This window comes from Cedecea sp. P7760, from assembly GCF_013386425.1.
GTDB classification, from domain to species: Bacteria; Pseudomonadota; Gammaproteobacteria; order Enterobacterales; family Enterobacteriaceae; genus Cedecea; species Cedecea selenatireducens.
The window spans coordinates 1-57,671 of sequence record NZ_JACARU010000013.1; the positions used below are offsets into that span (position 1 = coordinate 1).

The following is a 57,671-nucleotide window of genomic DNA, read 5'->3' on the forward strand; positions in this document are numbered from 1 at the left end:
CGTTCACCGGTTCGGTGGCTGCATATAAAACAGGGCTGGAAGTGAACGGAACCTTCATCATTTCTTCATAGAGCATCGTGCCGATCTACTCAGCGATAATGTTCCCCAATTTACCCCAGCAGCTTCAACAGCGTTTGCCGCTGCTTATCGTTAATATCCAGCGGGTTCTGGTAACCGATATTTTCCGTGGCTCGGGTATACAGCGCGACCAGCCAGTCATAAACATAGCTGGCGTTGCCGCGTGTGGGTTGCTCGCCGAGCTGCGTCAGTCGGCGGCTGATATCCGCCTGTGCGGGAGGGGCAAACACCGCCAGGCCCTTGTTCACGCGGCTTGCCGGGCGGCCAGAAACGGGCACGCTGGCGTAGCCCAGCCAGGCAATGAAATCACCCAGCACCGTGCTGGCGCGGGAGATATCCAGCTCAAGCCCTGAATCACCGTTTTGCATACTGCGTTCCAGCATCAGCGGCACATCCAGCCGATAGCTGGCGACGATCAGCACATCGCACAAAGCCTGAAGCTGCACGCTGTCCAGGCCAAACTGGTGCGCTGCCTCGCGGCGATGGCCCAGCAGGCGCAGGTGGTTAACCCAAAGCTGATGCACGGCACGGGCATAGCTAATGCCCTCGCTCTGCGAGGCTTCATGCTCGGTGCCGTCGGCAAACAGGTCTATTTCCAGCGCAAAGCCTTCCGGCTTAGGCTGATGCTGCTGTTGATGCCGCAGCCAGCGCTGCTGAAGCGCATCACGAGACGGTACAAGGCTTGCCAGCAAATTTCCATGCTGGGTGGCTCTCGCCTGCAGGGCGCGCACAAGATCTTCGGCCTGCTGGCGTGCCTGCTGGGGCGTAACCTGCTGCGCGTCAATAAAGCGCTGGAACAGCGCGACGGTTTGCGTGTCCAGGTCGTTGCGCAGTGCGGCAATACGCTGCTCCCGGCGGGTGGTATTGAGCGCATCGGTCAACCATTCCAGCAGGCGATGCATGTTTCTACTGTCCAGCGCCTGTAGCGTGCCCCAACGTTTACCCGGATAGCCGACCAGACGCTGAACGCCGTCATCAAGGCTGGTACCCAGGGTAAAGCGGGCATCAAACGGGGTAATCGCCCAGACCAGGCCCGGCAGAGCACTGTGTCCCGGACTTTGGGTGCTGTCCACCCACCACGCCAGCGCTTTGCCCGCCGCCTGCACTTCACCGCGCTCATTGACGGCGTTGCAAACAAGCAAAGTGTCCGGCTGCAGGCGAGTTGTGTACCAGGTCAGCAACTGGGGTGGGATATCCAGTAAATCTACGTTAGCCAGCGCCGACGGCTGGCTGAGGGTAAAAATGACTTCCGCGCACAGCTGGGCGAGATCGTTTTGCGGCAGGCTCAGATGGGAGCCAGGCAGATTATCCACCAGCGGGCAAACCATCACGTCAGCCTGTTCAGGCACGTCTTCCGGGCCAGCCGGGATCAGAAAACCCTCTGTCGGGAGCAGGAAGCTGTCGACGACCAGGCTTGCCGGGGCCAGCACTTGCTCCACGCTGCCGAGATGCAGCAGCGCCAGCGCCAGCCGCTGCCAGGTTTCCGTCAGGGCGCTATCTTCCCCCCACAGCAGGGCGAACAGCGCGGCCCGATCTTCTACGCAGAGGTAAGGTGCAAGCTGCGCCATTTGGTAACCAACGTGCTCGTCCAGGTGATTCTGGCGACGCTGAAGGCGGTGGTAGCCGTGCAGCAGATCGGCAGTTTCTTCGCTGGTTAAGCCTGGCGTTTGCACGGGCTGACGGCGGGACTCAAGTTCGGTCAGGCGCAGGGCAACCGCGCTGGACGTCGCCAGGCGAGGCGCGTCAGAAGCGTGATAACGGTTGATAAACTGCTGTGCCAGTTCGGCTTCGCTAAACAGCGTCAACAGCAGCGGGTAATTATCCACTTCCGGCGCGTGCTGCGCGCTAAAACGCACCGCCATGGTGGCTGGCGTATGCCCCGGATTGATGTGCGTCAGGTAGTCCAGGCGCTTATCGCCGAGCTGAATATCAATGCGCCCGTTCGGGCTGCCCTGCAGGGTATTCAGCAGGTGGTTTTTGCCGTCCAGAGCGTGACCATAAATCCCCAGCGTCAGCGGAGCGTCTTCCAGCGCGCTGATTCGGCGCTGGCGTTCGCTCAACTGCTGCAGGCGGGCCAGCAGGCTGTCCGCTTCGTTATCCAGCAGCGGAGAGAAAGTTCGGGTCATCTGAACCCAGGTCACCAGAGGGCTGAGCGAGGTAGTTAGCTGCTTCATTTTTGGTAAACGCTCCCGCTGTCTATCCAGTAATGCGTCGCCCCGCTGTAGCTGCCAGCGAGGGTATTCAGTTTAAAACTAAGCTGTTCGAGAGGGACTTTGCTGCCGTCCGACAGCCAGGCTTCGGCGAGGTGAAACGACTCGGCCTCGCGGGTTTGTTTCAGGCGTACGTTCAGCACGCCGTCTCCGGCGATAGATTTCGCCAGCTGCGGCGAGTTAATCGCCAGCGTGTAGAGCGGCGTGGCCGGCCAGCGGGCGTTATCCAGCTGGCGGAAGCCCAGGCAGGCGTTGCCGCGCAGCGGGAAGTGGACTCTGGTGTCCAGGCTCGCCTGCGGGCTGTCGAGATCGATATCCCGGTACCAGACGTTGTCTTCCAGCAGCCGGTCGTTGCCGTCCAGCATGCCCAGATAGCGCACGGTGGAATAGGCCTGAATATCGGCGGCCTTAAAGTTAAAGCTCGGCAGACGCAGGTCCATCGCCAGGCTGCACAGCATCGCGCCCACCGCGGCGGTAGATTTCGGGTTGCCGATGCGGCCCTGCTGGCTGAACGGATACCACTCGTGGGTCTGGTAGTTATCGAGCCAGACGATGCGGTTAACCGGCACCGGCTGGAGATGGCGCAGCAGCGCCTGCACGCCCGGCAGGCAGCCCGGGCGACCGGTGACTAACAGCACGTCACAACAGTAATGGTTGATAACCTCGCACAACGCCTGCAGCGGCGCGGTGAGGGTAAACTGGCCCGCCAGTAGGGCATCCTGCAGCGCGGCAATTTCTGCCTGCAGCGGCACGCTCATGATGTCGAACTGCGGCGCATCGGCCGGTAGCTCATGCTGCACGGCCTGCTGAACGTAATTGATCACGTTGCGGGTTGGCAGCTGGCTCAGCAGCTCGCCAAAGGTGGCTTCAAGGACGGCATTCGGCTCTTCCGGGTCGCTCTCTTCCCAGAATGACAGCACCGCATGCCCAAGCGGAATAAACAGCTGCAACGCGGTTTGCTGGCGCAGCGTGGCGCGGGTATCCATGCGGCCGGACTCCCCGAACAGCGTGGTCATCAGGCCTGGCGCGTCGGCTACGCCTGCTTTATGGATGTGGGCCTGTAAAGCGGGCAGCACGCAGCGCTGAATCACGTCCAGCAAAATATCGTCCCCGGCGACCTTAAAACCTTCGCGGAATAGCAGGCGCGGGGCGATTTTCACGTTGCTGCCTACGCCGTCATCCAGCTGGTACTGGGTGATGGCCATGTCGGTGGTACCGCCGCCGATGTCAATGGAGGCTACTCGCAGGGTTTTACCGACAGGTTCGTCCGGCGTCAGGGCGCGGTCAGGGCGGGCGAGGCTCTCAAAGAAGCGCCCGGTTTGCCCGGCATAGTTAACCAGCGCTTCGTTATACAGCCAGACCAGCTGGCCGCAAGTCGCTTCGTCCCACTCCATCTGCACTTCTGGCACCGGCACGATGCTTTTCTTTTTGTCACGCTCGAGGGTGAACCCGTCGTCGGTCGGGTGCCAGTCCATCGCCTTCCACACCAGGCCTACAGCCTCCTGCATACGCTGGCGGAACAGCTCGCGCTCCGGCTTCGGCATGGCGGAAGGCAGCGTCAGGATCAGGTTACGCAGCTGGCGAGGTGAGGTCGGGTGCCCCATGCTCTGGCGGGAGCCAATACTGTTGATCTGCATCAGCGCCTGAGAGAGCAGCTCGCACAGCATCAGCGTCATCAGCGAACTGCGGCTGTACTGCGGCGAAAACACCGGCAGACGCTCGTCCATCGGCAGGGCGTACAGCGGCTGCCCGTCATCGTTCATCAGGTTCATCAGCGGGAAGGCGGTTGCCAGCGGCTCGCGTTGGGTTTTGACGCCCATCTGGCTGAAGCGCCAGTCCTGGCTGGCTGGCGTGACATCCCACAGGTAGCGGCGCGGGCTGGAGATCCCGCTGGCGCCTTCGGTGCCGAGGCGAGCGCAGGCCATGCGGCGGGCTTCATCGCCGACGCGGGCAATAGAAGGCCAGACAAAAGCGTCGTCACGTCCGCTTTCGACGGAGAAATGCTGCTTGCCGAACTTCGCCTCGCTGAATTCAAGGCGGCTGGTGAACATCGCGTCGTTGATCAGCTGTGGCTCGCTCAGGGAGCGGATTTGCAGCTCGGCGGTCTGGCGCAGGCCATCGTTCTCTTCGCCGTGATCTTCAATCAGCACGCCGCAGGTATGGGTGTTGCCGACGTCGAGCACTAAATCTACGTCAATCGGCGGGGATTGCAGGGTCGCCGTGACGATTTTCACTTCCGGCACCGCCAGTTGATTGCCGATAAGCTCAAGAATATTCAGGTAGTGAGCCTGGTACTCAAAGGCTTTCATCGCCGCGGTGAGGTCGCGCTCCGAGCGTTCTTCAACGCGGGTGGCGAACTGAGCAAAGGTTTCGCGCAGCCAGCCGTCCACCCAGGTCTGATCGAGAAACTCTTTGATCTCGTGGTTATGCCAGGCAAGGGCAAAACGAGCGCCGTTACGCACGTCGCTTTCGGTTGGCGCAAGGTGCGCGGCCGGGTGGTCATCCGCGTAGATTTTGCTGTCCAGGGCGATGCTAATGCGCACGGTGTTGCCCGCAGGGTCTGGCGTTTCCAGCACCCGAACCTGAACGCGCGCCCAGTTATCGGGGCCACCAACAAAGGTACGGGGCGGGTTAAAACGCAGGAAAGGCAGCGGCAGCCAGGTCTTATCCATCACCCGCAGGGAGTGGCCAAGCGTAATGGTGCTTTCGGGTTTCACCACTTCTGGCGCGGCGCCGTTTTCTCCCGGCAGGGTAAATTTCCCCGGCACAACGTCGTAGTCCAGACGCAGCAGCGGGCCGTTGGCCGTCTGGCGTACAAAGCGCCCGGCGTGGGCGGCGTTAGTCTGCGGCGCAAGGCCGAAATCCAGGAACTGAATGCCGCTGTCTTTGATGAGCGTGACGCTCGGCTTGTAGTGAAAAAGGGTCGCCAGCATTCTCAGTTACTCACTTTGCGGAAGGTGATGGGGATGACCTTGTCGCCATCATAGCGCCCGGTGCAAACGGCGGCGCCGTTGCTGCCGGTTTTACAGGTCACTTCCGGCATCGGGTAGCGGCTGCCGTCGCTGCAGCGAGCGCTGCCGCGGGTTTTAATCATCAGCGCGCCGTTCTGATGCAGGCCGGAAAACATCTCTGCTTTACAGACAATGTTATCGCCGTGCACCAGGCGCACCGTGCCTTTATTGTTGGCAATCTGGTAGCGCAGGCTTGGGGCTTTGCCGGTGATTGGGTCGCTGAAATTAATTTGCGCACGCCAGGTGCCGTTGAGGAATTTAGTGGAGCCCATTTTCAGCGCCTCAGCCGGTAAAATTAACGCATTCTTCGGCACGTCTGCCGCAACGGCAATGGCCTCTGGCTCAGGTGCTGCGGCAGGTTCTGGCTCTGGTTTTGCCGGGGCTACAACCTCGGCAGGCGTCAGCGGCAGGGTGGTTTTTACCGCGTCTACGGCCTGGATTGGCGCAGGCGCAATAGGCTGAGGCTGAACTTCGGCCTGGGCCATTGCCACAGGCTCGGCCTGATTACCGCTAAGCAACAGGTAACTAACTGGTGCCGCAACGGCCACGGCAATCACGGCGGCGACCGGCAGCAGCCAGCGGCGACGTGGTTTTTTCGCTATGACGACGGGTTCCGGACGTGGCGCGGGTTTTTCTTCTTCAACCGGCGCTGCCTTAATGGCGGCTGTCGAGAGGCTGTAAACAGGAGAATCTTCGGATACCTGAACGGCTCGCGGGGTTTCAAGCAGCGGTTTTTCCGGCTCGCTGATTTCTACCGGCAGCGGTTCGGGCTCCGGCATGGCTTCTTCTGGGATAAAGGCGATTTCCGGCTCGCGCGGCTCAATAACGCGCAGGCACTCCAGCACGTCATCCCGTGCGCCCTGGTTGAGGTTCACAAAACCCCAGAAGGTGAGAACCGGCTTGCCGTTCACCAGATAGACGTGCTGACTGCCGGGGAACTGCAGGGCTTTTTCCAGCAGCGCCCCAAACAGGCGAATCGAAGTTTTATCCGCCTGCTGGCAGCGGGCGCTGAGCGAGGCTACGTTAGATAAGCAATTATCCAGATAGCGAAGGGCGGTGCGACGCTCTTCGTCGCTGGCGGCGGCCCAGCTGGTGACGCTGCCTTCCTGAGGCGCGTACCAGTCTACCCGGTCACCTTCGTCGTTAGGCTGGGGAATGGCCAGGGCATCGGCGACCGCCTGCTGTTTACGAAGGCGTAAGGTTTCACGTATCTGAAACGCCGAATCAAATACCGCCTGACCGTTTTCGCCCAGCGCGAGAAAGTCATCCAGGCATCCGCTGCGCAATAATGTTTTTGCCACGTCATCAATCCTGCTGTTAACGGCTCACCCGAGAGCCATCTTCACGCTTTACAGTTTAACGAAGCGGCCCTAAGTCAAACGGCTGAAGAGACGGCAAAATGGGTAAATTATCTGGCTATTAGATAAAATGAGGCGGCTATACTTACCTGCTGGTAAGTCACTTACCGGCGGGTAACTTCTTGACCAGAAAGAAAAAGGCAGACACGATGGGCTCCGTTTTCGCGGCCAGCAGGCCGGAGCTTTCCCTCTAACCATGTCGAGAAACATTATGGCTAAAATCGTTGTTATTTACTTTTCCGGATACGGCCACACTAAACGTGTGGCAGAGCACGTTGCGCAAGGGGCAAACGCCGAACTGATCGCCGTAGACAGCAACGGTGATATTCAGGAAGCGGACTGGCAAAAACTGAACGAAGCCAAAGGGATCATCTTTGGGGCGCCAACCTACATGGGCAACGTGCCGTGGCAGTTTAAGAAGTTTGCCGATGCCTCGTCTAAAGTGTGGTTTACCCGCGGCTGGCAGGACAAAGTGTTCGGCGGCTTTACCAACAGCGCCAGCCTGAACGGCGACAAGCAGGTTAGCCTGCAGTGGATGCAAACCCTGGCCTCCCAGCACGGCGGCATTTGGGTTAGCCTGGGGCAACTGCCTGCTAACACGCTGGCGGCGACCCGTGATGATGTGAACAATCTGGGCGGCTCCGTAGGCCTGCTGGTGCAGTCCCCGGCCGATGCCAGCGCCGAGCAAATTGCCCAGGGCGACCTGGACACCGCCGTGAAATATGGCGCCCGCGTGGCCGATATTGCCGCCCGCCTGAGCTAACGTTTCTCTTCTTTTCTAAAGCGCCTGCGGGCGCTTTTGCCTTTGGCTTCTTCCTCAGTAATTACCCCTGGTTATTGTCAGTTGTATTCATCAGATAAATACTTATCATGATAATTATCTTGGTGACTATTTATCTGGGAAGTACCTCATGCATGACGATAAGTACGACATTGTCGATTTTCCCGAACGCCCGCTGGGGATGCGCCTGGCGATGCTGGTACGCCTGTGGCGCGGCATCGTGGATGATGCCGTCGCCTTTACCGGCCTGACCCAGAGCAGCTGGACGACGCTGATGCAGCTCAGCGTGGCGGGAGAGAAAATCACCGTCACGGATCTGGCCCGGGCGCAGGGCATCGACCTGCCGCCTCTGACGCGCACGCTGGCACAGCTTGAGAAAGAAGGGTATGTCACCCGCACCCCGGACGAAAAAGACAGGCGGGTGAAATTTATCTCGCTGACGCCCGCAGGCCAAAAAGCGATTAAAGCGGTAAGTGAAACGGTGGAGCGCTGTCAGGCGCAGGTCGCGCAGGGCATTCCGGCGCAGCAAATAGAACAGTTCAGCCAGACGGTAAATCTGCTGGCCGCCAACATGATCAAAATTCGGTAGCTTTTTTACGCCTGGTATTCAGGCGTATTTCTCATTTAGCGAGTAGTTATGACCCCTGAACAACGATTTACCCGTTGGGTAAAAGTCACGCTGGCGCTGTTTGCCGCAATGTTTTGCTATTTTCTGGCCGCCGATATCTGGGTGCCGCAAACCCCAGACTCCACCGTGATGCGCGTGGTGACCCCGGTTTCATCCCGCGTGTCGGGCTACGTGACGCATATCTACGTCAGCAATAACAGCGTGGTGAAGAAAGGGGATGTGCTGTTCGAGATAGATAATAAGCCCTACCAAAATCAGCTGGAACGCGCGGAGATTGCTTATCAGCAAGCGATACTCGACAACCAGCAAATTGATGCCCAAATCAGCGCCGCGCGGGCGAAAATCAAAGCCGCCCAGCTGGATGCCGACAATGCCGGGCGCAGCTATCACCGTTACAACGGCCTGAGCAGCGGGAATCTGATCTCAAAACAGGATCTGGATGCGGCCTTTACGCGCTGGCAAAGCGCGGTGCAAAACGTTAACAACCTCCAGGCGTCGCTGGCGCAGTTGGTGATTTCGCGGGGTGAACGCGGGGAGCAAAACGTCACGCTGCAAAAATACCGTAACCTGCTGAACGACGCCCGGCTAAACCTGGATTACACCCGCGTGGTGGCCAGCAGCGACGGCATTATCAGTAATTTGCAGCTGAAAGAGGGCTGGTATGCGGGGGCGGGCGCACCCGCGCTGGCGCTGGTCAACGACAGGCTCGATATCGTGGCCGACTTCCGGGAGAAAAGCCTGAGCAAAACCCGGCCAGAGACCACGGCGGATATCGTTTTTGACGGGCTTCCGGGGCAGGTTTTCAAAGCCCGGGTGACCAGCAAAGATGCGGGGGTCCTGCAGGGGCAGCAGGCTATTAACGGCCAGCTTTCCGCCCCGGAAACCTCAAACCGCTGGGTGAGGGACGCGCAGCGCATGCGCATTCATTTGCTGCTTGAAGACGGGAAAACGCCAGATTTGCCGGCAGGCGCGCGGGCCACGGTGCAGCTCTACAATTCACCTTCCGCTTTCGCTTCGTTTATCGGCGGGATGCAAATCAGGCTGGTGAGCTACCTGCATTATGTTTATTAAATTTATTCTTGGCCCGCTGAAGCGTAACGCGCCGACGCCGTTCAGCGGCAATGACTTCCGCCATATGCTGCGCATCGTCATGGCGGGCTGCGTGGGGATGTTTGTCTACAGCTGGGTCAATACGCAGTATGGGGTGTTCTATGTGGTTTACCCCATCATGCTTACCGGCCTGGTGCCTGTTTTTAACGGCCATATCGCCCGGCAGATGATTGCCAATGCGCTGATTAATTGCGTAGAAATGACGCTGCTGTTTGCGGTGCTGGTGAATTACCCGCTGCCGATGACGCTGATTGTCTTCCTGATGTACATGACGCGCTTCTACCTGATGAGCCGGGGGCCGCTCTTCCTGTTTGGCTCAATGGGCGTGGTCTGCTTAAGCGTGATGGCAAACTTCCTGAGCTACCCGACCACCGACATGAGCGACCTGATGTTTTCTAACATCATCGGCAGCCTGCTGGCGGTAGGGCTGTCGGCGCTCAGCTGCTATCTGCTGCCGGACGTCGAGCCGCGCAAGCCGCCGCCTGCTATCCAAAAAGACGGGCCAAGGGTAATGCATGAAACGCTGCTGGCCTCGTTAACGGCGACCATCTTATTCACCGTGTTCCAGGTCTACACGCTGAATGACTCCCTGGCCGCGCTGATGGCAGGGATTTTTGCTCTGTTCCCCATGCACTTCCGGGGGGCGATTCTTTCGTCCTGGTGGCGCATCGTCGGGGTAATAGCCGGATGTCTCTATGCGATTCTGGTCCAGCTGGTTATCTACGATTTTAGCCGTCACCTGATCCTGCTGATGCCGTTGATTAGCCTCGGCCTGCTGCTGGCCGCGCGAATTCACGTTTTTGAGAAGGTCGGGCCGGGCGTGGGCTTTTCTATTCTGACCACTCTGGCGCTGATGTTCGGGCAATACATGCACCCGAACCAGGATATCGTTTTTAGCGCGCTGTACCGTATCTCATCGGTATCGGTGGCGATTGTCGGCACGCTGGCCGTCACCTTTATTATCCATAAGATACTGAATAACTTTGCCTCAACGCGCTATATCGTGAAATGACGCTAGTCCTGCTCCGGCCAGTCGCGGGTAATGCCCGGCTGGACAGGGCGCTCAAGATAGGTCGACAGCACGATGTAGGTTCTGGTCGCCACCACGCCGTTAATCTCATACAGATGGGCGAGGAGGGCCTCAAGCGCTCTTGAGTCCTCGGTGCGCACCTTGAGCAGCATGGAGGTGTCCCCGGCCACGGAATGAATCTCTTCCACCTCCGGGTAGGCGGAAATGCGCAGCAGATCCGGCGTTTTTCCCCAGCCTTTGGTATCAATGTGGACGAATGCCAGCAGGGATTTGTTGATGGCCTTTGGGTCGAGCAGCGCCGCCGTCTGCTGGATCACGCCCGATCGCTTCAGGCGCTTAACGCGTTCATGTACCGCTGGCGCAGAAAGCGCCACTTTTTCGCCGAGTTCGGCATAGCTGATGGTCGCATCCTCCACCAGCGCGCCTAATATTCTTCGGTCTGCGGCATCGAGAACTCGTTCTGCCGCACCGTTCTGCTTAATACCGTCTGTTTCTTTTTTCATATCGACTCTCGCTAATGACGCTGAATTTCATTCGGATAAAATTGGTTTTTATCGAATGTAAGTCAAGTTTAATCATTATTCAGGAAGTGAAATGAAAAATAGCCGGTGTCTGGAGCTGCATCCAGAGCCGTCTCTGTCTCCCGCCAAAGCTGTATATGTGTTAACCGGCTGCGTCGGCGTTATCGGCGCTAACTCGATGGTGCTGGGGCCAATCGCTCCGGCAGTGGCGTCATCCATAGGCGCGACAGTGCCGACGGTGATGATGGCCGCAGCGGCCTTCGGGCTCGGCACGGCGACAAGTGCGCTGTTTTTGGCAAGGCTTATCGACTTAGTCGGCTCTGCCCGGATGCTCAAATTCACCATGACGCTGCTGGGCGTGGCGCTGCTGCTTTGCGCGGCTTCGCCCTCCGTGGCGATGTTTATTGCCGCCCAGCTGATTGCCGGGATCGCTTCGGGTATCGCGCTGCCCGCGATTTACGCCAGCGCGGCCGCCATCGCGGAGCCGGGGCGTGAAAGCCGGACCATCGGCAAAGTGCTGACAGGCTGGACGCTGAGCATGATCGCCGGCGTGTCGTTTTCCGTGGTGCTGACCGAACTGTTCAGCTGGCGCGCGGTGTATGTGTCGGTCAGCTGTCTCGCCGCTCTGGCGCTGATTGCTTTGTTCAGGCTGAATATGCAGGATCGCCCGGCGGCGGGCATTGCCCCGTCACCGCTTTCTGCGCTGGGCCTGCCGGGGATCAAGTCATTGCTGGTGGTGTGCGGCGCATTTATGACCGCGTTTTACGGCCTGTATGCCTATCTGGGCGACCATCTTCATCAAGATCTCGGCCTGCCGGTGACGGCGAACGGCGGGGTGGCGATTGCCTATGGAGCAGGGTTTGGCTGTGCGGCATTGCTCAGCGGGATGGTGGACCGGTTTGGCCCTAAACGCCTGATGCCGCCTGTTCTTCTGGTTGCTGCTGCGGTTTATCTTGGGCTGGCGCTGTTCGGCAGCATGCTGGTGGGGGTTATCTGCCTGCTGTTTGTGCTGGGCCTGGTGAACCACCTGGGGGTGAACTTATTGATTCAGCGCCTGACGGCCATCGACCCGGCTAAGCGTGGCACGCTGATGGGGCTAAATAGCGCGGTGACTTATCTGGCGGTGTTTGCCGGCAGCAGCAGCTACGGGCCGCTTTATACCGACCATGGTTTTACCGCTCTCTCGCTGGCCTCTCTGGCGCTGATGATTATTGCGGTGCTGACCTGTCTGTGGCGTGATTTTGCCGGGCAGGGTGTGAAGGTTGTGGGTTGAGTCCCCATGTTAACCGCCACTATTGTATAGAGAAGGGAAGGCTTGCCATTTGCTTGTCGCTACAGGCTGTGCTGTTATTACTGTGAGAAATAATAAGTAGCTCAACCATTTGGCAAGCAAATAAAAGGCAAACGATATGTCTACAGGGAAAACACTGCTCGGCCTGCTGCTGAGCGCGCTCCTCCCGGCAGGAAGCGCATTGGCGGCGGCAAACAGCACGCTGGTTTACTGCTCCGAAGCCTCTCCTGAATCCTTTAACCCACAAATTGCCAGCTCCGGCCCAAGCTTTGTCGCCAGCTCGCAAACCCTTTATAACCGCCTGATTGATTTCAACCTGGCCGACAATACGCCGGTGCCGTCGCTGGCGACGGAATGGAAAATCAGCCCGGACGGTAAAACTTATACCTTTACCCTGCGCCAGGGCGTGAAGTTCAACAGCAACAAGTTCTTTAAGCCCACGCGTGACTTTAACGCCGATGACGTGGTGTTCTCGGTCATGCGCCAGAAAGACGCCAACAACCCGTATCACAAGGTGTCGCAGGCGAACTACGAATACTTTAACGACGTGGGCCTCGATAAGCTCATCGTGGACGTTAAAAAGCTGGATGATTACCACGTCCAGTTCACCCTGAGCGAGCCGAACGCGGCGTTCCTGGCCGACTGGGGCATGGACTTTGCCTCTATTCTGTCGGCGGAATATGCGGACTCGATGCTGAAAGCCGGCACGCCTGAGCGGGTGGACAACAACCCAATCGGCACCGGGCCTTACGCGCTGCAGGACTATAAAATTGACTCCGTGATTCGCTACGTCGCCAACCCAGACTACTGGAAAGGCGAGGTGCCGACCAAACACCTGATCTTCTCTATCACCCCGAACGTGCAAACCCGCCTGGCGAAGCTGCAGAAGAATGAATGCCAGATTATTCCGGCCCCAAGCCCGGTACAGTTCGACGCCATCAAGGCGAATAAAGACCTGGCGCTGCACAGCATTGACGGCCTGAACGTCGGTTATCTGGCGTTTAACACCAGCAAAAAGCCGTTCGATAACGCGCTGGTTCGCCAGGCGCTGAACTACGCGGTGGACAAAAAAGCTATCGTTAACGCCATCTTTATGGGCTCCGGCTCGGTGGCAAAATCACCGATCCCGCCGACCATGCTGGGCTACGACAAGGATCTGAAAGACTACGGCTACGATCCGGAAAAAGCCAAAGCGCTGCTGAAGCAGGCCGGGCTGGAGAAGGGCTTTGATACCGATCTTTGGTCCATGCCGGTGCAGCGTCCGTATAATCCTAACTCACGCCGCATTGCGGAGATGATTCAGAGCGACTGGGCGAAAGTGGGCGTGAACGCCAAAATCGTTACCTTTGAATGGGGCGAGTATCTGGCCGGGATGCGGAAAGGGGAGCACTCCTCGGCGCTGTTTGGCTGGATGTCCGATAACGGCGACCCGGATAACTTTGCCGATACCCTGCTGGGCTGCGGCAGCGTAGCCAGTGGGTCGAACGTTGCCCGCTGGTGCGACAAAAACTACGACGCCCTGGTGCAGAAGGCGAAGCTAACCAGCGACCCGGCCGCCCGTGCGAAGCTCTATGTGCAGGCGCAGGAAATTTACTATCAGCAGGCGCCGTGGATTGCGCTGGCGAACGGTAAAACCTTCTACGCGACCCGCAGCAACGTGAGCGGTTATACCGTTAGCCTCGCCGGGAGTGACTTCTCCAAAGCGAAGCTGGACTAACCAGTACCAACCCTCACCCCGGCCCTCTCCCTGAAAGGGAGAGGGGGAATACGGATGCTTTCTCTTTTTATTCCCTCTCTCCATGAGGAAAGGGTTTCTCTTCTTATTCCCTCTCCCCTCTGGGGAGAGGGTTAGGGTGAGGGGAAAAACATGATAAGGAACACGCCATGACCCATCTTTCAGACGTTATCAGCCGCGTAGACGCGGCGATTGCCGCAGACGTCATCACCCACATGAACGAACTGTTGATTGAACTTAGCGACGACGCAGAGCTGACGCGAGAAGACCGTTATGCCCAACAGCAGCGGCTGCGCATCGCCATTGCCCACAAGGGCAATCACCACAGAGAAGAAACCGAAGAGCGCCGCGAGCAGTTAACGCGCAGCGGCACCATTATCTAGCCGGGAGTTATTATGCGTATTGGATTTATCGGGCTGGGCGGAATGGGCCAGCCGATGGCAGAAAATCTGCTGAAAGCCGGGCATCAGGTTGCCGTGTGGAACCGTTCTCAGGCGCCTGCGGAAGCTTTAAAAGCAAAAGGGGCGACAGTTGTAGCCACGCCGGCTGAGTTTACCGACAGCGAAGTGCTGATAACTATGCTGGCCGACGACGATACCAGCCGCCGCGTGATTATCGATCAGGGCGCGCTTGCCGCGCTGCCGAAGGGCGCTATCTGGATCAACATGGCCACCGTTTCCGTTGCCTTTACCAATGAAATGGCGGAAAAGGCCGACGCTGGCGGGCAGCGTTATATCGCTGCGCCTGTGCTGGGGCGCGTGGACGTGGCAGCTGCGGGTAACCTGAACATTCTTACCGCCGGGCCAGCGGAACTGCTGGACAGCGTGCAGCCGATCTTTGATGTTCTGGGGCAGAAAACCTGGCGCTTTGGCGACAGGCCGGAGCAGGCAGCGGCGGTGAAGCTGGCGGCTAACTTTATGCTGGCCAGCGCCATTGAAGCGATGGGGGAATCATCTGCTCTGGTCGGCGCTTATGACGTTACAGCGGGGGATTTCCTCGGCATGTTGACCAGCACCTTGTTTGCCGCCCCGGCCTATAAAAACTATGGGGCGATGATTGCCGGGTCACGCTACAGCCCGGCAGGTTTTACCATGAAACTTGGGCTGAAAGACGTGCGTCTGGCGCAGCAGGCGGCAGAAAGTAAAAATGTGCCGATGGGATTTGCTGGCGTGCTACGGGATAACTATCTTGATGCACTGGCCCACGGTGATGAACAGCTCGACTGGGCGGCTTTAGCCACGGTGTCCGCTCGCCGTAGCGGGCAATAAGTTTTATTGGTGGCGAACGCATTGCATTCGCCGCTAAATATATCCCCTTAATTATTCACTCGCACTAAAACAATGCGCCGCCACGGTGCATTAAATATAACAAAATCTTATTTATTGATTAAAACTCCTTGCTAATCATTGGCTAACTAAACATGGCATCGTAATTGCTTTATCTATTCCATCTTGTATACCAGGTGGGATTCCAGCTTATGCCAGTCGCTCTCTTGTCGCAGTGGATTACCGATTACCAGCAACAGCCTCATTTGCTCCTGGGGGCTTATCAGCAATTAATGGCCAATATCTCACGGCAGGATAATGCCTGGATATATATCGCCAGCGAACAGCAAATAACTGCGCAAATAAATTCATTATTGCAGGCCATTAATGACGAGGATAAAACACCGGCGGATTTCCCGTTATTTGGCGTGCCGTTTGCGGTTAAAGACAATATTGATGTGGCCGGGATGCCCACCAGCGCAGCCTGCCCGGTATTTACTTATCATCCCACTGACGATGCCACGGTAATTGCGCGCCTTCGCGCCGCCGGGGCCATTGTGGTGGGCAAAACTAATCTCGACCAGTTTGCGACCGGCCTGGTCGGCACTCGCTCTCCCTATGGCGCGGTGGTTAACAGTTTCAACCCGGATTACGTCAGCGGCGGCTCGAGTTCAGGCTCCGCTTCCGTGGTGGCTCGCGGGCTGGTTTGTTTCTCTTTGGGGACGGACACCGCAGGCTCCGGGCGCGTTCCTGCCGGGTTCAATAATATCGTCGGTTTAAAACCCACCAAAGGCTGGCTCTCTACCGCTGGTGTCGTCCCAGCCTGTCGCCTCAACGACTGTGTTTCGATTTTTGCCCACTCGGCGGCGGATGCAGCCCTGATCGCAAATGTAGCCGGGGGGTACGATCCGCTCGATCCTTATTCCCGCAGCAATCCTAATACCGCCCCGGCTCGCTTTAGCCCGCGCCTGCGCTTTGCTATTCCAGACCGACTGAACTTCTTTGGCGACAAACTCAGCGAGGAGGCTTTTCAGCGGGCGTTAGAAAGATTAATGGCGATGGGGGCAGAGCTGGTCGCCGTGGATTTCAGTGATTTCACCCGTCTTGCTGAACAGCTTTATAACGGGGCGTGGGTGGCCGAGCGCACCGTCGCGGTGAAAGAGATCCTCGAAAAACATCCTGATGCCATGGATCCCACCGTGCGCGGTATCGTCGCCAGCGGCCTGAGCTTCACGGCCTGCGATGCGTGGCAGGCCGAATATACCCGCGCCGTACTGGCTCGCCGTATTAACCAGCAGCTTGCCTTGTTTGATGCCCTTGTGGTGCCGACGTCGCCGACGATCCACACGCTGGCCGAAATGCGCGACGAGCCCGTCCGCTACAACTCGCAGTTTGGCACCTACACCAACTTTACCAACCTTGCTGACCTGAGCGCACTGGCGCTGCCGGCTGATTTCCGTGCTGATGGCCTGCCAGCGGGAATTACGCTTATCGCGCCTGCCTGGCATGATGCCGCGCTTAGCCACTTTGGCGCGCAATGGCAGACTCAGCTTGATCTCCCCGCCGGAGCAACAGCGCTGAAACTGCCCGCCGCTCAGACCTGCACGCCTGCCGATGGTTACGTGCGCGTAGCGGTGGTGGGCGCTCATCTGCGTGGTATGCCGCTCAATCATCAGTTAACCAGCCGCAATGCCGTGTTTGTCGAAGAAACCCACACGGCGGATACCTATCGCCTGTATGCCCTGGCCAATACCCAGCCGCCGAAGCCTGGCCTGGTTCGCGCCACTGAAGGGCAGCCGATTGCCGTTGAGCTTTGGGATATCCCGCTCGCACGCTTCGGTGAGTTTGTTGCTGAAATTCCCGCGCCGTTGGGGATCGGCACGCTGGCCTTGCAGGACGGGCGCAGCGTGAAGGGCTTTATTTGTGAACCGTGCGCGACAGAAGGCGCCACGGACATTACCCCATGGGGCGGCTGGAAAGCCTGGCTGGCTCGTCAACCTGGCGCTTAAGGAGAGGAATATGTTTAGCAAAGTCTTAATTGCCAACCGCGGCGAAATTGCCTGTCGTGCTATCCGCACGCTGAAAAAAATGAGCATTACCAGCGTGGCCGTTTATTCCGACGCGGACGCCAGCGCGCAGCACGTCATTGACGCCGATATGGCGATGGCGCTTGGCGGAGATAAAGCCAGCGACACCTATCTGAATATCGAAAAAATACTGGCGGCGGCAAAAGAGAGCGGCGCGGAGGCAATTTTCCCCGGCTACGGTTTTCTTTCCGAACGCGCCGAATTTGCCGAGGCCTGCGAAGCGGCCGGAATCGTATTTATCGGACCAACGGCGCAGCAAATCAGCGATTTCGGCCTCAAGCACCGCGCCCGTGAGCTGGCCTCCGGCGTGGACGTGCCGATGACGCCGGGCACCGGGCTGCTGACATCGCTTGCAGAAGCGCAGCTGGCGGCGGCGGAAATTGGTTATCCGGTGATGCTAAAAACCACGGCGGGCGGGGGAGGGATTGGCCTGACCCGCTGCGACAGCGAAACGGCATTGCTTGAAGCCTGGGAAAGCGTCAAGCGCATGGGGGCGCAATTTTTTAGCGACGATGGCGTGTTTATCGAGCGTTTTGTCGACAAAGCTCGCCACCTGGAAGTGCAAATCTTTGGCGACGGGAAGGGCAAGGTTGTGGCCCTCGGAGAACGTGACTGCTCGCTGCAGCGCCGTAACCAGAAAGTGGTCGAGGAAACGCCCGCGCCCAATCTTCCACAGGCAACGCGTGAGGCGCTGCATCGTGCGGCGGTGGCGCTGGGTGAATCCGTTAACTACCGCAGCGCGGGAACCGTGGAGTTTATTTATGACGCGGCACGCGATGCTTTCTACTTCCTGGAAGTCAACACGCGGCTGCAGGTTGAGCACCCGGTGACCGAGTGCGTAACCGGCCTGGATCTGATCGAATGCATGGTGCTGGTGGCGGCAGAGGCTTCCCCGGACTGGCAAAAAATGGCCGAAGCGCCGCAGGGCGCGGCTATCGAAGTCCGCATTTACGCCGAAGACGCGCTGAAAAACTTCCAGCCTTCGCCGGGCGTATTGACCGACGTTTATTTTCCAGAGGGCGTACGGGTTGACGGCTGGGTCAGCACCGGTAGCGAAGTTAGCGCTTTCTACGATCCGATGATCGCCAAGATCATTGTTTACGGTGCAGACCGCCTGCAGGCGTTAAGTATACTGAACGACGCGCTGGCGGCGACCAGGCTGCACGGGATCGCCACCAATCTGGATTATCTGCGGCAGATAGTTCGTCTGCCGGAGTTTAAGGCCGGGGTGATGTGGACGCGCCTGCTCGATAGCGTGAGCTATCAGGCGCAGGCCGTGGAAGTGCTGGAGCCTGGCACCTGGAGCAGCATTCAGGACAGCCCTGGCCGCCTCGGATATTGGGATATCGGCGTGCCGCCGTCGGGGCCGATGGATGATTTTGCCTTCCGTCTGGCGAACCGCATCGTCGGTAACCATCCTTCCGCCGCCGGGCTGGAGTTTACCCTGCAGGGGCCGACGCTGCGCTTCCACAGCGAAGCAACCATCGCGCTGACCGGCGCACCTTGCCCGGCACGGCTTGATGACCAGCCGGTGACCTTCTGGCAGCCAACGGTGGTGAAAGCGGGGCAGATCCTCACCCTGGGCAGAGCCAGCAGCGGCTGCCGCACCTATCTGGCGGTACGCAACGGTTTTGACGTGCCGGTGTATCTCGGCAGTCGCTCTACCTTTGCGCTCGGCCAGTTTGGCGGACATGCGGGGCGCACATTGCGCGTCGCGGACGTGCTGGCCATCTCTCAGCCTTGCCTGCCAGCCTGCACTACGCCTGCGCCGATTAGCCTGCCGCAGGCGCCGGAACCCGCGCTGATCCCGCAGTACGGCGAGATATGGGAGATTGGCGTGCTCTACGGGCCGCACGGCGCGCCGGACTTCTTTACGCCTGAGTCGATGGAAACCTTTTTCAACGCCGAATGGCAGGTTCACTACAACTCTAACCGCCTTGGGGTGCGCCTTGTCGGGCCCAAGCCGGAGTGGACCAGAGCCGACGGCGGTGAGGCCGGGCTGCATCCTTCCAACGTGCACGACTGTGAATACGCCATCGGCGCGGTGAACTTTACCGGCGACTTCCCGGTGATCCTGACGCGTGACGGCCCAAGCCTCGGCGGGTTTGTCTGCCCGGTGACTATTGCCAAAGCGGAATTGTGGAAAGTCGGGCAGGTGAAGCCGGGTGACCGGATTCGTTTTCACGCCATTAGCTTTGAACACGCGCAGTCTCTGGAAATCGCCCAGCAGGTGGCGGTGACCAACCTGTGTGCCGGGGCAAGCCTGCCGGACCTGCATCCTTCTATTGCACCAGGCGCGACGACCAGCGCGGCGATCCTGGCGGAAATCCCTGCTCAGGGAGCCCTGCCGGCGGTGGTTTACCGTCAGGCGGGCGACAACTATGTGTTGATCGAATACGGCGATAACGTGCTCGACCTGGCGCTGCGCCTGCGTATTTATTTGCTGATGAAGGCGATTAACCAGGCGGCGCAAACGGGCATTGAGGAGCTTTCTCCCGGCGTTCGCTCGCTGCAGATCCGTTATGACAGCCAGCGTATCTCCCAAAACCAGCTGCTGACGCTGCTGCTGAGCATTGAGAAACAGCTTGGCGATGTGACTCGCCTGAAAATTCCTTCGCGCATTGTGCATCTGCCGCTGGCTTTTGAAGACAGCGCCACGCTGGCGGCGGTGGAGCGCTACCAGCAAACGGTGCGGGAAGACGCCCCGTGGCTGCCGAACAACGTGGACTTTATTCAGCGCACCAACGGGCTGCAAAGCCGTGACGAGGTGAAGCAGATCCTGTTTGATGCCAGCTACCTGGTGCTCGGGCTGGGCGATGTCTATCTCGGCGCGCCTTGTGCCGTGCCGCTTGACCCGCGTCATCGCCTGCTGAGTTCGAAGTACAACCCGGCGCGTACCTGGACCGCAGAAGGCACGGTGGGCATCGGCGGCATGTATATGTGCATCTACGGCATGGACTCTCCAGGAGGTTATCAGCTGGTGGGGCGCACGCTGCCTATCTGGAACAAATTCCTCAAAAACGAACAGTTTGGCGACGAGCCATGGCTGCTCAAGTTCTTCGACCAGGTGCGTTTCTACCCGGTGAGTGAAGAAGAGCTGACCACGTTCCGCACGGCATTTCGTGAAGGGCGTGCACAGGTGGAGATCGAAGAGGTTGAGTTCGATTTTGCCGAATATAGCCGTTTCCTTGCGGACAATGCCGACGATATTACCGCTTTCCGTAGCCGCCAGCAGGAGGCCTTCCTGAGCGAAGTGGCGCACTGGAAGGAACAGGAAAGCGCGGCGGTGGAGAGCGCGCTGATGGCGACGGCTATGCCGGAGGAAGAACAGGCCGGCCAGCTCGTCAGCGCCGACCTGAACGGCAATATCTGGAAAATACTCGTTGAGCCGGGCCAGAGCGTAAAGCAGGGCGAACCGCTGATCGTCGTGGAGGCGATGAAGATGGAGCTATTAGTCAGCGCGCCGTGCGACGGCAAAGTCGTGCGCATTCAGTGCCAGCAGGGCCGACCGGTGGGGCCGGGGGATGCGCTGCTGTGGCTGGAGGCGGTGTAGGCCTATGCCAAAGCGACCAGAAGCCGTAGCCGAACGTATCTACCAGCAGCTAAAGCAGGAAATCTTCGACTTTCTCCTGCTGCCGGGCGACCGCTTTAGCGAAAACGAAATTGCCGACCGCATGAGCGCCAGCCGCACGCCGGTTCGCCAGGCGCTTTATGCCCTGCAGCAGGAAGGTTATGTCGACGTGCAGCCCCGCAGCGGCTGGCAGATCCGGGCGGTGGACTTCGATCATCTCGAATCGCTTTACGATCTGCGCATCGTGCTGGAGCTGGAGGCGGTGAAACGGCTTTGCCAGCGGGCTGATTCCGTATGCCCGCTGCCGCTGCAGGCGTTGAAGCAGTTCTGGCTGGAGGAACCGCCGCTCGACGAGGGCATCAACGTCGCGCCGTATGACGAGGCTTTTCACATGACGCTGGTGTCTGCGGCGGGCAACCCTGAAATGGCCAGGGTTCACCGGGATATCACCGAGAAAATCCGTATTGTGCGCAGGCTGGACTTTACCCGTAAGCCTCGCGTCAGTGCGACGTACGCCGAACATGGGCAAATCCTGCTCGCCGTGTGGGACCGCAACCTTGAGGAGGCACAGACCCGATTACACGACCACATCGCCGCAAGTCAGAAAGAGGTTCGTCAGATAACGCTTCATATGCTGCACCAGGCTCGGCAACTCAAGCTGAGTTAACCATTTATCGTTTCTTCAGGGGAGTCAGACTTATGCAACGTCGTACCTTTGTTAAAGCTTTCGCGCTTTCCGCTTCGGTTGTCAGCTTCGGGCTGGCGTTTGCCGCCCAGGCGGCAGATACCATCAAAGTTGGGATCATGCACTCGCTGTCGGGCACCATGGCCATTTCAGAGACGCCGCTTAAAGACGTGGCGTTGATGACCATCGACGACATTAACGCGAAGGGCGGCGTACTCGGCAAAAAGCTGGAGCCGGTGGTGGTTGACCCGGCGTCAAACTGGCCGCTGTTTGCCGAAAAAGCCCGCCAGTTGCTGAGCCAGGATAAGGTGGCCGTGGTGTTCGGCTGCTGGACGTCCGTGTCGCGTAAATCCGTGCTGCCGGTGTTTGAAGAGCTGAACGGCCTGCTGTTCTATCCGGTGCAGTACGAAGGGGAAGAGATGTCGCCGAACGTATTTTATACCGGGGCGGCACCTAACCAGCAGGCGATTCCGGCGGTGGAATACCTGATGAGCGAAGACGGCGGGGCGGCGAAGCGCTTCTTCCTGTTGGGGACGGACTACGTTTATCCGCGTACGACCAATAAGATCCTGCGCGCCTTCCTGCACTCTAAGGGCGTTCAGGATAAAGACATTGAAGAGGTCTACACGCCGTTTGGCCACAGCGACTACCAGACCATCGTGGCCAATATCAAAAAATTCTCCGCTGGCGGTAAAACGGCGGTGATCTCCACCATCAACGGTGACTCTAACGTGCCGTTCTACAAAGAGCTGGCGAACCAGGGGCTGAAGGCGACCGACGTGCCGGTGGTGGCCTTCTCCGTGGGTGAAGAAGAGCTGCGCGGCATCGACACTAAACCGCTGGTGGGCAACCTCGCGGCCTGGAACTACTTCGAGTCCGTCGATAACCCGACCAACAAGCAATTTGTTAACGAGTGGAAGGCCTATGCCAAAGCCCACAATCTGCCGAATGCCAATACCGTCGTGACCAATGACCCGATGGAAGCGACCTACGTTGGCATTCATATGTGGGCGCAGGCCGTTGAGAAAGCGGGCACGACGGACGTGGATAAAGTCCGCGCGGCGATGGCCGGGCAGACCTTTAAAGCGCCGTCTGGCTTTACCCTGACGATGGATGCCACCAACCACCATCTGCACAAGCCGGTGATGATCGGCGAGATCGAAAGTAACGGCCAGTTCAACGTGGTGTGGCAGACCGACAAACCTGTGCGCGCCCAGCCGTGGAGTCCGTTTATTCCGGGGAACGATAAGAAATCAGAGCTGCCGGTAAAGACCGCCGGCAACTGATTTATACCCTTAGCTGATTTATACCCTTAGCTGATTTTACCCTCACCCCGGCCCTCTCCCTGGAAGGGAGAGGGGAAAAGCGGGAATGCCCTCTTTCTGGAAGGGAGAGGGAGAAAAGCGGGAATGCCCTCTTTTTGGAAGGGAGAGGGTTAAATTCGTTATTCCCTCGCCCCTCTGGGGGGAGGGTTAAATTCGTTATTCCCTCGCCTCTCTGGGGGAGAGGGTTAAAGCCTTTATTCCCTCGCCTCTCTGGGGAGAGGGTTAAATTCTTTATTCCCTCGCCCCTCTGGGGAGAGGGTTAGGGTGAGGGGCAACAGGGTGAAATCAAACAGGAGAACGCCATGACGTTAGCAACACTGGCCCGGCTGCTGCTGGTTGTGGCCGCTTTATTGCCGGGGCTTGCCGCCGCCGGTGACGCGGAGACGTTTTCGACCGCGAATCGTACGGCTCAGGCGGAGCTGCTCCAGAACTGGACGCTATCGCCCGATCCCGCTCGCTTGCCGCTGCTCAACGCGCTTAAGCAGGAAACGCTGGTCACCGACGGGCACTCGGCCTTTAACCAGACCGACGCAGGCCTGACTCCATTAGGGGATGAGGCCCAACCGCAGGGCGAGACAAAAAAGCTGCGGCTGACCAACAGGCTTCGTGTGCTGGTCGCCGGGGCGCTGGCGAGCCATCAATTGATAAGTGACAACGTCTCTATGCGTTTAAATGCGGCTAAAGCCTTGCAGAAAGAGGCTCCGCCGGAATTACTCCCGATTCTTCAGCAGCGTATAAACGCAGAAAAAGAGCAAAGCGTGCGGGAAGCGCTTGGGCTGGCGATTGCCCGTCTGGAGCTGGCAAGTCCGCAGGCAGAAGTGCGTCTGGATGCGGTAAAGCTTCTGAGCCAGTCCAGCGACCCGGAAACTGAGGCTTTGCTCAAACCATTAACCGACGCAAGCGCGGAGCCGAATGCGGAGGTGCGCCAGGCCGCCACAGAGGGTCTGCGTAAAATTGAGCATCGCCAGAGGCTGGGTGAAATCCTTGGTCAGGCGTTTATGGGGCTTTCCCTTGGCTCGATTCTGCTGCTGGCCGCGCTCGGCCTGGCAATTACCTACGGCCTGCTGGGCGTGATCAACATGGCTCACGGCGAAATGCTGATGCTTGGCGCGTACTCTGCCTGGCTTGTTCAGGCCGGGTTCCAGCAGTTTGCTCCGGCGTGGCTGGCGTTTTATCCGCTGGTCGCGCTACCGGTGGCTTTTGCCGTCACCGCCGGGATCGGCATGGCGCTTGAGCGCACGATTATTCGTCATTTGTACGGTCGCCCACTGGAAACGCTGCTGGCGACATGGGGCATCAGCCTGATGCTGATCCAGATCGTGCGCATGCTGTTTGGCGCTCAGAACGTGGAAGTGGCTAACCCGGCCTGGCTGTCGGGCGGCCTGCAGGTGCTACCGAACCTGATCCTGCCGTGGAATCGCCTGGTGGTGCTGGGTTTTGTGCTGCTGGTGCTGCTGTTTACCTGGCTGTTGCTGAACAAAACGCGGCTGGGGATGAACGTGCGCGCCGTAACGCAAAACCGCGCGATGGCGGCGTGCTGCGGCGTGTCCACCGGGCGTGTGGATATGCTCGCATTCGGGCTTGGGTCAGGCATTGCAGGTTTGGGCGGCGTGGCGCTTTCTCAACTGGGTAACGTTGGCCCGGAGCTTGGGCAGGGCTACATCATCGACTCCTTCCTGGTGGTGGTGCTCGGCGGCGTGGGGCAGCTTGCTGGTAGCGTGGCTGCGGCGTTCGGGCTGGGCATCTTTAACAAAATACTCGAGCCGCAAATCGGCGCGGTGCTGGGTAAGATTCTTATTCTGGGGCTGATCGTGCTGTTTATTCAGAAACGTCCTCAGGGGCTGTTCGCGCTCAAAGGGAGGGTCATTGACTGATGACTATGCCGCTGACTTTAACGCTCGGACGTAAAGCGCCGCGCCTGACTTTGGTTTTGGGCACGCTGCTGGTGGTTTTGCTGCTGACGCTGCCGTTCCTGACGCTGTTGCCCGGCAGCAATCCGTTCAGCCTGTCGACCTACACTATGACGCTTGTCGGCAAGATCCTCTGCTATGCCACCGTGGCAGTGGCGCTGGATTTAGTCTGGGGCTATGCCGGGTTACTCTCCCTCTGTCACGGCCTGTTTTTTGCCCTCGGCGGCTACGCCATGGGGATGTACCTGATGCGCCAGGCCGCAGGTGACGGGCTGCCCGGTTTTATGTCGTTTCTCTCGTGGAGCGAGCTGCCGTGGTACTGGTGGGGGACGCAGCACTTCGCCTGGGCACTGCTGCTGGCAATGGCGATTCCGGGGCTGCTGGCGTTTGTTTTCGGCTATTTCGCCTTTCGCTCAAAGATTAAGGGCGTTTACTTCTCGATCATGACCCAGGCGCTGACATACGCGGGGATGCTGCTGTTTTTCCGCAATGAAACCGGCTTTGGCGGCAATAACGGCTTTACCGGGTTTACCACGCTGTTGGGGATGCCGGTGACGGCAACCGGCACGCGAATCGGGCTGTTTATCGCCACCGTTTTGCTGTTGGTGGCAAGCGTCGGGCTAGGCTTTTGGCTGGCACGCAGCAAGTTTGGCCGCATTCTGACGGCGGTGCGTGATGCGGAAAACCGGCTGACCTACTGCGGCTACGATCCGAAAGGCTTCAAGCTGCTGGTGTGGACGCTTTCCGCCGTGCTTTGCGGGCTGGCCGGGGCGCTGTATGTCCCGCAGGTCGGCATTATTAACCCCGGTGAGATGTCACCGACCAACTCGATTGAGGCCGCCATCTGGGTGGCGCTGGGCGGGCGCGGCACGCTAATTGGCCCGGTATTGGGCGCAGGGCTGGTGAACGGGGCTAAAAGCTACTTCACCATGGCGGTGCCGGAGTACTGGCAGCTGTTTCTCGGCGTGATATTTATTCTGGTGACGCTATTTTTACCGCGCGGGGTCATTGGCCTGCTGCGCAAAGGAGAGAAATGATGCAGCCCGCCGAATCCCTGTTTACCCGCCAGCATCCTACGGACCGCTTTCGCGAGCAAACCGACCCGGTGCTGGCGCTGGAAAAGATCAACGTTAACTTTGACGGCTTCCAGGCGCTGACCAATTTGTCGCTGAACATCGGCGTGGGCGAGCTGCGCTGCGTGATTGGCCCTAACGGCGCGGGAAAAACTACGCTGATGGATGTGATCACCGGCAAAACCAAACCCCAAAGCGGCAAGGCTTTTTACGATCAGTCCATCGACCTGATGCGGCTGGAGCCTATCGAAATCGCCCAACGAGGAATTGGCCGTAAGTTTCAAAAGCCAACGGTCTTTGAGGCGCTCACGGTCTTTGAAAATCTGGAAATTGCGCAGAAAAACGATAAATCCGTGTGGGCAAGCCTGCGGGCAAAGCTCAGCGGCGAACAGCGCGATCGTATCGACGAAATGTTAATCACGCTCCGGCTGACGGGAGAACGCCATCGCCGGGCGGGGCTGCTTTCTCACGGGCAAAAACAGTTTCTGGAAATCGGCATGCTGCTGGTGCAGGAACCGCATTTGCTGCTGCTGGACGAGCCTGCAGCGGGCATGACGGATGCCGAAACAGAGTACACGGCGGAGCTGTTCCGCAGCCTGGCGGGCAAGCACTCGCTGATGGTGGTTGAGCACGATATGGGCTTTGTCGAAACTATCGCTGACCACGTCACCGTGCTGCATCAGGGCCAGGTGCTGGCGGAAGGATCTCTGCGTGAGGTGCAGGCGAATGAGCAGGTTATCGAGGTCTATCTTGGGCGCTAAGGAGCAAACATGCTGCAGGTGAATGAGCTTAACCAGTATTACGGCGGCAGCCATATTTTGCGCGGCGTCAGCTTTGAGGTGCGCGTGGGGGAAGTGACCTGCCTGCTCGGGCGTAACGGCGTGGGGAAAACCACGCTGCTGAAATGCCTGATGGGGCTTGTGCCTGTGAAGGGCGGCAGCATCAGCTGGCAGGGGCAGACAATAACCCAGCGCAGGCCGCACCAGCGCGTTCAGGCGGGCATCGCCTACGTTCCTCAGGGGAGAGATATCTTTCCCCGGCTGACGGTGGAAGAAAACCTGCTGATGGGGCTGTCGCGCTTTTCCGGGGGCGAAGCAAAGGCCGTGCCGGACGAGATTTACCAGCTATTTCCGGTGTTGAAAGAGATGAGGCTCAGGCGCGGGGGCGATCTCTCCGGCGGGCAGCAACAGCAGCTGGCGATTGGCCGTGCGCTGGCCTGTAGGCCGCAGTTGCTGATTCTGGATGAGCCCACGGAAGGGATACAGCCGTCGATCATTAAAGAGATTGGCCAGGTGATTCGGCATCTCGCCGGGCGGGGCGATATGGCTATTCTGCTGGTGGAACAGTTTTATGATTTTGCCGCAGAGCTTGCCGACCAGTACCTGGTGATGTCGCGGGGGGAGATAGTCCAGCGTGGCGACGGCAGCGCGATGGAACAGGACGGCGTCCGGGGACTGGTGGCGATATAAGTGGTCTGCCAAAATTTAATGATTGTGGCCCTTTCGGCTGAACCTCTACGCGCCTATAGTTTTTGATATTCACTATCGAATTCCAGAGGTTAGCATGTCTTTTACCGTCAACAGTTTCCAGCAGCCGATTGGCTTATCTCTCCCTGACTGGCAGCGACGCCCGCTGCCGGAACGCGTCACCTTAAACGGGCAGTTTTGCCGCCTCGAACCGTTGAGCGTGGAGCGGCATGGGGCACAGCTTTGGCAGGCCTGGAGCCAGGCCGAAGATTCGCGTGGCTGGACTTACCTGAGCGTTGGGCCGTTTGATAACGAGGCCGATTTTATCAGCTACATCACCGGCGCCGGGCAAAGTGCAGATCCTTTCCATTTTGCCGTTGTGGATAACGCCAGCGGCAAAGCGCTTGGCACGCTGTCGCTGATGCGTATTGACCCGGCGAACGGCAGTATTGAAGTCGGGTTTGTGGTGTTCTCCCCGCTGCTACAGCGTACCGTTCAGGCTACGGAAGCGCATTTCTTACTGATGAAGTATGCCTTTGAAGTGTTGGGTTACCGCCGCTACGAGTGGAAGTGCGATAGCCTGAACGGACCTTCCCGTCGCGCGGCGCTGCGGTTTGGTTTCCGCTTTGAGGGCGTATTCCGCCAGATGGGGATTTACAAAGGGCGCACTCGCGATACGGCCTGGTTCTCCATCACCGATGGTGAATGGCCGCTGGTGAAGCTCGCTTTTGAGAGCTGGCTGTCCCCGGAAAATATGACCAACGGCGTGCAGCGTACAGGGCTGGCGGCTATTCGCGATGCACTTAGCCGCCAGAAAAGCGAACCCGCTCGTCGGGTAGACGTGCGCCCGTTAACGGCGGACGACCGCGAAGCGTGGCAAGCACTCTGGCAGGGCTACCTGACCTTCTACGACGCACAAATAAGTGACAACGTCACGGATTTAACCTGGCAGCGCATGCTGAATGAGCAAGAGCCGGTAGGGGGCCTGGGCGCCTTCGACGAGCAGGGGAACATGCTGGGATTCACCCACTTCCTCTATCACCGCAGCACCTGGTCAGCAACCCAGTACTGCTATCTCGAGGATCTGTTTGCGGCCCCGCAGGCAAGAGGCAAAGGCGTTGGCCGGGCGCTGATTGAAGCGGTACGCCAGCACGCAGAGGCCAACAACAGCTCGCGCCTTTACTGGCATACCCATGAAACCAACGCCACGGCGCAAACCCTGTACGACAAAGTGGCGCAGAAGTCCGGCTTTATCAAATACGAAAAAGCCGTTTAGTTGAATGATGCCTCGTCAGGCCGTGAGAGGCTGGCGGGGCGGCGTATTCATGCCAATCACGATGGCGTAGTAAGCCAGTAAAATCGTGCCCATCAGCACCACAAACAGCATGTAAGACGGCAGCCAGCTCAGCAGCAGGCCGGTGACCAGTGGGTTACAGGCCCCGCCGAGCCAGCCAAGCTGCTGCGCGGCAAAGTAGCTGGATTTCAGCCCCGGCGGCGCGATATTGTCGATAAGCATATATTCCCCCGGCGCATAGATAAGCTCGCCAAGGGTAAACACCAGCGAAGACAGCCCCCACAGCCAAAGGTTCGTGCCTGAAATCATAAAGCCGCCAAGGCCGAAGACGAAAAAGATCGTACCGAAGAACATCATCTTTTTAATGTTATCGGGGCGAATGTTTTTCCCCAGGAAGTACTGGAAAGCGACGACAACAATGGCGTTTACCGACAGCACGACGCTGACGACTTTTTCAGCCAGCCCGGTATCACCGATAACAATTGCGTACTGCGACAGGCAGCCGGCGAACGCGCCGTAAACCATCGAGCCTAAAAAAGCCGAAGTGGTGAACCACATAAGCTGTTTATCGCGCAGCATCATGCGCGGAGACGGCAGCACCTTATCTTCCGTATCATTGACGCTGCTGGCGCTGACCGGCTGGCTTTTTACATAGCGACCAATCATCAGAATTGGCAGCAGGGCGGTCATCGCGGAGAGCCAGAACGGCAGGTTGGTGCTGTACATCACCACAAAGGTGCCTATCGGCGGGCCGACCGTCCAGCCGACGTTAACGAAGGTATAGTTGAGGGAGAATATTTTGGGTTTCAGGCTAACGTCCAGCGTGTCGGAGAACCATGCCTTAACCACCACGGAAAACACCGTGTAAGAGCAGTTGATGATCGAGTAAAACAGCACCACCAGTCCCGCGTTATGCACCAGCGGGATGACCGCAAAGCCGCCGAGGAAGATGACGATAGCCAACAGCATGGCTTTTTTCTTATCGAATTTGTCTGCAAGGATGCCAAACCACAGGCTGAATATCACCCCGGCGACCAGCGCGACGGTAATCGCCAGGCCAATATCCTTCAGCGCCATATGGTACTCGCGCGACAGATATATGGTCATAAACGGCAGCGTAAGTCCCCGGCCAATGGTCAGCAGCAGCGAAGAAATAAGTAACACAGTTGTTGCAAGTTGTTTGCCTGAGAACAGTTTACTGAGGGCGGTCATGGCGGCATGTTTTAATTGTGATGAGATAAGAGGGTGAAAGATTTATCACGAAAAATCAGCCTGGTATAGCGATCAGTTTTGGCGAAGGCACGATACAACACATCTGTATCCCCGGCAAAAAGTGGGATCTGTATCTGTTTGCTCAGGCGGATAAGGTTTATTTTTTTACAAATCGATAATAAATACAGAGGCAGGGTTATGACGCGTAAAGATGGACTGCTGGCGTTGCTGGTGGTGGTGATTTGGGGCGTGAATTTTGTGGCAATCAAGCTGGGGCTGCACAACATGCCGCCGCTGATGCTGGCGGGGCTGCGCTTTTTACTGGTGGCGTTCCCGGCGATGTTGTTCGTTGCCCGCCCGAAGCTGCCTTTTCGCCTGCTGGCGGCCTATGCGCTGACCATCAGCTTCGGGCAGTTCGCCTTCCTGTTTACCGCGATTAAGTTTGGTATGCCCGCCGGGCTGGCTTCTCTGGTGCTGCAGTCTCAGGCGTTTTTCACCATCATTCTGGGCACGTTTTTCTTTGGCGAACGCCTTCAGGCCAAACAGCTGGCGGGGATTACCCTCGCGGTATTCGGCGTGCTGGTGCTGATTGAAGGCAGTTTTGCAGGGCAGCACGTGGCGCTGCTCGGATTTATGCTGACGCTGGCGGCAGGCCTGAGCTGGGCTTTCGGCAACATCTTCAACAAGAAAATCATGCAGCACGAGCCGCGTCCGGCCATCATGTCGCTTATCGTCTGGAGCGCGCTTATTCCGGTGCTGCCGTTCTTTGCCGCAAGCTGGCTGCTGGATGGGCCAGAAACTATGCTGCAAAGCCTGGTGAATATCGACAGCACGACCATTCTATCGCTTATCTATCTGGCGTTTATCTCGACCATTGTGGGCTACGGTATTTGGGGCACGCTGCTTGGGCGCTATGAAACCTGGCGAGTGGCGCCGCTGTCGCTTTTGGTGCCGGTGGTCGGTATGGCAAGCGCCGCGCTGATGCTCGGGGAGACGCTAACGGTAATGCAGCTGTTAGGGGCGGTACTGATTATGGGTGGGCTGTATATCAACGTCTTTGGTTTGCGCTTCAGGCGTTCGGTGAAACGAGTCTCTTCCTGACGTTCGCGGCACCCGCCCAGCATCGGGCGGGTTAGCCTGCATCTTATGAACGAACGTTACCGTGATAGTAAGGGGAACCCAGTTCTTCAGATTTTTCTGCAGCGGTTTGCTGCGGGCCTTTAGACAGCTGACCGCCGGAGCAGGAGATCATGTTGCCGTAGTTGGCCTGGGTGGCGTTGAAGCTGCCGGATTGCTCCGCAAGAGCGTTTGTCGATGCCAGGGCCAGAAGAAGGGTGGCTGCGGAGATGAATTTCATATTTCCTCGATTACGCCTGTAAAACAGGCGGTGATGCATTAATTACACAAACTACAATACTGATTGTACGGATGCAGATACTTGCCTTCTACGGCAAGACGGGTCACCCGGTACTTGTGCGGCGGCACCGAAAAGTAGTTCTTAAAGGTGCGGGTTAACGTCTGCTGCGACTCAAATCCATAGCGCTCGGCCAGGTAAAGAATCGGTTCGTTGCTTTCTTTGAGCTTAAGCGCGATTTCTGTCAGCTTACGGTTACGGATGTACTGGCCCATCGAGTGGCCGGTTTCTTTCTTAAACATCCGCTGCAGATGCCACTTGGAGTAGCCAGACCGCTGAGAAACCTTCTCCAGCGAGAGCGGGGTTTCCAGGTTTTCTTCGATCCACCCCAAAATGCTCTGAATCGTAATCGCATCATTGTTGCGTCTGGACATCGTTTCACCTCTTTGCAGGTTTTACGGCAATACCTTTGTTAACAGGCGATAAAGCGTGTCGACTTCGTCGTCGGTCAGGTTTTTTGTGAGTTCTTTGTGGAGGCTTAGCCCCACCAGGCTTCGGCACTCTTCACACAGCGCAACGCCTTCCGGCGTCAGCTTGATCAGAACGCCGCGCTTATCGTTGGGGTTCGGCAAACGCTCGATCCAGCCCTTGCACAGCAGGCGGTCCAGCATTCGGGTTAATGCACCGAGGTCAACGGAAAGCACTTTTTTCAGCTCGACTGGGGTGATGCAAACTTGGTAGTGAATAGAGCACAGCACCTTAAACTGGGTAGCGGTAATATCCAGCGGGGAGAGCGAGTCGTTTAACAGGCGGTCTTTGTGCTGATTCACCATGTGGATCAATCGCCCGAGGGGAATGATTTCGTTAAACAGATCACAGGTGCTTTTCACTATGTTTGCCCAGGCAAGTAGATTAGTCACGGCAGATATTATTGCCGAGGCAAGTATAAGTCAACGTGATGGTTTAGCCGATGCCACGAAAAGCTAAAACGCTTCACCCACCGTCGGTAAACTCCGTGCTGCTATACTCAAACCTGCTAAGCCCGCTCGATAAAGGACCAAAAAGGATTAAAATATGATGGATTTACTCAGGGCCATAGGCCTTGGCCTGGTGGTGTTGCTGCCGTTAGCTAACCCACTGACCACCGTGGCGCTGTTCCTTGGGCTTTCCGGAGACATGAATAGCCGGCAGCGTAACCGCACCGCACTGATGGCTTCGGTGAATGTGTTTGTCATTATGATGGTGGCGTATTACGCCGGTCAGGTGGTGATGAATACCTTCGGGATTTCAATTCCGGGCCTGCGTATTGCCGGGGGGCTGATCGTCGCCTTTATCGGTTTCCGCATGCTGTTCCCGCAGCAAAAGGCGCATGAATCACCGGAGTCGAGAAGCAAGTCGGAAGAGCTGAGCGAAGAGCCCGAGGCGAATATCGCCTTTGTGCCGCTGGCGATGCCAAGTACGGCCGGGCCGGGTACCATCGCGATGATCATCAGTTCGGCGTCCACCGTGCGCGCAGGTTCTGATTTCCCCAACTGGGTGATAACCGTGGCGCCGCCGCTGATTTTCCTCGCCGTAGGCCTGATTCTTTGGGCTAGCCTGCGCAGTTCAGGGGCGATTATGCGCATAGTCGGTAAAAGCGGCATTGAGGCCATTTCCCGCCTGATGGGCTTCCTGCTGGTGTGTATGGGCGTGCAGTTTATTATTAACGGCGTGCTGGAAATTATTAAGACTTACCCGGCCTGATTTGAGCGTGATGTAAAGAGAAATGCCCTCGCAATGAGGGCATTTTTGTTAATGCGTCGGCCGGGGCTGCTCGTCCAGCGCCACCGGCCAGCGGCGAAACACAATTATTGACCAGAACAGCGCGACAAGCGCCGGAATTGCGCCAATAAAGCCGATATCCGCCATGGAAATATGCAGGCTGACCTGATTGCCCACCAGCGCGCCCGCGCCGATGCCGATATTAAAAATACCCGAGAACAGCGACATCGCCACGTCGGTGGCATCCGGCGCAAGGGCCAGAACCTTCACCTGCATCCCGAGGGCAATAATCATAATTGAAATGCCCCAGAACAGGCTCAGCCCGGCGAGGGTCAGCTCGTTTCCTGCAGCGGGTAACAGCAGGATCAGGCTGGCTGCCAGCAGGGCAATCGCCCCGGAAACCAGCCCTGAAGCGTATTTATTTCCCCATTTGCCAAACAGCACGCTGCCGATGATGCCCGCGCCGCCAAACAACAGTAAAAGCAGCGTTGCAAAATTGGCGCTAAGCCCCACGACCTGCTGCACGAAAGGCTCGATATAGCTGTAGGCGGTGTAGTGCGCGGTGACCACCACGGCGATTAACGCATAAATGTTGACCAGCGCGGGCCGACGGAACAGCTCAGGCACGCTGGACAGCGAACCCGAATGCTCGCTAGGCAGTTTAGGCAGCAGCTTAATCAGGCAGAACAGCGTCACGGCCGCCACCACGCCAATGGCGAAGAAGGTGGTACGCCAGCCAAAATACTGCCCGACGATGCGGCCCAGCGGTAAGCCCAGCACCATCGCCAGCGCCGTGCCGGTCGCGAGTAAACTCAGCGCCTGGGCCTTTTTGCCCGCAGGCGCCATACGAATGGCAAGTGAAGCGGTGATCGACCAGAAAATCGCGTGAGCGAAAGCGATACCAATTCGGCTCATCACCAGCACGGTAAAGTTCCAGGCAAGGAACGACAGCACGTGGCTGGCAATAAACAGCAGGAAAATGGCAATCAGCAGCCTGCGCCGTTCAACCTGGCTGGTCATCAGCATAAAGGGCAGCGACATCAGGGCCACCACCCAGGCATAGATGGTCAGCATGATGCCGACCTGCGCGGTTTCCATGCCAAAGCTCTGGGCGATATCCGACAGCAGGCCAACAGGCACAAACTCGGTGGTGTTAAAAATAAAAGCGGCAACCGCGAGGGTTACCACCCGTAGCCACGCCGTTTTGCGTGAGACGGTAGTGATTGTCATAAGGAGCCAGGCAGGTAAATAAGCGGTAGGAATGGATGGATCATAAAACCATCAGATCGGCGGCACAACCGATTTTGTGATTTATGTCTCATTTACGACTCTGCCAGACCTGAGCAAGAAAAAAGCAGCGCGGTGCAGGCGAGTGTGTCATGGTAGGCGGTGAGAAAATAACAATGAAAAGCAGGAGTTATCACGATGCAAGCAATTGACTTTTATATGGTAGATGCCTTCGCCGACGCCACCTTTGGCGGTAACGCCGCCGCCCTTTGCCCGCTCAGTGAATGGCTGCCGGATGACACGCTGCTGAAAATGTCCCAACAGCATAATCAGTCGGAAACGGCTTTCTTTGTGACCACAGACGAGGGCTTTGAGCTGCGTTGGTTTACCACGCAGGGAGAAATCGACCTTTGTGGGCACGCCACGCTTGCCGCTTCACACGTCATCTTTGAGCATCTCGATTACCCTGAATCGGTGATTCATTTCAGCACGCGTTTTGTTGGCCCGCTGACCGTGACGCGTAACGGCGAATGGCTGACGCTGGATTTCCCCGCCTGGGAAACGCAACAGGTAGCGCCGCTGCCTGAGCTGCTGGCAACGCTTGGCATCAGCGAGTGCAAAGAGCTACGCGTAGGGCGTGATTATCTGGTGGTGCTGGAAAGCCAGGCGGAAGTAGAAGCTATTCAGCCTGATATCAACGCCATGATCCCGCTGGAAAAAATGGTCTGTATTACCGCGAAAGGTGAGGGTGAATATGATTTTGTCAGCCGCTTTTTCTGCCCAGGCGAGTCAGTGCCGGAAGATCCCGTCACCGGTTCTACCCACAGCATGCTGATCCCTTACTGGGCGGATAAACTGAACAAAACGCATCTGCTGGCGCGGCAGGTCTCTTATCGCGGCGGCGATCTGCGCTGCCAGTACAAAGGCGAGCGCGTGCTGATCGGCGGCAAAGCGGTCACCTATCTGATTGGCAAAGTGCTGCTGCGTTAGCGAATCCCTGCATAGTTATCAACGATTGATGAATTCAGCTCATAAAGGCTAGCTGATCAGGCGCGATTATTGTTGAGCCCGTCCATGCTAGCCTTTGTACATTGATGCCAGCTGGAGCATCACCGTTAAAAAGGGCTGATGGCGTTTGCCCCCGCCCGCGGGAGCTATTCCAGCAGGGAAATAAAAGCTTCAAGCTGGCGGGTTTTAGCGTCTCTACGCCACAGCAGCCAGGTATCCAGATAACGCTTATCCTCCGGCAGCGGCCAGGTACTCACCTGATGGCTACCCGGCATACTCTCCAGCATACTTCTTGGCATCAGCGCCAGCCCCGCCCCGGCAATAACGCAGGCCAGCATCCCGTGGTAAGACTCCATTTCGTGGATCTTGCCCGGCATGGCCTGGCTGTCGTGGAACCAGCTTTCAAAATGGCGGCGGTAGGAGCAGTTGGCCCGAAAGGCATAAATACTCGCGCCGTTAACGTCCGCGCCGCTGTGAATCGGGGCATGGTCTGCAGGCGCGACGATGGTCATCTCTTCGCGATACACCGCCACGCCCTCAAGGGAAGGATGCAGCACCGGGCCGTCAACAAAGGCGGCAGAAAGCCGGCCTTCGAGTACGCCGTCAATCTGGTCACCTGAGGGGCCGGTAGCCAGCGAAAGGTGAATTTTCGGGTAGCGCTGGTTGAAGCTTGCCAGCAGGCCGGGAATGCGTACCGCCGCCGTGCTTTCCAGCGAACCGAGCGCGAGCGGTCCCTGAGGCTCATCGCCGGATACCACCATTCGCGCTTCATCCACCAGCGCCAGGATGCGTTTACTGTAGGCCAGAAAACTGTGGCCGGACGGCGAGAGCTTCAGGCGCTGGTTCTCGCGGATAAACAGCGCCACGCCCAGGTCGGCCTCCAACTGCTTGATGCGGGTCGTGAGATTCGACGGGACGCGATGCACCTGCTGTGCGGCGGCGCTGATGCTGCCGGTTTCTGCGACGGCGTTGAACATTTCCAGCTGGGTCAGATCCATAGCTTTCTCAAATCGTGAAGGGTTTGCTTAGTATTATTCATTTTTAAACTTTACGCCTCAAGGCTACTGTTAACATCTCATTCACCTGTCGAGGCACCACCATGCAATCAGTAACCGGGCAAACCCACGCCATTTCACGCAATCCCGCTACCGGTGAGCGCATTGCGGTTTATCCTTTTGAGAACGCAGCACAGATTGATGCCGCGCTGGCCCGCAACCATCAGGCGTTTAATGCATGGCGGGCTACGCCGCTGAGCGAGAGAGCGCAGAAGCTGCGTGATTTAGGTGCTGCGGTGCGTAAACATGCCGAGGCCATGGCGCAAATGATTGCCGCCGAAATGGGCAAGCCGATTTTGCAGGCGCGTGCCGAAGTGGCTAAGTCAGCCAATCTTTGCGACTGGTACGCAGAGCATGGCCCGGCGATGTTAGGCGCGGAAACGACTCAGGTTGAAAATAACAACGCGGTTATCGAGTACCGTCCGCTTGGGCCAATTCTGGCGGTGATGCCTTGGAACTTCCCGCTATGGCAGGTTTTGCGCGGCGCTGTGCCGATTCTGCTGGCCGGGAACAGCTATATTCTGAAGCATGCGCCAAACGTGATGGGCTGCGCCGACATTATCCGCCAGATGTTCACGGATGCCGGGTTCCCGTCGTCGCTGTTCGAGCTGCTGAACGTCACGCCCGAAGGGGTAAGCCAGGCGATTAACGACTCGCGTGTTGCCGCCGTGACGGTAACCGGCAGCGGCAGAGCCGGGGCAGCGATTGGCGCTCAGGCGGGCGCAGCGCTGAAAAAATGCGTGCTGGAGCTGGGCGGTTCCGATCCGTTTATCGTGCTCAACGATGCAGATCTGGACGAAGCCGTTAAGGCCGCGGTGGCCGGGCGTTTCCAGAATACCGGGCAGGTTTGTGCGGCGGCAAAGCGCTTTATTGTTGAAGCCGGGATAGCCGAAGCCTTTACCGACCGCTTTGTTGCCGAGCTGAAAAGCTATCAGTTAGGTTCGCCGGTGGACGAGGCTAACCGCATCGGGCCGATGGCGCGCTACGATCTGCGTGATGAGCTGCACGAGCAGGTGACAACGTCACTTAAGCAGGGCGCAAAACTGCTGACCGGCGGGGACAAGCTGCCCGGCGAGGGCAACTACTATGCGCCAACCGTGCTGACCAATGTCACGCCGGAAATGACCGCGTTCCGTCAGGAGCTGTTTGGCCCTGTAGCCGCCATTACCGTTGCCCGTGACAGCGAGCACGCTCTTGCACTGGCGAACGACAGTGATTACGGGCTTTCTGCCACGGTTTATACCGCCAATGAGCAGCTTGCGCTGGAGATGGCGGCTCGCCTTGAGTGCGGCGGCGTGTTCATCAACGGCTACAGCGCCAGCGACCCGCGCGTGGCGTTTGGCGGGGTGAAAAAGAGCGGGTTTGGCCGTGAGCTTTCCCACTTTGGCCTGCATGAGTTCTGTAATATTCAGACCGTGTGGAAGGATCGCCGGTAGTTTTCTATGAGGGGGCCACCGCGCAGGTGGCCCTGTTTGTCATTGAAATGAAATAATTCTGTCATTTTCGCTCAGTACACTCGCCGCATCGTTGTGTTACTGAAGAAAATCATGAACATAAGCCAAATTTTTCGCCGTTTAAACCCCTTCAAACTTTTCGCCCGACGTCCTCGCGAGTTTGGGTTACTGAGCGGGGTGGTTGGCGTTATCGCACTCTTTTCCATGCTGCAAATTCTCTCCACCGTCTCCCTTTCTAATATCCTGCATGAAACCCGCCAGAGCGTGCTTGAAAGCAATCAGCTTCATCGGCAGCAGGTCGTCATGGAGAAAGCCAGAACATCTTTGTTAATGACCAGCGACCTGTTAAACCGGGCGGGCGTTTACTTTATGCAGGACAAAGAAACCGGCTCCGTTGGCAGTTGGAATAGCCTGGTAGATGAAGCTGACGCGGCGCTGAAGATGTCGCAGCAAAACTTTGCCGCCTGGCAACAGCTGCATCCGCAAGGCAGCGAGCCGCTGGCCAATAGCTATCAGCTGTTCTCAGGCGGGTTAAAAGAGCAGCTGGATGGCATGCAAAAACATGCCTCAATCGATGCGTTTTTCGAAGTACCCATTCAGGCGTTTCAGTCTGACTTCAACGAACAGTATGCGCATTACCAGACCGACGGTGAGAAACAAACCGCGCAGGCCGGCCATGCTTTACTGGGTAGCCTGAGCCAGGCGCAAACGCTGTTCATCATCGCGCTGGGCATTTTATTGGCGGTGGCGATTACCGTCTGGCTGGGCGTGGCCCGCTGGGTGATTCGTCCGCTGCGCGGCCTGATTGAGCATCTGCATGTTTTGGCTGCCGGTGACTTGTCCCGTTTGCCCGCCGAAAGAAAACTGGTGAACCGTGAAGTGAAGCAGCTACACGGCAGCGTACTGGAAATGCAGCAGGGCATTCAGCAACTGGTGCTGGAGGTTCGTGAATCGTCCGCGACGTTGTTGAGCAACATCGGTCAGCTTGCCGAAGGTAACAATGAGTTGTCCAGCCAGTCTTCTCAGCAGGAGCAGGAGCTGGAGAAGGTTACGCTGCATATTACCGAGCTGGAGTCCCGCGTACAGGAAAATAGCCAGTACGCTATTCAGGCGAACCAGCGCGCAGATGAAGCGCGTGAGATGGTGGCCGGGGGCGATCAGATGATGCACACGGTAAATATGTCTATGCAGGATATTGTCGCCCGTTCATCAGAGATGCGCGGCATCGTGGCAATGATTGATAACGTGGCGTTCCAGACCAATATTCTGGCGTTGAACGCCGCGATTGAAGCCGCTCATGCGGGCAATCAGGGGCGTGGTTTCGCCGTGGTTGCTCGCGAGGTGGGCCTGCTTGCTAAGCAGAGCAGTCAGTCGACCAGAAACATTCAGGCGTTAATCAATAACTCGCTGCAGGGTATCGAGCAGGGCAGCGAGGCGGTGTCTGAACTTGAGACGCAGTTGAAGAATGTTATCGCGCTGGTTACGCGTCTTAGCGGCCTGCTGAATGAAATTTCCAGCGCGTCCGTAGACCAGGGGGCCAGCGTGCATCATGTTACGACGCGGATAACCACGCTGAATCAGGCGGTGAATCAAACGGGGCAGCTGATAAAAGCTTCGGCAAACACTTCTCAGCGTTTGCTGGATGAATCGCAGCGCCTTGAAAAAGCCGTTGCCCGCTTTCAGATGACTGCCTGAGTTCGTTTTATTATCGGCCCGTGGCTCTGATATACTTGCGCCGCTAAATATATCGCTCAGGAGAGCACGGTGCCGGTTCAATTAGACAATCAGTTACTGGAAGAGATCCTCGACCAGGTTCGCCCTTTGCTGGGAAAAGGGAAAGTGGCGAACTATATTCCAGCCCTGGAAGAAGTCTCCGGCAATAAGCTGGGCATTGCTATCTGTACCGTTGACGGTGAATTCTTTAGCGCCGGAGATGCCACAGAACGCTTTTCCATTCAGTCGATCTCTAAAGTACTAAGCCTGACGCTGGCAATGGGGCGCTATGAAGAGCATGAAATCTGGCAGCGCGTAGGCAAAGAGCCCTCCGGGCAGCCTTTTAATTCCCTTTTGCAGCTTGAGCTTGAGCAGGGCAAGCCCCGTAACCCGTTTATTAACGCAGGTGCGCTGGTCGTTTGCGATATGCTGCAAACCCGCCTCAGTGCGCCTAAGCAGCGCATGCTCGAGGTGGTTCGTCAGCTTTCCGGCGCTGAGGATCTAGTCTATAACACGCGCGTGGCGCGTTCCGAATTCGAGCATTCGGCGCGAAATGCCGCTATTGCCTGGCTGATGAAGTCTTTTGGCAATTTCGAAAATGACGTGATTGCGGTGCTACAAGCCTATTTCCATTTTTGTTCTCTGGAAATGAGCTGCCTCGAATTAGCCAAAACGTTTTTGTTCCTGGCAAATCAGGGACGGGCATTGGATCTCGATGAGCCGGTGATTTCCGCCCAGCACGCACGGCAAATTAATGCGCTGATGATAACCAGCGGCATGTATGACGGTGCGGGTGAATTTGCTTATCGCGTAGGTCTGCCGGGGAAATCGGGCGTGGGCGGCGGTATTATCGCCAACGTGCCGAACGAGATGTCTATCGCCGTGTGGTGCCCGGAGCTGGACGCTTCCGGTAACTCTCTGGCGGGGACTGCCGCGCTGGAAATTCTTTCTCAGCGCATTGGGCGTTCTATTTTTTAAACTGTTCTGGCATTACAGCAGCAACAATCCCGGTATGCGCAACCATAGCACGCCAACCAGGCTAACGGTGGCCAGCACGGCTATCATAATGGCGGTGATAAGCAATCGCTCCGCCCAGGGGGTTTTACGCATTTTGACTCCGGGAAATCCTTCGTTCAGGGACTATAAGCCAGTCACTTTAAACATCGGTTAAACCTGAGTCTGCTAATTATTCATTGGCGATAAGTGTGAATTGTTAGTCGCAAATCCTGCCCTGAATGCAGTGGTCTGCAGAAGGTGGCAAAAATTTAGCTTATGGCTGATAGTTGATGCTGTGCGCTGGCAGGTTGAGTGAATTTTCCTCTTTCTCTCAATGCCCGGGGGTTGTTAGCTGGGTAAACATGCTAAGCTAATGCTTATTTTCGCAATCACCTGATGGCGCTATTTATTTTCAGCGGTGATGAATAAATATGAACCAGGATAGCATGGTTAATCGATCCAAGTTTTTATTCTTTTCCCCAGAAAAAATGCTGTTAAATGCCATCAGTGTTTTTGCTCTGACCACGCTGTTTTACTTTTTTGGCGCTTCGCTACGCCTGGTTAACGATCTGTCGCTATTTTGGCCGCTGAATGCGGTGCTGGCGGCCATCTTTGTCCGCAATCCGTGGCTGAATAAAGCCGTTTACTATTTTATTTGCTATGCGGCGATGTTGGTTTACGACGCTTTCACCACGCAGTGGGGCTGGCAGTCGACGATCATTAACTTTTCCAATATGGTCTTTATTGTCACCGCCGCGCGTTTATTGTTGCGTTATTCACGCAATATGGACGAGAGCAATTGGGCGCTAAATGCGTTTAATATTTTTAATTTCTCGCTGATTGCCGCCATATTATCTTCGTTATTTGGCGCGGTGGGCTCGCTGGGTATTAGTGGTGATTACCATGAAAAGTTTATGCCGCTGTATGCCGACTGGGTCAGCGAGCAGTTTTCAACCGGCGTGCTGATGCTGCCGTGCTTGCTGACCGCAAGCTGGCCTTCCTGGCGTAAGCTGTCCGGCATTGTGCCATCCGATATGTATCCGCTTTTTGCCGTCGTGATTGCCGTCTTCACGGCGATGATTATCGGTGGCGCGGGCAGCCTGGCGTTTCCATTGCCGGCGCTTATCTGGTGTGCCATACGCTATCCGCTCCCGGTCACCGCGCTATTAACGTTGATTACCGGGGCGGTGGAAATTGTGCTGGTGGCCCATGCGGCGATCAATCTTCACTCCGAGCAGCCGCTGTTGCTGGTGGATCAGATGTTCTCCGCCCGTCTGGGCATCGCCACCATCGCCATTTGCCCGCTGATTGTTTCCATCAGCGTGGATGCAATTAATCAACTGATCAAGCAAACGTCGCTGCGGGCGGATTATGACTACCTGACCGGCGTTTATTCGCGCTCAGGCCTGTTTGAAGCGCTCAAACGTAGCGCGCGCCAGCAGCCAGATATCGGGCAGCCGCTGCTGTGCGTCATGCTGCTGGATATTGATTTCTTCAAGCGTATAAACGACAGCTGGGGTCACGAGTGCGGCGATATGGTGTTGGCCTCTTTTGCTGCCAGGGTGCTGGATACCGTGGGCAATCGGGGAATGGTGGCACGTATTGGCGGGGAAGAGTTTGTGGTGGTGTGCCGAACCCGGGATCCGAAGCAGGGTTTTGAGATAGCCGAGCAGATTCGAAAAACCATTGAAGCAAGCAGCTTCCATTACGAGCAGCGGTCGCTGTTTATTACCGTGAGTATCGGCCTGGCTGAGGCCACGCTGGGCAATAACACGCTGGAAGCAACGTTTAATCAGCTGATCCCTGAAGCAGATAAAAATCTGTATCTGTCGAAACGGCAGGGACGCAATAAGACCAGCTCGAGCAGCCAAAATGCCGATGAGCTACCGGCATCGCATATTAGCGATTCATAATAAGCATGTTCATTTTCGATCCTTTATTATCGAGTAGTATTACCGCTCAGTTCGTCGTTGCTGGTTCGTTTGCCTGAGAAATTTATGAGTACACCCGATCCTCACAAAAAAGCCAGAACGCAGGGCTCTCGTTTCATTAATCGTATGTATATCATGCGGATGTTGGGCACGCTGCTGTGCTTTTTGCCTATCTTTTCGGTGTTGCACGAGCAACAGGCTTCTCTGGCGATTGTCGCCCTGTTAGCGGTCAACGCTTTTGTCTGGCCACACGTGGCGCTGTTGAAAGCGCGTTTTTCCTCCTCTCCGGTCACCGGTGAAAAGCAGAATCTGGTCATAGATGCGGCGGCGGGGGGCTTCTGGATTGCCATGATGTCGCTCAGTGCGCTGCCTTCAGTGGCGATTGTCACCATTCTGGTCTCCGACAGGCTGGCCGCTGGAGGAAAACCGCTGATGGTCAGGGCGATGGTGGCAATGCTGCTGGCGTTTTCACTCACCTGGATAAGCCACGGAATGCCGTTCAACCCGGCGGTTTCTGCCCGCACGATGTACGCCACGCTGCCGCTTATCGCCATTTACACCATCGCGCTCAGCATGCTAACCGCTTCCATCTCGCTGAAGCTGCGGCAAAAAAGCCGTGAGCTGGAAAATATCGCCATGATGGACCCTCTGCTCGGGATCGCAAACCGCCGCCTGCTGGAGCGTAAAATTGGCAATGAGCTGGCGCGATTACGGATTGCCTGCGGAAGTTCGGCGCTGATGTTTATCGACATCGACAATTTCAAAGAAGTGAACGATCGTTTCGGACATAAAGTCGGTGATTCAATCCTGATGGCGGTGTCCGACGTGCTGCGCGTGGTTACGCGTTCAAGCGATACCCCGGCCCGCCTCGGCGGCGACGAGTTTGTGGTTCTGATGCCGAATACTTCGCTGGAAGAAGCCGAGGGCATTGCGCAGCGGATCCTGCTGGAGTCCATTAACGTTCGCGTGCTGCCGGAAAAAAACGCCTTCTGTACCCTAAGCATCGGCATTGCCTGTGCGACTAAAGAGATGCCGGATGCCGTCGAGTGGCTGAGAGCGGCGGATGATGCCCTTTACAACGCCAAGCGCGCCGGTAAAAACCGTATTTACGCGGCCTGAGAAATGTTCATCTAAACTGTATGCAGAGTAGGTTATTTGTCTGCGCCGGGGAGATGACATGCTGAATACCGCGATGACCGATGAACTGACTGGCCTGTTGAACCGTCAGGGCGTCGATGAGTTTATCCTGCTGTTTAACGGCACCAGCGAAGAGGGCGCGTTTATCGCGATGCAGCATCTTGAGGGCAAGGTTTCGGCGTTTAACCAGCGGGCAGAACACCCCTGGGCGCTGGGTTTTAACTGGGGATGCGTGGAGTATGCCCCTCAACGGCATCTCAGCCTTGAGGATCTGGTCAACGAGGTCGATCAGGCCATGCGTCAGGCAAGAAGCGTCAGAACACCGTCACGAAATCAACTGTAATAACAATTCCGTATACCTTCTTAATAGTAGTTGCCCGCATTAGCCAGTAATCTGGCCCATTGTTATTTCTACATCAACCGTCCCGACAACTTAAACTAACATTCAGGAGTCGCTGTGCCCGAGTATCGGATTCGTTCCCTCAAGGCCTGTGAGTTTGCAGACGTTACGGCAGAATTAACGGACGTATTAATTGACTGCGTGGAAGGCGGGGCTTCGGTCAGCTTTTTACATCCTTTGTCGCCGGAGAAAGCGGCTGCTTTTTGGGACGATGTCGGGCAAAGCGTAAGTCGGGGAGAGAGAACGGTGATTGTCGCCGAAGACGGGCAAGGGCGCATTGTCGGCACCGTGCAGCTTATCACCAGCCAGCCGGAAAACCAGCCGCACCGGGCGGACGTTTCCAAGCTGCTGGTTCACCGCGCGGCACGGCGGAGAGGCATTGCTCAGCGGCTGATGGGCTATCTTGAAGCCGTGGCCACGACCCATGGCAAGTCGGTTCTGGTGCTGGATACCGCCACCGGCAGCGATGCCGAAATTTTCTATCAGGGCATGGGCTGGCAGCGCGTTGGCGATCTGCCAAACTATGCGCTGATGCCGGACGGCAGCCCGTGTTCTACCACGATTTATTACCGGAACTTGTGATTCAACAAGTGACAGTGTCACTTGACCGTCGCTTTTAACCCCCTTCAGGCATGCTATAGTGCCCGCAATATGGCAGTTGCAGGCACTTTAGTATGGAAAACACAGCGCTCTGGTTCCGGCAGTTTGGTGAGCCTGAACAGGTTCTGACCCTTGAACACGCTCCGCTGACACCGTTTATTCCCGGTACGTTAAGGGTGCGCATGCACTATGCGCCGGTTAATCCCTCCGACCTGATCCCCATTACCGGCGCCTATCGTCACCGGGTTTTTCCGCCGCGGATTGTCGGCTATGAAGGCGTCGGCGTCGTCGAACAGGCTGACTCTGCGCAATGGATCGGCCGGCGAGTGTTACCTCTGCGCGGTGAAGGGACCTGGCAGCGCTGGGTTGATTGCCCGACTCAGTGGGCAGTGCCTGTACCGGACAGTATTCCAGATGAGCTTGCGGCGCGAGGCTATATCAATCCGCTGGCTGCCTGGCTGATGCTGGAAAGATGGCCGGTTATGGGAAAACGAGTGCTGGTGACCGCCGCTGGCTCGGCCTGTGCTGGCTTGCTGGCTCAGTGGGCGAAAAGACAGGGTGCGACAGAAGTTTATGGTATTTACCGTTCGCCAGATCATCTTCCGGCGTTACTCAAGCTGGGCATTATTCCTCTGGACAGCGGCGACAGCAGAGCAATCGCTGAAGTGGCAAGGCAGGTCGATGTGGTTTATGACGCGGTAGGGGGCGAATTAGCCACTTTGATGCTCGATCACCTCAATAGCCGGGCGGTAATGATTTCTTACGGCCTGCTCAGCGGTAAGGGCTTCTCTCCGCGTGGAAGGCATATCACGGCGCAGCGATTTCATCTGCGGGATACGCTGGCGGTAACGCCGGTTGAGGAATGGCAGGGCTGGTTTTCTTCCCTGTGGCAACTGCTGCGCGAGACTCAGCAGCCAGAAGCAGAGGTTTATAAACTGGAGGAGTGGCGGCTTGCGCTGGCGCTGTTCCATGAACCCGGCCGCCAGCGCAAACCGCTGTTAAAACTGTAGACGTTATTTATCGCCCAAAATGGTGTTGAGCGTTTCGGCGTCCGGCATGCCCTGATGCTGCTGCAGGCGGCCTTCGGCGTTCAGGTAGTAGATTGACGGCGTGGCGTTGCCGCCCAGGTCATCCATCAGCGTAAGGTTATCTTTTAACGCTTCCCCGATAACCGGGTCGATCTTCTCCGGCTTTTGCAGCGCCAGCTTGCCTTTGCTGTTCTCATAGTCGGCCAGCGTTTTCGCCGGATCTTTCGACATGAGGATCGCGGCGGCTTTCTGGCCGCTGTCCGGGCGCAGCATGCCGACTAACAGCACGCGCAGCTGAACTTTACCGGACTTCAGCCAGGGCTGAGCCTGTTCCCAGAATTGGGTGCAGTACGGGCAGTACGGATCGGCAAACACGTAAACAATGCGCGACGCTTTTGCATCCCCGGCGGCTATCCAGCGGTGCTTTTCGAGGCTCTGCCACATCTCTTTCGCCATCGGGGCATAGACAAACTTCTCGACTTCCGCGTCGCTCAGGTTTTTGCCTGCGGCATCTACCAGGTTACCCATGATGGCGTGCTGTTTGTCCGGCGTCAGATAAACGGTTGTGCCTTGCCCCTGGTACTGCATCGCATAGCCCTGTAGATCGCCGGGCGCTTTAAATTCCCCTTTTATTTCGAAGCCCTGTTTCTCTAATGCTTCAATGGGGGCAGGCAATTTACCGTCGGCGGCAAACGCCGTGGCGTTAAAAAGCAGGGCCAGTGAAACGGACACGGCGGAGATTTTTTTCATCGAGCAGTCCTTGATTAAATGCTATTTTCATCAAAGGGTAGCATTCCTTTTTACGCGAAGTCATCAGACTTACTTTCCTTTAAGTAACCGAGCATTTCGGAGGCCAGCCGGTGACAATCAGACGAGCCATACCCGATGAGGCGCAGGCGCTGTGGGTGATAAGAAACGAGGCTATTCGCTTCGGCTGCCGGGATGTTTATCCCGAAGATGTGCTGCAGGCCTGGACGCCGGAGCTAATGCCTGCGGGTTACCTTCACGAGATAATTAATAATCCTTTTTTTGTGACCGAGAATGAAAACGGCGAGCCGGTCGCGACGGGTTATCTGGATTTGGAAAATTGTGCTGTAGAAGCGGTATTTACCTTGCCAGCATATACAGGCAAAGGTCTGGCAAAGCAGATTATGGGCGCTATAAAGCAGGAGGCGAAAACACGGGGCATGACCACGTTAACGCTGTCTGCCACGCCGAACGCCCGCGATTTTTACCTGACGCAAGGATTTAGCATCGTAAAAGAAAGCCTTTACCCTTCGGCACTGGCCGGGGCATCTCTGCGCTGCTTTGAAATGAGTTGCGACATTTAGCCTGAAAACTAAAAACGTAAAAGGTGCCCTCATGAGCGACCGTATCGATTATCAGATTGAAAAGTACAGTTTTACGGAAATTGAAGAGACGCCGCGCCTCAGTCGGCAGTGGGAAGAGGTCAGGGAGGAATACCACAGAGAGCCTCAGGATGCGGAGCAGCGCCTGCGCCTGGCGCTGCTCAACGTGGATTACGTCACCAGCTTTGAACTGCCTTTTCGCCTGTTGCTTCTGCGGGCGCCCCAGTTAATCGACAAGCTGCGCGATGAGCTGCAGTTAAGTCAGAAAAGCGTGGTCATTAACGACAATAAACGCGGTGAGGTCTACAGCATAAAGGCGGATCTTAGCGCCGTGCCAGATGCCTTCCGCTACCGTTTTTCTAACCGCATACGCCGGATTGAGCCGGGCGGAACCCCGGCGACGGCTTACCAGCAGATTGCGCTGCAGGTCAGAAACCCTAGAGAGCGGCTGAAAATTGCCCTAGAGTCCGGGCTGCAGGTCAACGCCCTGGACGGCCTGTTCTGGCTTGGGCTGCAGCGTATCGCGGCCGATATTTCCGTTCTGAGGCAGTCCGGCATGGCAATAGCCACGGCGGAACGCAACGTTTTCGATAGCCTGACGGGCACCATCAGAACAATCCCGACCTATAGCTTAAACCCTGAAATCGCACGGTAGGGAAAGTAGCTAACGGCGATCCTGGTCCCTCAGAAACCCGGCTGTTTTAGCTTCCTTGTGCGCAGGCTACTTAAGCTAATGGCCAACAGCGTCGCACCTGCAGCAACCCAAAGGCTGAGTCGAATCGCCTGCGGCTCCTGCCATATTGCGTTGCCGTAAATTGCCAGAATAATCCCTACGATCGCCGCGCCCAGGCATTGGCCGAAAGTCCGCATAATGGCCAGTATGCCCGAGGCGTAACCGCTGTTTTCCCGCGAGGCGTTCGCCATCATTTCCCGATTATTAGGACTCTGGAAAATGCCGAAACCAATGCCGCACACCAGGCTACGTAAACCGATGTCCCATGCCTGAGCGTGGACAGGCAACAGGGCTAAAAGCACCAGGCCAACCGTAAACACGCCTAAACCCGTGGTGGCGATAAGCGCCGGCGAATGCTTGTCGGCAAGTCGCCCGGCACGCGGCGCCGCGAGCATGATACCGACCGGCCAGGGCGTAAAGAGCAGGGCTGAAGCAAAGGCGCTGTAGCCATAAACGTTCTGGAATAAAAACGGCAGGGCAACAAACGTTATCCCTTGCCCGATGAACGAAGCCAGCGAGGTCATGGCCGCCAGCGAAAATCTCGAAGAGGCGAACAGCGTCAGCGGAAGCAGGGGCTGTGCGGCACGACGCTCACGCCAGACAAAGGCCATCCCGGCAAATAATGAGATGACGCTGTAATTTATTGCCGAAATTATGCCTTCACTTTTGGTAAAGCTGTCGGCGGCCATGATCAGCGAGCCCAGCAACAGGGCCGAAAGAATAGCGCCAGCATAATCGAAGGGCTTAGGATTGATAACTGCTGCACCAGGCAGCACCCGCAGGCTCAGGACGAGCGCCACAATGCCTAACGGTATATTCACCGCAAAAAGCCATTCCCAACCCAGCGTGGAAAGCAGCGTCCCGCCAAGCAGCGGGGCAATGGTCGTGCTGGTGGCGATTAAAAAGGCGTTAAGCCCCAGGATCCTGCCCAGCAGGCGGTTTGGGAATATCGAACGAAGGATTGCCGGGGAAATGCTCAGCACCGCTGCGCCACCGACTCCCTGTAAGACCCGCATTATCACTAACATATCGAGTGAAGAAGACAGCGCGCAGCCCGCGGATGCCAGGGTAAACAGGCCCAGACCGAAAACAAATATTTGCCTGAAGCCCAGCCGGGTAGCCAGCGCGGCGAAAATCGCCAGCGTCATGGCGGCGGCAAGCAGGTAGCCGTTAGCCACCCAAACGGCATCGCTGGCAGACACGCCGAGCGCTTTGGCGATGTTGGGTAGCGCGATGTTCACCATCGAACCATCGAATACGGCCATCGTCACGGTCGTCATCACGGCAAGCATCGCCATCAGGCGCTGGCGACCGGGTAAACCTTCATCGCCTGGCTGGGTTGAAAATAATTCCATAATGGTTCCTTACCGTTGGGCGGCAATCAGTATCAGGTTGTCAGTGCAGCAAATATAGTGATACTTAAAGACAGGCGGAAGACGCATGATATGCACTAAATAGTTGCACCAAACGCCATATCTCTTTACAGGATGCCAGAATGAACGAACCCGATCTGAATTTGCTGCTTGCGCTGGATACCTTTCTGGCTGAGGGCAGCGTGGCCGGCGCTGCCCGGCGCCTGGGGTTAAGCTCATCGGCGATGAGCCGTACGCTCAGTCGCCTGCGGGCTGCAACCGGCGATCCTCTTCTGGTCAGAGCGGGAAGAAATATGGTGCTGACGCCCTATGCCGAAGCGATTCGTGACCGGGCGAGAAACGCCGCGCTTGAGGCTCGCGCCTTACTGAGCCCCTCCACGGCAGAGCTGTCCCTTTCCACGCTGGAGTGCGTGTTTATTATCAGAGCCAATGACGGCTTTATCGAGGCATTTGCACCGTCGCTGATCGCCGCTGCCGCAGCACAAGCGCCGGGAGTTCAGCTGTGTTTTACGTCGAAGCCAGAAAAAGGGCCCCGGCATCTGCGCGAAGGCCTGGTCGACCTTGAAATCGGCGTTGTGGGTGAAATGGGCCCGGAAATACGGCTGCAGGCGTTGTTTCGCGATCGTTTTGTCGGCGTGGTTCGGGCCGGTCATCCTCTTGCCGGGATACCGGAAGTCACCGTAGAACAGTATCTTTCGTATGGGCATGTGGTTGCTTCCCGTCGCATACGCTCAACGCCCGGGCCCGTAGATGATGCGCTGGCTAAAAGGGGACTGACGCGAAAAATTGCCGCCGTAGTGCCGGGGTTTCCGGCGTCGTTAAAGGTGGCGCAGGCATCCGATCTGATTGCCCTGGTGCCATCTTCTTTCCTGCTTAATCAATCTGTTAGTGAGGTTGAGGGAGACAATGCCAGGCTGGCAATGTTCGAGCTGCCGGTGGATACGAGAACCATCACCGTTTCTCAAATGTGGCACCCGCGCTCAGAAGCTGACCTCGCACACCGCTGGCTGCGGCACCTTATCCTGGACGTATGCCGCACCCTGGTGCCTTAGTTGACACGCTGCAACCAGGAATTTTCTGCGTTTCGGGTAATCTCGGTTCTGTCGATATGCTATACTCCAGCCTATCTAACAAGTGGGATTTTTCAAGGGATTACACCATCTTGTCGCTGCTAAAATACATCAACACCATTATCCTGATCGTTATTCTGACAACGTTGATTTTTGCCGGGTTTGTATTTCGGGAATACCGGGATCTGAAAAGCTACATGGGGTACATTGCAGAAAACGGAAAATCCGCGCTGTTTCATGAAGAGTATATTAACCAGAACACGGCTTTTCGGCTGTCTCGTGCTTTCTCCTCTGCGCCGTCAGGGATAACAACCGCTGCAAATAAAGATATTGATATTTGTAAATATGCCGAATCATTAAATGGTGTTTATGGTTTAAATCTCGCGGGCCAAAAATTAGCGACACTTAAGGGAACGTTGCAAACTCGCAATCCATCCTGCGCCAGCTGGAAGAACGATGCGGCGTCGTTGATCGTTGGGCAAGAAAACGCCGTCAATGCCGTGTCTAAGTACAGTTTTTCCAACTACAGTGGCTATGTTTTTAACAATATCCGCTACTATATAGATCTGAAAAATAGCTATATTTATATCAATAAGATTGTCGACAGCAAGCATTATACCTTTAATAACTGGCTGGTGAGTGAAAATGGCCGTATAGATATCGACCGTAGCGCGAAGACCATTAATATTGACGGCTCCGCGTTAACCGATCTGCGCCAGGGAGAAAGCATTGTCTCCCATATTTATAAAGATGGGTATACCCACAAAAACATTATCAGCATGATTACGCCGGTATTTCAACGCGAGGAAATAAAAGGGATATTCATTACCGATATTAATATCGACGATCTCGCAACGTCCTTTTATACGGCGGAAAGGCCGCTGTTATGGCGTTTTCTTTCCCTTTACGTTACGGACAATGTTACCGGCGCTAAGATCAGCTTCCACCATCCTGTGCTGAAGTCGTTTACGCCCATTTCTTACGCGGAAAAAATTACCGGCTACTATACGCTGCACATCCAGCTGGACGGGATTTACTTCCTGATCTCTATTCTCTGGTTAGTCGCCCTCTATTTGTTCGGGACCTGGCTACTTTGCCGCTATGCCAAAAAACAGCTCGACCGTAACCGGTCGCTGTCTCACGATAATATGACCGATGCGATGACCGGCCTGTATAACCGTAAAGTGCTGACATCTTCGCTTGAGCAGAAGATTCACGCGCTGCTGAGTAATAACATTGCCGTAACGGTAATTTCTATTGATAGCGACGGGCTGAAGAAGATTAACGATACCCTCGGGCATCACATGGGTGACCGGGCCATACAGTACCTGGGCAGGGCGCTCGCGCAATCCATTCGCAAAAGCGACTACGGCATTCGCCTTGGCGGGGATGAGTTCAGTTTGATTCTGATTGATTACAGCCTGACTAAATCTAACGAAGTTATCACGCGTATTCACGATTACCTTCTAACCATCGATGAAGACAAACTGGTTGGATTTTCTTACGGAAGCTATCAGATGGCAGCCGGTGATACGTTAGAAACCGCGCTTCTTAAGGCGGATGAACTGCTGTATCAGCATAAGCGTAATAAGTATGGGGAAAAGGGCTCCAGCCGATAAAAAAAACCGCTGGTGGATCCCCTCAGCGGCTTTTTAGTGGGCGCGAATTGTCGCCATAGGGATTGTCAGGTGAATGAAAACACTACCATTCATTAATAATCATCACTCTTTCGTCTGAAAGTTTAATTTTAGTCACTTTAGGCGGCAAGGGTTTCGAAAGAATGGTCATTCTCACGTCAAAAGTGCCGTTGACTGAGGCCATTGAAATTTTGAACGGCATCAGAATACTGAGTGCCAGGATGAGTTGTTTCATATTAATACGATTTGTTTACTTTTATTTAAAATCAATGAATTGGTCAAAATTATATCATATATGCTCTCGCGAAGGGAATGTCTGCGGTTTTATCGACCGGTAAGGTCAGCGTCAGGGCAAAAGGTTAAGATAGCGGCGATAATTCTCCTCAATAACGCTCAGCAGGGTGTTATCGTCGCTCTGATGAAGCAGGGCTGAACTCTCCGTACCCATATCCACACTTTCACATAATGGGTAACAGGCCGCCCGCAGCGCAGGTTTGATGGCATTAAAGTATCCCATCGTGGGTACTCTAAACGCGGCGGCAATGTGCAGAGCCGATGAGTCGCAGGTATAGACTTTGCTGGCATGCCGGATAATGGCAATAAAGTCGCGGGTATTTCTTGAACGTGAAGACAAATCGATAAACTGCGGGTGGTCTATCTCGCCGAATCCTGCAACCGGTATACCGTGTCGCTTAAAGAGATGCTCGACAAATTCTACCAGTACGGCATCCGGGATGTTGCGAAGTGGGGTGCTGGCGCGGTAATTGAACAGTACGTAACGGCCTTCCAGAGGGGGAGCTTGCTCCGGCATTTCGTCCCGAAGCCAGCGGTTTGTTTTAATATCATCGGCAACGGATTCAGGGGCAATGCCAAGGTGGCGCAGGAAAAAGTCATGCATTTCCAGAGTGGCGAAATCCTCCCTGAAGAGCTGGTTCCCGGCATCAATGACCGCATCAAATCCCTCAAGCGCAGCAAGCTCCACAGGCATATAGCGCAGTTCATCGATGACGTTACCCGCCAGCCGATAAATCTCTTCCACATAGGCCTGGCAGGTGTGAGGGCGCAGCACCGTCAGGTGAAGTTTTGGGTTGATGGCCTTAATAGCCTGCAACGCCGCAATGCCAATCAGTGAATCGCCCAGCGTGACGCCCATGCCATTGATAATACAAAGCCGCTTAACGTTACGGTAGTCGAGAGAAAAGGGCTGCAAGGCGTAGTTATAAATTCCCGGCTGATGCAGCGCCTGCAGTTGCAGAGTGTTCCGCTGAGTAGGGTACAAGGACTCAAGATCGTAGGAGGCGACGAGCGTTTTCTCGTCCTGAAGCAAACTGCCAGCAAAATTCAGAAGCGATGAGTTCATGGTTTCCCTGAGACATAGCGTAAGCACGCCTCTCACCATAATGAGATTTGGCTGGCTGTCAATTTCCCTTGAGCGTCGTTCTTTTTAGAACAGAGAACCGCCTGTTTGAGTCAGGCATTACCAGGGGATCAGCCCCATTTCATGTAGAGCGCCCAGGATAAGCAGGATAGACATGCAGGCATCAAATGGATTAGGCATCGTGTTTCACCTTTACCGCGCAGCTTTGCTGGTTAAATTATAGTCTATTTTGTTTTCGCCGTCGAAATATCAAACTCGCTAACTCAGCAGCCCGGCACCCACGTTAACGGATAATCCCAGTATCGCCAGGTTGAAGAGAAACGAGATAACCGACTGCAAAAGCGTAATTTTGCGCATCCCGGTGGTTCCCGTCGCCACGTCGGCAGTCTGTGACGCAACGGCGATGGTGAATGAAAAATAAAGAAAATCCCAATATCCGGGATCTTTTGGTTTTTCAGGGAAGATCATCGGCGTGACGTCTTTGCTGCGGTGCAGATAATGATGATGGGCGTAATGCATGGCAAACGAACTGGGCAGTAATGTCCAGGACGCCAGCAGCGTGATTGCGGTCAGAACAATGTGCAACACGAGTGGGGTGCCAGAAAGTGAACGTAACGACGGCAGCTCGCTCAGGATAGCCACAATGCTGGCCATACAGGCAAAGATAACCATGCTTAATACCAGCGCCGCGCTTTGGTCCTGTATTCTGGCAATTCGCTGAATCTCACTCACATCAGTGCGCAGCATGCGAAACCAGATAAACGTCAGGTAGAGCCAGGCCAGGACATTCCAGCTGATTAACAGTCGCTGAAGCGTGCCGAGCTGGGCCGGCAGAACGTAATAACAAACGATCCCGGCAGCAACCGAAATCAATAATCGCAGACGGGCGAAGAGGTGAGTCCTTAGCGAAAAGCTCATGGGATAATTTATTCGACGAGGGTTGGATAAGTTAACTGTAGACGAGGGAAAAGCTAAGGACCTGCTTCTCGCAGATAATCAATTTGCCGGGCGGGCAACCCGTCAACCCGTGCATTATTATTTTGATAATTCGTAATTATTACTTTGAGAATTTCCGCAGCATAAGGTTTAAAAACCATTCTCTTTTCTCCTCAGAACAACCGCTCTCGCTCCCTGAGCGTTTTTTTTCGCACGTCTAATCACAGAAATTCACATCGGCCACCACCTCATTGATTTTTGGCACAAATCTTGGATTTGTTAGCACGATGAGTTTTTCCCGTGAGTGACTTACTGATTTGATAATAAGGGGAACGTTATGTGTGCTTTGCGTTCAGCGTCGCCAGGACGCGTGGATGGAGTGGCAAAGGTCAAAGGAACGGCCATCTACGGCGATGATATTACTTTGCCGGATATGTTATACGGCGTCTGTCGTTATGCGGATATTCCGGCAGGGAAAATAGATCAGCTCGACTTAAGCGAAGCGCTGGCGGTTGAGGGCGTGGTCAAAATTGCCACCTGGCAGGACATCCCCGGCACGCCGGTTGTTGGTGTTATCGTCAAAGATTACCTGCCAATTATTAAGGATGAGGTGGTCTTTCACGGCGACGTTATTGCCGTAGTTGCCGCTACTACCTATGAAGCGGCCTGCACAGCGGCCGACAAAATCCACGTACGCTATACGCCATACGCGCCATTGACCGATGTTGAAGCTGCGCTTGCGCCAGACGCGCGCTGCATTCATCCGGAACGCAGCGACAATATTGCCGCGCATCATCACACCCTCAAAGGTGATGTTGAAAAAGGCTTCGCGCAGTCGCGTCATATCCTCGAGCGCGAATATGAAGTGGGTTTTCAGGAGCATGCTTATATTGAACCCGAGGTGGTGCTAACCTGGCTTGACCCTACCGACGGCAGCCTGATTATTTCTGGCTCGGTGCAAAACCCGCACCGCGTTCGCGGTTTCGTCGCTAAGTTCATGGGCTGCCCGCAAAGCCTGATCAACGTAAAACGCGCCGTTATGGGGGGCTCGTTCGGCGGCAAAGATGATGTTATTGACCATCTGGCCTGCCGTTCGGCTCTGCTGACGCATCTGACCGGGAAACCGGTGAAATTTGCCTACACGCGCGAACAGTCAATTATCGAAAGCTGCAAACGCCATCCATATAAAATGAAATACAAGGTCGGGCTGGACGACAGCGGCCGTATCCAGGCCATTAAAGTTGATATCCTGGCCGACAGCGGTGGCTATGCGGCTTCGTCACCGTTTGTCACCTGGCGTTCGTCAGTGCAGGCCGCAGGCCCATACGCCATCCCAAACGTGCATATCGACGTCACGGCGGTGTACACCAACAACAGTTACACCTCCGCGATGCGCGGCTTCGGTTCTCCGCAGGTGGTTTACGCTCACGAATCACTAATGGATGAGATTGCTGAGTATCTGAAGATGTCGCCTGTCACGGTGCGCGAAATTAACGCCTTACGCCAGGGCGATGCGTCGATTACCGGCCAGGTGTTTGACCAACATACGGTTTCCGCGCATGAAGTGCTGGCAAAGGCTACCGATTCGGCCGAGTTTATGGCGAAACGAAAACATTATCAGGCGCTTAACGAGAAGGGCGGCGTCTACCGTTACGGTATTGGCCTGGCGTTGAGCTATCGCGGGTGCTCGATCGGTGCTGAAGGGGTTGATACCTCAACGGCGCTGATTCAGGTCAACGAAGACGGTAGCGTCAGCCTTTCGACGTCGGTGTCGGAAAACGGACAGGGGCTGCAAACCACGATGACGTTGATTGCCGCCGAAGCGTTTGGCATCGAAATGAGCGAGTTTCATTTTATGGAGCCGCCAACTTCGGTCATCGGCGACGGGGGCTCCACGGCGGCGACGCGCGGAACAATGGTCGGCGGCGGAGCGATTATTGATGCTGCGCAGAAGATCAAACGGCGCATTCTCGGCGTCGTCGGTGAGAGCATCGGGGTAGCTCATCTTGAGGATACGCTGTGGCAGGGCGGCTTTATTATCAACAAACATGATAATAGCCAGCGTATCGACTTCAAATCGGCGGTGAATAAAACTAAGTGGGCCAGCGTGAGCCTGACTGAATACGGTTGGTTTGTGCCGCCGCCCATTCACTGGGATGAAGAAAAAGGCTGTGGCAGCCCGTATTTTACCTGGGTTTACGGCTGCCAGGTGGCCGAGGTGCGGGTGAATATCAGCACCGGTAAAACTGACTTGCTGCATGTTACTGCCGCCCACGATGTCGGCCAGGTTCTTAACCCGGTCGGGTTTGAGGGGCAGGTCTGTGGCGGCGTGGCACAGGGCTTTGGCTATGCTCTGTTAGAGGATTTCAACATTGAGCACGGGCAGGTGAAGTCCGAGAACTTTGACAGCTATCTGCTGCCGACGATCAAAGATATTCCCCCGATTACCGTTATCGGCGTTGAGAACCCGGACAAGGCCGGCCCGCTAGGCGCGAAAGGGATTGGCGAGCCTGCCACGGAGTTAGTCGCCGCGGCCATCAATAACGCGGTGAGCTTTGCGCTGGGGACTCGTTTCAACAAGCTGCCGTTAACCCTGGAGCAGGTGATTCTGGGTTATAACCTGAAAAAACCGGCTCGTCAGAGTGAATTGATGATCGAGCCTGGGAATAAGAAACAGGTATTACGTCTGACGGATGTCACCGTGACGCGGCCTGGAACGCTAAGTGAGGCCCTGGAACTGCTAAAAAGTGACGGTGTCACGGCTATTGCCGGCGGCACGGACGTGATTGTGCAGGGGCGCATGCAAACCCGGGCAATGAAGCTGGTGGATATTTCGCGCCTTAGCGAGCTGACGCAGGTGACCGAAGATACACAATCGCATGAAATTTCTATTGGTGCGGCAGTAACGTTCAACCGCATTACCGAAAATAGGCTGCTTCGAGAACGTTATCCGCTGTTGGTACAGGCTTGCCACACGGTGGGCTCGCACCAGATTCGTAACCGGGCGACCATCGGCGGCAATATCGTCAACGCCGCACCTTGTGGTGATTCCATTCCACCGGCCATCCTCTACGACGGCAGCATTGAGCTGCAGTCTCATCGCGGCGTGCGCCGGATGTCGCTGGGTGAGTTTCTGATCTCGGGGTACAAAACTCAGCGAGAGCCTGATGAGCTATTAACCCGTCTTATTCTGCCGCCGCCGACAAAACCTGACGCTAAAGGCTTTTACCATCAGCTGGGTCGCCGAAACGCGCTGAATATTACTCGTCAAAGCCTGACCATGCTGCTGGAAATTGCCGACGACGGCACGGTGAGCTACTGCCGGCTGGTTGATGGTGCGCTGTTCAGCAAGCCTCAGCGACTTATTGATGTTGAACGCTGCATGCTGGGCCAACGGCTGAACCCGGCCACTATCGACAGTGCCTGCGAGGTACTCGACAAGCTGATTTACGCCGCTATTGGTAAACGCTGGTCTGCGGCCTATAAGCAGCCGGTGTTTATCAGCATGTTCCGCGACATGATGGCGCAAGCGTTAGAAAAATAACCATGAGGACAGGGCGCGAAGGCGTCCTGCAGGGACTGAGCCATGAGCACAATTAAAGTAAAGGTCAACGGCAAGCTGGTTGAAGCCAAAGTGGAGGGCAATATGCGTCTGTTGGATCTGGTCCGCAATACATTGCGGCTGACAGCCACAAAAGAAGGCTGCTCCATTGGGGAATGCGGCGCGTGTACGGTTATTATGGACGGTAACGCGGTCTGCTCCTGCCTGGTACTGGCAGAGCAGTGCGATGAGGCGGAAATCACCACCCTGGAGGGGCTGAACGATAATCCTGTCACGCAGAAATTGCAGGAGGCATTTGTTGAAAAAGGCGGTGTACAGTGCGGCTTTT

Annotated in this window: 48 protein-coding genes (1 of these 48 running past the window's edge); 34 read left to right on the forward strand and 14 right to left on the reverse strand. The window is 56.4% G+C overall.

Going from position 1 to position 57,671, the window contains the following annotated elements:
- Nucleotides 1–110 precede the first annotated feature (110 nt).
- Genes HX778_RS05120 through HX778_RS05130 form a run of 3 tightly spaced genes read right to left on the reverse strand, consistent with a single transcriptional unit; the run spans nt 111 to nt 6,600 of the window.
- Nucleotides 111–2,252: a virulence factor SrfC family protein gene (locus HX778_RS05120; RefSeq protein WP_176981433.1), complete on the reverse strand. Its 2,142-nt coding sequence runs from the start codon at nt 2,250–2,252 to the stop codon at nt 111–113.
- A complete protein-coding gene (locus tag HX778_RS05125) occupies nt 2,249–5,221 on the reverse strand; it encodes a virulence factor SrfB (RefSeq protein WP_038472517.1) in 2,973 nt (990 codons plus the stop codon). The genes HX778_RS05120 and HX778_RS05125 overlap by 4 nt, the downstream gene beginning before the upstream one ends.
- A 2-nt stretch (nt 5,222–5,223) precedes the next feature.
- Nucleotides 5,224–6,600 (reverse strand): SrfA family protein, encoded by a 1,377-nt coding sequence (locus tag HX778_RS05130; protein ID WP_176981434.1) that lies wholly within the window; start codon nt 6,598–6,600, stop codon nt 5,224–5,226.
- A gap of 268 nt (nt 6,601–6,868) precedes the next feature.
- Here HX778_RS05130 and HX778_RS05135 point away from each other — a divergent pair, with 268 nt between their 5' ends.
- From HX778_RS05135 to HX778_RS05150, 4 genes are all read left to right on the forward strand, one after another.
- Nucleotides 6,869–7,420, forward strand: a complete 552-nt coding sequence (locus HX778_RS05135) for a flavodoxin family protein (protein ID WP_176981435.1) — start codon at nt 6,869–6,871, stop codon at nt 7,418–7,420.
- Nucleotides 7,421–7,568: 148 nt separating this feature from the next.
- On the forward strand, nt 7,569–8,027 hold the full coding sequence (locus HX778_RS05140) for a MarR family winged helix-turn-helix transcriptional regulator (RefSeq protein WP_038472508.1): 459 nt from the start codon (nt 7,569–7,571) through the stop codon (nt 8,025–8,027).
- Between the two features lie 48 nt (nt 8,028–8,075).
- On the forward strand, nt 8,076–9,137 hold the full coding sequence (locus tag HX778_RS05145; RefSeq protein ID WP_038472505.1) for an HlyD family secretion protein: 1,062 nt from the start codon (nt 8,076–8,078) through the stop codon (nt 9,135–9,137).
- Complete coding sequence (locus tag HX778_RS05150) at nt 9,127–10,188, forward strand: DUF2955 domain-containing protein (protein WP_176981436.1); 1,062 nt, start codon at nt 9,127–9,129, stop codon at nt 10,186–10,188. Before HX778_RS05145 ends, HX778_RS05150 begins: the two co-directional genes overlap by 11 nt.
- Before the next feature lie 2 nt (nt 10,189–10,190).
- Here the strand turns inward: HX778_RS05150 and HX778_RS05155 are convergent, their stop codons facing one another.
- Nucleotides 10,191–10,709, reverse strand: coding sequence for an Lrp/AsnC family transcriptional regulator (locus tag HX778_RS05155; protein ID WP_038472503.1), 519 nt, complete (start codon nt 10,707–10,709; stop codon nt 10,191–10,193).
- Between the two features lie 91 nt (nt 10,710–10,800).
- On the opposite strand from HX778_RS05155, the gene HX778_RS05160 reads away from it, so the two are divergent.
- The 13 genes from HX778_RS05160 to HX778_RS25280 all read left to right on the forward strand — a co-directional run bounded on the left by HX778_RS05160 (nt 10,801) and on the right by HX778_RS25280 (nt 28,411).
- Nucleotides 10,801–12,000: an MFS transporter gene (locus HX778_RS05160; RefSeq protein WP_176981437.1), complete on the forward strand. Its 1,200-nt coding sequence runs from the start codon at nt 10,801–10,803 to the stop codon at nt 11,998–12,000.
- Nucleotides 12,001–12,136: 136 nt separating this feature from the next.
- On the forward strand, nt 12,137–13,735 hold the full coding sequence (locus HX778_RS05165; RefSeq protein WP_176981438.1) for an ABC transporter substrate-binding protein: 1,599 nt from the start codon (nt 12,137–12,139) through the stop codon (nt 13,733–13,735).
- A 167-nt stretch (nt 13,736–13,902) separates the two neighbouring features.
- Entirely contained in the window at nt 13,903–14,136 is a 234-nt protein-coding gene (locus HX778_RS05170) for a DUF2526 family protein (protein ID WP_038472495.1), read from the forward strand.
- A gap of 12 nt (nt 14,137–14,148) precedes the next feature.
- A complete protein-coding gene (locus HX778_RS05175; RefSeq protein WP_176981439.1) occupies nt 14,149–15,021 on the forward strand; it encodes an NAD(P)-dependent oxidoreductase in 873 nt (290 codons plus the stop codon).
- Nucleotides 15,022–15,230: 209 nt separating this feature from the next.
- Nucleotides 15,231–17,027 carry an allophanate hydrolase gene (atzF, locus tag HX778_RS05180; protein ID WP_176981440.1) on the forward strand — a complete coding sequence of 599 codons (1,797 nt, stop codon included), beginning with the start codon at nt 15,231–15,233 and terminating at the stop codon, nt 17,025–17,027.
- Between the two features lie 10 nt (nt 17,028–17,037).
- Nucleotides 17,038–20,658 (forward strand): urea carboxylase, encoded by a 3,621-nt coding sequence (gene uca, locus HX778_RS05185; RefSeq protein WP_176981441.1) that lies wholly within the window; start codon nt 17,038–17,040, stop codon nt 20,656–20,658.
- 4 nt (nt 20,659–20,662) lie between these two features.
- Nucleotides 20,663–21,343, forward strand: coding sequence for a GntR family transcriptional regulator (locus HX778_RS05190; protein WP_176981442.1), 681 nt, complete (start codon nt 20,663–20,665; stop codon nt 21,341–21,343).
- Nucleotides 21,344–21,375: 32 nt separating this feature from the next.
- Complete coding sequence (gene urtA / locus HX778_RS05195) at nt 21,376–22,647, forward strand: urea ABC transporter substrate-binding protein (protein ID WP_176981443.1); 1,272 nt, start codon at nt 21,376–21,378, stop codon at nt 22,645–22,647.
- A gap of 341 nt (nt 22,648–22,988) precedes the next feature.
- Nucleotides 22,989–24,560 carry an urea ABC transporter permease subunit UrtB gene (urtB, locus tag HX778_RS05200; protein WP_176981444.1) on the forward strand — a complete coding sequence of 524 codons (1,572 nt, stop codon included), beginning with the start codon at nt 22,989–22,991 and terminating at the stop codon, nt 24,558–24,560.
- Nucleotides 24,560–25,633 carry an urea ABC transporter permease subunit UrtC gene (gene urtC, locus HX778_RS05205; RefSeq protein WP_176981445.1) on the forward strand — a complete coding sequence of 358 codons (1,074 nt, stop codon included), beginning with the start codon at nt 24,560–24,562 and terminating at the stop codon, nt 25,631–25,633. The genes urtB and urtC overlap by 1 nt, the downstream gene beginning before the upstream one ends.
- A complete protein-coding gene (gene urtD / locus HX778_RS05210) occupies nt 25,633–26,430 on the forward strand; it encodes an urea ABC transporter ATP-binding protein UrtD (RefSeq protein ID WP_176981473.1) in 798 nt (265 codons plus the stop codon). The genes urtC and urtD overlap by 1 nt, the downstream gene beginning before the upstream one ends.
- A 9-nt stretch (nt 26,431–26,439) precedes the next feature.
- Nucleotides 26,440–27,138 (forward strand): urea ABC transporter ATP-binding subunit UrtE, encoded by a 699-nt coding sequence (gene urtE, locus HX778_RS05215; RefSeq protein WP_038472474.1) that lies wholly within the window; start codon nt 26,440–26,442, stop codon nt 27,136–27,138.
- Nucleotides 27,139–27,232: 94 nt separating this feature from the next.
- The gene (locus HX778_RS25280) at nt 27,233–28,411 is read left to right on the forward strand and encodes a GNAT family N-acetyltransferase (protein ID WP_176981446.1); all 1,179 of its coding nucleotides are present in this window, start codon (nt 27,233–27,235) and stop codon (nt 28,409–28,411) included.
- A 15-nt stretch (nt 28,412–28,426) separates the two neighbouring features.
- Here HX778_RS25280 and HX778_RS05225 read toward each other — a convergent pair whose 3' ends face one another.
- Nucleotides 28,427–29,641 carry an MFS transporter gene (locus HX778_RS05225; protein WP_176981447.1) on the reverse strand — a complete coding sequence of 405 codons (1,215 nt, stop codon included), beginning with the start codon at nt 29,639–29,641 and terminating at the stop codon, nt 28,427–28,429.
- Between the two features lie 198 nt (nt 29,642–29,839).
- On the opposite strand from HX778_RS05225, the gene eamA reads away from it, so the two are divergent.
- Nucleotides 29,840–30,742, forward strand: coding sequence for an O-acetylserine/cysteine exporter (eamA, locus tag HX778_RS05230; protein ID WP_176981448.1), 903 nt, complete (start codon nt 29,840–29,842; stop codon nt 30,740–30,742).
- A 43-nt stretch (nt 30,743–30,785) separates the two neighbouring features.
- On the opposite strand, the gene marB is transcribed toward eamA, so the two are convergent.
- The 3 genes from marB to marR are packed head-to-tail and all read right to left on the reverse strand — an operon-like array spanning nt 30,786 to nt 31,885.
- Complete coding sequence (marB, locus tag HX778_RS05235) at nt 30,786–30,998, reverse strand: multiple antibiotic resistance regulatory protein MarB (protein ID WP_038472467.1); 213 nt, start codon at nt 30,996–30,998, stop codon at nt 30,786–30,788.
- Between the two features lie 38 nt (nt 30,999–31,036).
- The gene (marA, locus tag HX778_RS05240; RefSeq protein WP_038472465.1) at nt 31,037–31,429 is read right to left on the reverse strand and encodes an MDR efflux pump AcrAB transcriptional activator MarA; all 393 of its coding nucleotides are present in this window, start codon (nt 31,427–31,429) and stop codon (nt 31,037–31,039) included.
- Between the two features lie 21 nt (nt 31,430–31,450).
- Entirely contained in the window at nt 31,451–31,885 is a 435-nt protein-coding gene (marR, locus tag HX778_RS05245) for a multiple antibiotic resistance transcriptional regulator MarR (RefSeq protein WP_038472462.1), read from the reverse strand.
- 184 nt (nt 31,886–32,069) lie between these two features.
- On the opposite strand from marR, the gene HX778_RS05250 reads away from it, so the two are divergent.
- Nucleotides 32,070–32,738 carry a MarC family NAAT transporter gene (locus HX778_RS05250; protein WP_038472459.1) on the forward strand — a complete coding sequence of 223 codons (669 nt, stop codon included), beginning with the start codon at nt 32,070–32,072 and terminating at the stop codon, nt 32,736–32,738.
- A 48-nt stretch (nt 32,739–32,786) separates the two neighbouring features.
- On the opposite strand, the gene HX778_RS05255 is transcribed toward HX778_RS05250, so the two are convergent.
- Nucleotides 32,787–33,986 (reverse strand): sugar transporter, encoded by a 1,200-nt coding sequence (locus HX778_RS05255; RefSeq protein WP_176981449.1) that lies wholly within the window; start codon nt 33,984–33,986, stop codon nt 32,787–32,789.
- A gap of 195 nt (nt 33,987–34,181) precedes the next feature.
- Between HX778_RS05255 and HX778_RS05260 the strand changes: the two genes are divergently transcribed.
- Complete coding sequence (locus tag HX778_RS05260; protein WP_176981450.1) at nt 34,182–34,973, forward strand: PhzF family phenazine biosynthesis protein; 792 nt, start codon at nt 34,182–34,184, stop codon at nt 34,971–34,973.
- A gap of 164 nt (nt 34,974–35,137) precedes the next feature.
- Here HX778_RS05260 and HX778_RS05265 read toward each other — a convergent pair whose 3' ends face one another.
- On the reverse strand, nt 35,138–35,989 hold the full coding sequence (locus tag HX778_RS05265) for a LysR family transcriptional regulator (RefSeq protein WP_038472451.1): 852 nt from the start codon (nt 35,987–35,989) through the stop codon (nt 35,138–35,140).
- A 101-nt stretch (nt 35,990–36,090) separates the two neighbouring features.
- Between HX778_RS05265 and sad the strand changes: the two genes are divergently transcribed.
- From sad to HX778_RS05305, 8 genes are all read left to right on the forward strand, one after another.
- A complete protein-coding gene (gene sad / locus HX778_RS05270) occupies nt 36,091–37,482 on the forward strand; it encodes a succinate-semialdehyde dehydrogenase (protein WP_176981451.1) in 1,392 nt (463 codons plus the stop codon).
- A gap of 111 nt (nt 37,483–37,593) precedes the next feature.
- Complete coding sequence (locus HX778_RS05275) at nt 37,594–39,195, forward strand: methyl-accepting chemotaxis protein (protein ID WP_176981452.1); 1,602 nt, start codon at nt 37,594–37,596, stop codon at nt 39,193–39,195.
- A gap of 69 nt (nt 39,196–39,264) precedes the next feature.
- Entirely contained in the window at nt 39,265–40,191 is a 927-nt protein-coding gene (glsB, locus tag HX778_RS05280; RefSeq protein ID WP_038472441.1) for a glutaminase B, read from the forward strand.
- 449 nt (nt 40,192–40,640) lie between these two features.
- Nucleotides 40,641–42,122 (forward strand): GGDEF domain-containing protein, encoded by a 1,482-nt coding sequence (locus tag HX778_RS05285; RefSeq protein ID WP_038472438.1) that lies wholly within the window; start codon nt 40,641–40,643, stop codon nt 42,120–42,122.
- 84 nt (nt 42,123–42,206) lie between these two features.
- Nucleotides 42,207–43,259: a diguanylate cyclase gene (locus HX778_RS05290; protein ID WP_176981453.1), complete on the forward strand. Its 1,053-nt coding sequence runs from the start codon at nt 42,207–42,209 to the stop codon at nt 43,257–43,259.
- A gap of 40 nt (nt 43,260–43,299) precedes the next feature.
- Nucleotides 43,300–43,620 (forward strand): diguanylate cyclase domain-containing protein, encoded by a 321-nt coding sequence (locus tag HX778_RS05295; protein ID WP_255483342.1) that lies wholly within the window; start codon nt 43,300–43,302, stop codon nt 43,618–43,620.
- A gap of 114 nt (nt 43,621–43,734) precedes the next feature.
- Nucleotides 43,735–44,259, forward strand: a complete 525-nt coding sequence (locus HX778_RS05300) for a GNAT family N-acetyltransferase (protein WP_038472433.1) — start codon at nt 43,735–43,737, stop codon at nt 44,257–44,259.
- Between the two features lie 92 nt (nt 44,260–44,351).
- Entirely contained in the window at nt 44,352–45,287 is a 936-nt protein-coding gene (locus tag HX778_RS05305) for a zinc-dependent alcohol dehydrogenase family protein (protein ID WP_176981455.1), read from the forward strand.
- Nucleotides 45,288–45,290: 3 nt separating this feature from the next.
- On the opposite strand, the gene dsbG is transcribed toward HX778_RS05305, so the two are convergent.
- The gene (gene dsbG, locus HX778_RS05310; protein ID WP_176981456.1) at nt 45,291–46,055 is read right to left on the reverse strand and encodes a thiol:disulfide interchange protein DsbG; all 765 of its coding nucleotides are present in this window, start codon (nt 46,053–46,055) and stop codon (nt 45,291–45,293) included.
- Between the two features lie 110 nt (nt 46,056–46,165).
- Here dsbG and HX778_RS05315 point away from each other — a divergent pair, with 110 nt between their 5' ends.
- Nucleotides 46,166–46,636, forward strand: coding sequence for a GNAT family N-acetyltransferase (locus HX778_RS05315; protein WP_176981457.1), 471 nt, complete (start codon nt 46,166–46,168; stop codon nt 46,634–46,636).
- A 31-nt stretch (nt 46,637–46,667) separates the two neighbouring features.
- Nucleotides 46,668–47,309 carry a DNA-binding protein gene (locus tag HX778_RS05320; protein ID WP_176981458.1) on the forward strand — a complete coding sequence of 214 codons (642 nt, stop codon included), beginning with the start codon at nt 46,668–46,670 and terminating at the stop codon, nt 47,307–47,309.
- A gap of 29 nt (nt 47,310–47,338) precedes the next feature.
- On the opposite strand, the gene HX778_RS05325 is transcribed toward HX778_RS05320, so the two are convergent.
- A complete protein-coding gene (locus HX778_RS05325; RefSeq protein WP_176981459.1) occupies nt 47,339–48,742 on the reverse strand; it encodes an MFS transporter in 1,404 nt (467 codons plus the stop codon).
- 140 nt (nt 48,743–48,882) lie between these two features.
- Here HX778_RS05325 and HX778_RS05330 point away from each other — a divergent pair, with 140 nt between their 5' ends.
- Together HX778_RS05330 and dgcJ are read left to right on the forward strand one after the other, a co-directional pair.
- Nucleotides 48,883–49,812, forward strand: coding sequence for a LysR family transcriptional regulator (locus HX778_RS05330; protein WP_038472417.1), 930 nt, complete (start codon nt 48,883–48,885; stop codon nt 49,810–49,812).
- Between the two features lie 110 nt (nt 49,813–49,922).
- On the forward strand, nt 49,923–51,449 hold the full coding sequence (gene dgcJ, locus HX778_RS05335; protein ID WP_255483336.1) for a diguanylate cyclase DgcJ: 1,527 nt from the start codon (nt 49,923–49,925) through the stop codon (nt 51,447–51,449).
- Nucleotides 51,450–51,813: 364 nt separating this feature from the next.
- On the opposite strand, the gene HX778_RS05340 is transcribed toward dgcJ, so the two are convergent.
- Both HX778_RS05340 and HX778_RS05345 read right to left on the reverse strand, forming a co-directional pair.
- Nucleotides 51,814–52,827 (reverse strand): glycosyltransferase family 9 protein, encoded by a 1,014-nt coding sequence (locus HX778_RS05340; protein WP_176981461.1) that lies wholly within the window; start codon nt 52,825–52,827, stop codon nt 51,814–51,816.
- 276 nt (nt 52,828–53,103) lie between these two features.
- Entirely contained in the window at nt 53,104–53,763 is a 660-nt protein-coding gene (locus HX778_RS05345) for a DUF1345 domain-containing protein (RefSeq protein ID WP_038472409.1), read from the reverse strand.
- A 355-nt stretch (nt 53,764–54,118) separates the two neighbouring features.
- Between HX778_RS05345 and HX778_RS05350 the strand changes: the two genes are divergently transcribed.
- Entirely contained in the window at nt 54,119–57,325 is a 3,207-nt protein-coding gene (locus tag HX778_RS05350; RefSeq protein WP_176981462.1) for a molybdopterin cofactor-binding domain-containing protein, read from the forward strand.
- Between the two features lie 42 nt (nt 57,326–57,367).
- Nucleotides 57,368–57,671, forward strand: the 5' portion of a protein-coding gene (locus HX778_RS05355; RefSeq protein ID WP_038472404.1) for a (2Fe-2S)-binding protein. The gene runs 155 nt beyond the window's last position; the window shows 304 of its 459 coding nt (coding positions 1–304); the start codon lies at nt 57,368–57,370; its stop codon lies off the right edge, out of view.

Coding starts and splice junctions, on each gene's coding strand:
- HX778_RS05140 (WP_038472508.1), top strand. CDS start 7,569: ATGCATGACGATAAGTACGACATTGTCGATTTTCCCGAACGCCCGCTG.
- urtE (WP_038472474.1), top strand. CDS start 26,440: ATGCTGCAGGTGAATGAGCTTAACCAGTATTACGGCGGCAGCCATATT.
- HX778_RS05340 (WP_176981461.1), bottom strand. CDS start 52,827: ATGAACTCATCGCTTCTGAATTTTGCTGGCAGTTTGCTTCAGGACGAG.
- marB (WP_038472467.1), bottom strand. CDS start 30,998: ATGAAATTCATCTCCGCAGCCACCCTTCTTCTGGCCCTGGCATCGACA.
- HX778_RS05330 (WP_038472417.1), top strand. CDS start 48,883: ATGAACGAACCCGATCTGAATTTGCTGCTTGCGCTGGATACCTTTCTG.
- HX778_RS05255 (WP_176981449.1), bottom strand. CDS start 33,986: ATGACAATCACTACCGTCTCACGCAAAACGGCGTGGCTACGGGTGGTA.
- HX778_RS05265 (WP_038472451.1), bottom strand. CDS start 35,989: ATGGATCTGACCCAGCTGGAAATGTTCAACGCCGTCGCAGAAACCGGC.
- HX778_RS05120 (WP_176981433.1), bottom strand. CDS start 2,252: ATGAAGCAGCTAACTACCTCGCTCAGCCCTCTGGTGACCTGGGTTCAG.
- dsbG (WP_176981456.1), bottom strand. CDS start 46,055: ATGAAAAAAATCTCCGCCGTGTCCGTTTCACTGGCCCTGCTTTTTAAC.
- marA (WP_038472465.1), bottom strand. CDS start 31,429: ATGTCCAGACGCAACAATGATGCGATTACGATTCAGAGCATTTTGGGG.
- HX778_RS05135 (WP_176981435.1), top strand. CDS start 6,869: ATGGCTAAAATCGTTGTTATTTACTTTTCCGGATACGGCCACACTAAA.
- HX778_RS05155 (WP_038472503.1), bottom strand. CDS start 10,709: ATGAAAAAAGAAACAGACGGTATTAAGCAGAACGGTGCGGCAGAACGA.
- HX778_RS05345 (WP_038472409.1), bottom strand. CDS start 53,763: ATGAGCTTTTCGCTAAGGACTCACCTCTTCGCCCGTCTGCGATTATTG.
- HX778_RS05325 (WP_176981459.1), bottom strand. CDS start 48,742: ATGGAATTATTTTCAACCCAGCCAGGCGATGAAGGTTTACCCGGTCGC.
- atzF (WP_176981440.1), top strand. CDS start 15,231: ATGCCAGTCGCTCTCTTGTCGCAGTGGATTACCGATTACCAGCAACAG.
- urtC (WP_176981445.1), top strand. CDS start 24,560: ATGACTATGCCGCTGACTTTAACGCTCGGACGTAAAGCGCCGCGCCTG.
- HX778_RS05275 (WP_176981452.1), top strand. CDS start 37,594: ATGAACATAAGCCAAATTTTTCGCCGTTTAAACCCCTTCAAACTTTTC.
- HX778_RS05320 (WP_176981458.1), top strand. CDS start 46,668: ATGAGCGACCGTATCGATTATCAGATTGAAAAGTACAGTTTTACGGAA.
- sad (WP_176981451.1), top strand. CDS start 36,091: ATGCAATCAGTAACCGGGCAAACCCACGCCATTTCACGCAATCCCGCT.
- urtA (WP_176981443.1), top strand. CDS start 21,376: ATGCAACGTCGTACCTTTGTTAAAGCTTTCGCGCTTTCCGCTTCGGTT.
- HX778_RS05260 (WP_176981450.1), top strand. CDS start 34,182: ATGCAAGCAATTGACTTTTATATGGTAGATGCCTTCGCCGACGCCACC.
- eamA (WP_176981448.1), top strand. CDS start 29,840: ATGACGCGTAAAGATGGACTGCTGGCGTTGCTGGTGGTGGTGATTTGG.
- HX778_RS05125 (WP_038472517.1), bottom strand. CDS start 5,221: ATGCTGGCGACCCTTTTTCACTACAAGCCGAGCGTCACGCTCATCAAA.
- HX778_RS05165 (WP_176981438.1), top strand. CDS start 12,137: ATGTCTACAGGGAAAACACTGCTCGGCCTGCTGCTGAGCGCGCTCCTC.
- uca (WP_176981441.1), top strand. CDS start 17,038: ATGTTTAGCAAAGTCTTAATTGCCAACCGCGGCGAAATTGCCTGTCGT.
- HX778_RS05285 (WP_038472438.1), top strand. CDS start 40,641: ATGAACCAGGATAGCATGGTTAATCGATCCAAGTTTTTATTCTTTTCC.
- HX778_RS05305 (WP_176981455.1), top strand. CDS start 44,352: ATGGAAAACACAGCGCTCTGGTTCCGGCAGTTTGGTGAGCCTGAACAG.
- HX778_RS05225 (WP_176981447.1), bottom strand. CDS start 29,641: ATGACCGCCCTCAGTAAACTGTTCTCAGGCAAACAACTTGCAACAACT.
- HX778_RS05350 (WP_176981462.1), top strand. CDS start 54,119: ATGTGTGCTTTGCGTTCAGCGTCGCCAGGACGCGTGGATGGAGTGGCA.
- HX778_RS25280 (WP_176981446.1), top strand. CDS start 27,233: ATGTCTTTTACCGTCAACAGTTTCCAGCAGCCGATTGGCTTATCTCTC.
- urtD (WP_176981473.1), top strand. CDS start 25,633: ATGCAGCCCGCCGAATCCCTGTTTACCCGCCAGCATCCTACGGACCGC.
- urtB (WP_176981444.1), top strand. CDS start 22,989: ATGACGTTAGCAACACTGGCCCGGCTGCTGCTGGTTGTGGCCGCTTTA.
- HX778_RS05190 (WP_176981442.1), top strand. CDS start 20,663: ATGCCAAAGCGACCAGAAGCCGTAGCCGAACGTATCTACCAGCAGCTA.
- HX778_RS05250 (WP_038472459.1), top strand. CDS start 32,070: ATGATGGATTTACTCAGGGCCATAGGCCTTGGCCTGGTGGTGTTGCTG.
- HX778_RS05170 (WP_038472495.1), top strand. CDS start 13,903: ATGACCCATCTTTCAGACGTTATCAGCCGCGTAGACGCGGCGATTGCC.
- HX778_RS05145 (WP_038472505.1), top strand. CDS start 8,076: ATGACCCCTGAACAACGATTTACCCGTTGGGTAAAAGTCACGCTGGCG.
- HX778_RS05175 (WP_176981439.1), top strand. CDS start 14,149: ATGCGTATTGGATTTATCGGGCTGGGCGGAATGGGCCAGCCGATGGCA.
- HX778_RS05150 (WP_176981436.1), top strand. CDS start 9,127: ATGTTTATTAAATTTATTCTTGGCCCGCTGAAGCGTAACGCGCCGACG.
- HX778_RS05160 (WP_176981437.1), top strand. CDS start 10,801: ATGAAAAATAGCCGGTGTCTGGAGCTGCATCCAGAGCCGTCTCTGTCT.
- HX778_RS05290 (WP_176981453.1), top strand. CDS start 42,207: ATGAGTACACCCGATCCTCACAAAAAAGCCAGAACGCAGGGCTCTCGT.